49 protein-coding genes and 1 tRNA gene (2 of these 50 only partly in view) are annotated in these 56,416 nt (G+C 70.4%); 34 read left to right on the top strand and 16 right to left on the bottom strand.

The genetic code is table 11. The annotated features are described in order from the left end of the window. The 3 genes from ACOQFR_RS05380 to ACOQFR_RS05370 form a co-directional block, all read left to right on the top strand. Positions 1–201, top strand: the final stretch of a protein-coding gene (locus ACOQFR_RS05380; protein WP_421379360.1) for an HAD family hydrolase. 537 nt of this gene lie to the left of the window's left edge; 201 of the gene's 738 nt are visible here — the last part of the coding sequence; its start codon lies beyond the left edge, outside the window; the stop codon is at positions 199–201. A 63-nt stretch (positions 202–264) separates the two neighbouring features. Next, positions 265–2,067 carry an acyl-CoA dehydrogenase gene (locus ACOQFR_RS05375; protein WP_421379358.1) on the top strand — a complete coding sequence of 601 codons (1,803 nt, stop codon included), beginning with the start codon at positions 265–267 and terminating at the stop codon, positions 2,065–2,067. Between the two features lie 8 nt (positions 2,068–2,075). Continuing rightward, positions 2,076–3,443 (top strand): diguanylate cyclase, encoded by a 1,368-nt coding sequence (locus tag ACOQFR_RS05370; protein ID WP_421379356.1) that lies wholly within the window; start codon positions 2,076–2,078, stop codon positions 3,441–3,443. On the opposite strand, the gene ACOQFR_RS05365 is transcribed toward ACOQFR_RS05370, so the two are convergent. Both ACOQFR_RS05365 and ACOQFR_RS05360 read right to left on the bottom strand, forming a co-directional pair. Continuing rightward, on the bottom strand, positions 3,440–4,183 hold the full coding sequence (locus ACOQFR_RS05365; protein ID WP_421379354.1) for a MipA/OmpV family protein: 744 nt from the start codon (positions 4,181–4,183) through the stop codon (positions 3,440–3,442). The two genes, ACOQFR_RS05370 and ACOQFR_RS05365, sit on opposite strands and share 4 nt — an antisense overlap. A gap of 67 nt (positions 4,184–4,250) precedes the next feature. Beyond that, on the bottom strand, positions 4,251–4,907 hold the full coding sequence (locus ACOQFR_RS05360) for an energy transducer TonB (RefSeq protein ID WP_421379352.1): 657 nt from the start codon (positions 4,905–4,907) through the stop codon (positions 4,251–4,253). A 127-nt stretch (positions 4,908–5,034) separates the two neighbouring features. On the opposite strand from ACOQFR_RS05360, the gene ACOQFR_RS05355 reads away from it, so the two are divergent. After that, a complete protein-coding gene (locus ACOQFR_RS05355; protein ID WP_421379350.1) occupies positions 5,035–5,523 on the top strand; it encodes a copper resistance protein NlpE N-terminal domain-containing protein in 489 nt (162 codons plus the stop codon). 16 nt (positions 5,524–5,539) lie between these two features. On the opposite strand, the gene ACOQFR_RS05350 is transcribed toward ACOQFR_RS05355, so the two are convergent. Genes ACOQFR_RS05350 through ACOQFR_RS05340 form a run of 3 tightly spaced genes read right to left on the bottom strand, consistent with a single transcriptional unit; the run spans position 5,540 to position 10,366 of the window. Further along, a complete protein-coding gene (locus ACOQFR_RS05350; RefSeq protein ID WP_421379348.1) occupies positions 5,540–6,109 on the bottom strand; it encodes a chemotaxis protein CheB in 570 nt (189 codons plus the stop codon). Between the two features lie 2 nt (positions 6,110–6,111). Further along, positions 6,112–6,936 carry a CheR family methyltransferase gene (locus tag ACOQFR_RS05345; protein ID WP_421379346.1) on the bottom strand — a complete coding sequence of 275 codons (825 nt, stop codon included), beginning with the start codon at positions 6,934–6,936 and terminating at the stop codon, positions 6,112–6,114. Between the two features lie 4 nt (positions 6,937–6,940). After that, complete coding sequence (locus ACOQFR_RS05340; RefSeq protein WP_421379344.1) at positions 6,941–10,366, bottom strand: response regulator; 3,426 nt, start codon at positions 10,364–10,366, stop codon at positions 6,941–6,943. A gap of 258 nt (positions 10,367–10,624) precedes the next feature. Here ACOQFR_RS05340 and ACOQFR_RS05335 point away from each other — a divergent pair, with 258 nt between their 5' ends. From ACOQFR_RS05335 to ACOQFR_RS05310, 6 genes are all read left to right on the top strand, one after another. After that, a complete protein-coding gene (locus ACOQFR_RS05335; protein WP_421379342.1) occupies positions 10,625–11,731 on the top strand; it encodes an alpha/beta fold hydrolase in 1,107 nt (368 codons plus the stop codon). Further along, the gene (gene dusA / locus ACOQFR_RS05330; protein WP_421379340.1) at positions 11,728–12,717 is read left to right on the top strand and encodes a tRNA dihydrouridine(20/20a) synthase DusA; all 990 of its coding nucleotides are present in this window, start codon (positions 11,728–11,730) and stop codon (positions 12,715–12,717) included. The genes ACOQFR_RS05335 and dusA overlap by 4 nt, the downstream gene beginning before the upstream one ends. Further along, complete coding sequence (locus ACOQFR_RS05325; RefSeq protein WP_421379337.1) at positions 12,714–13,622, top strand: arginine deiminase-related protein; 909 nt, start codon at positions 12,714–12,716, stop codon at positions 13,620–13,622. Before dusA ends, ACOQFR_RS05325 begins: the two co-directional genes overlap by 4 nt. A gap of 129 nt (positions 13,623–13,751) precedes the next feature. After that, positions 13,752–14,171 (top strand): hypothetical protein, encoded by a 420-nt coding sequence (locus tag ACOQFR_RS05320; protein WP_421379335.1) that lies wholly within the window; start codon positions 13,752–13,754, stop codon positions 14,169–14,171. 44 nt (positions 14,172–14,215) lie between these two features. Continuing rightward, complete coding sequence (locus tag ACOQFR_RS05315; RefSeq protein WP_139448769.1) at positions 14,216–14,896, top strand: response regulator transcription factor; 681 nt, start codon at positions 14,216–14,218, stop codon at positions 14,894–14,896. A gap of 6 nt (positions 14,897–14,902) precedes the next feature. After that, the gene (locus ACOQFR_RS05310; protein WP_421379333.1) at positions 14,903–16,288 is read left to right on the top strand and encodes an ATP-binding protein; all 1,386 of its coding nucleotides are present in this window, start codon (positions 14,903–14,905) and stop codon (positions 16,286–16,288) included. A gap of 10 nt (positions 16,289–16,298) precedes the next feature. Here ACOQFR_RS05310 and ACOQFR_RS05305 read toward each other — a convergent pair whose 3' ends face one another. Beyond that, complete coding sequence (locus tag ACOQFR_RS05305) at positions 16,299–17,060, bottom strand: zinc-dependent peptidase (protein WP_421379332.1); 762 nt, start codon at positions 17,058–17,060, stop codon at positions 16,299–16,301. Between the two features lie 55 nt (positions 17,061–17,115). Then, a complete protein-coding gene (locus tag ACOQFR_RS05300; protein WP_421379330.1) occupies positions 17,116–17,367 on the bottom strand; it encodes a hypothetical protein in 252 nt (83 codons plus the stop codon). 156 nt (positions 17,368–17,523) lie between these two features. On the opposite strand from ACOQFR_RS05300, the gene ACOQFR_RS05295 reads away from it, so the two are divergent. From ACOQFR_RS05295 to ACOQFR_RS05240, 12 genes are all read left to right on the top strand, one after another. After that, positions 17,524–19,335 (top strand): DegV family protein, encoded by a 1,812-nt coding sequence (locus ACOQFR_RS05295; protein WP_421379328.1) that lies wholly within the window; start codon positions 17,524–17,526, stop codon positions 19,333–19,335. Positions 19,336–19,366: 31 nt separating this feature from the next. Continuing rightward, positions 19,367–19,987, top strand: coding sequence for a glycerol-3-phosphate 1-O-acyltransferase PlsY (gene plsY, locus ACOQFR_RS05290; RefSeq protein WP_421379326.1), 621 nt, complete (start codon positions 19,367–19,369; stop codon positions 19,985–19,987). Next, a complete protein-coding gene (gene birA / locus ACOQFR_RS05285; RefSeq protein WP_421379324.1) occupies positions 19,984–20,949 on the top strand; it encodes a bifunctional biotin--[acetyl-CoA-carboxylase] ligase/biotin operon repressor BirA in 966 nt (321 codons plus the stop codon). Before plsY ends, birA begins: the two co-directional genes overlap by 4 nt. Beyond that, positions 20,946–21,698 carry a type III pantothenate kinase gene (locus ACOQFR_RS05280; RefSeq protein ID WP_421379322.1) on the top strand — a complete coding sequence of 251 codons (753 nt, stop codon included), beginning with the start codon at positions 20,946–20,948 and terminating at the stop codon, positions 21,696–21,698. Before birA ends, ACOQFR_RS05280 begins: the two co-directional genes overlap by 4 nt. Then, the gene (locus tag ACOQFR_RS05275; protein WP_421379320.1) at positions 21,695–22,351 is read left to right on the top strand and encodes an SPOR domain-containing protein; all 657 of its coding nucleotides are present in this window, start codon (positions 21,695–21,697) and stop codon (positions 22,349–22,351) included. The genes ACOQFR_RS05280 and ACOQFR_RS05275 overlap by 4 nt, the downstream gene beginning before the upstream one ends. 45 nt (positions 22,352–22,396) lie before the next feature. Beyond that, positions 22,397–22,472, top strand: a tRNA-Thr gene (locus ACOQFR_RS05270). Positions 22,473–22,557: 85 nt separating this feature from the next. Next, on the top strand, positions 22,558–26,916 hold the full coding sequence (locus ACOQFR_RS05265; protein WP_421379318.1) for a PAS domain S-box protein: 4,359 nt from the start codon (positions 22,558–22,560) through the stop codon (positions 26,914–26,916). Between the two features lie 14 nt (positions 26,917–26,930). Next, entirely contained in the window at positions 26,931–27,410 is a 480-nt protein-coding gene (locus tag ACOQFR_RS05260) for a response regulator (RefSeq protein ID WP_421379316.1), read from the top strand. Continuing rightward, entirely contained in the window at positions 27,407–29,197 is a 1,791-nt protein-coding gene (locus ACOQFR_RS05255; RefSeq protein WP_421379314.1) for a PAS domain S-box protein, read from the top strand. The genes ACOQFR_RS05260 and ACOQFR_RS05255 overlap by 4 nt, the downstream gene beginning before the upstream one ends. 12 nt (positions 29,198–29,209) lie before the next feature. Beyond that, entirely contained in the window at positions 29,210–29,839 is a 630-nt protein-coding gene (locus ACOQFR_RS05250; RefSeq protein WP_421379312.1) for a putative bifunctional diguanylate cyclase/phosphodiesterase, read from the top strand. A 46-nt stretch (positions 29,840–29,885) separates the two neighbouring features. Next, on the top strand, positions 29,886–30,809 hold the full coding sequence (rocF, locus tag ACOQFR_RS05245; protein ID WP_421379310.1) for an arginase: 924 nt from the start codon (positions 29,886–29,888) through the stop codon (positions 30,807–30,809). 74 nt (positions 30,810–30,883) lie between these two features. Next, entirely contained in the window at positions 30,884–31,024 is a 141-nt protein-coding gene (locus tag ACOQFR_RS05240) for an entericidin A/B family lipoprotein (RefSeq protein WP_421379308.1), read from the top strand. A gap of 100 nt (positions 31,025–31,124) precedes the next feature. On the opposite strand, the gene ACOQFR_RS05235 is transcribed toward ACOQFR_RS05240, so the two are convergent. Then, complete coding sequence (locus ACOQFR_RS05235; RefSeq protein WP_421379306.1) at positions 31,125–31,952, bottom strand: hypothetical protein; 828 nt, start codon at positions 31,950–31,952, stop codon at positions 31,125–31,127. Between the two features lie 107 nt (positions 31,953–32,059). On the opposite strand from ACOQFR_RS05235, the gene ACOQFR_RS05230 reads away from it, so the two are divergent. Together ACOQFR_RS05230 and ACOQFR_RS05225 are read left to right on the top strand one after the other, a co-directional pair. Further along, positions 32,060–33,382: a tryptophan--tRNA ligase gene (locus tag ACOQFR_RS05230; RefSeq protein WP_421379304.1), complete on the top strand. Its 1,323-nt coding sequence runs from the start codon at positions 32,060–32,062 to the stop codon at positions 33,380–33,382. Between the two features lie 173 nt (positions 33,383–33,555). Continuing rightward, positions 33,556–34,647, top strand: coding sequence for a GGDEF domain-containing protein (locus tag ACOQFR_RS05225; RefSeq protein ID WP_421379301.1), 1,092 nt, complete (start codon positions 33,556–33,558; stop codon positions 34,645–34,647). Positions 34,648–34,761: 114 nt separating this feature from the next. Here the strand turns inward: ACOQFR_RS05225 and ACOQFR_RS05220 are convergent, their stop codons facing one another. From ACOQFR_RS05220 to ACOQFR_RS05195, 6 genes are all read right to left on the bottom strand, one after another. Then, the gene (locus ACOQFR_RS05220; protein WP_421379299.1) at positions 34,762–35,151 is read right to left on the bottom strand and encodes a VOC family protein; all 390 of its coding nucleotides are present in this window, start codon (positions 35,149–35,151) and stop codon (positions 34,762–34,764) included. Position 35,152: 1 nt separating this feature from the next. Further along, positions 35,153–36,526 carry a dihydrolipoamide acetyltransferase family protein gene (locus ACOQFR_RS05215; protein ID WP_421379296.1) on the bottom strand — a complete coding sequence of 458 codons (1,374 nt, stop codon included), beginning with the start codon at positions 36,524–36,526 and terminating at the stop codon, positions 35,153–35,155. A 3-nt stretch (positions 36,527–36,529) separates the two neighbouring features. Next, positions 36,530–36,865, bottom strand: coding sequence for an SH3 domain-containing protein (locus ACOQFR_RS05210; RefSeq protein WP_421379294.1), 336 nt, complete (start codon positions 36,863–36,865; stop codon positions 36,530–36,532). A gap of 4 nt (positions 36,866–36,869) precedes the next feature. Next, positions 36,870–37,850: an alpha-ketoacid dehydrogenase subunit beta gene (locus ACOQFR_RS05205; RefSeq protein WP_421379291.1), complete on the bottom strand. Its 981-nt coding sequence runs from the start codon at positions 37,848–37,850 to the stop codon at positions 36,870–36,872. Between the two features lies 1 nt (position 37,851). Beyond that, positions 37,852–38,925: a pyruvate dehydrogenase (acetyl-transferring) E1 component subunit alpha gene (gene pdhA, locus ACOQFR_RS05200; RefSeq protein ID WP_421379289.1), complete on the bottom strand. Its 1,074-nt coding sequence runs from the start codon at positions 38,923–38,925 to the stop codon at positions 37,852–37,854. Between the two features lie 112 nt (positions 38,926–39,037). Then, positions 39,038–42,628 carry a lamin tail domain-containing protein gene (locus ACOQFR_RS05195; protein WP_421379287.1) on the bottom strand — a complete coding sequence of 1,197 codons (3,591 nt, stop codon included), beginning with the start codon at positions 42,626–42,628 and terminating at the stop codon, positions 39,038–39,040. Positions 42,629–42,783: 155 nt separating this feature from the next. Here ACOQFR_RS05195 and ACOQFR_RS05190 point away from each other — a divergent pair, with 155 nt between their 5' ends. The 5 genes from ACOQFR_RS05190 to ACOQFR_RS05170 all read left to right on the top strand — a co-directional run bounded on the left by ACOQFR_RS05190 (position 42,784) and on the right by ACOQFR_RS05170 (position 49,715). After that, positions 42,784–43,644 (top strand): tryptophan 2,3-dioxygenase, encoded by an 861-nt coding sequence (locus ACOQFR_RS05190; RefSeq protein WP_421379285.1) that lies wholly within the window; start codon positions 42,784–42,786, stop codon positions 43,642–43,644. Positions 43,645–43,709: 65 nt separating this feature from the next. Then, entirely contained in the window at positions 43,710–45,305 is a 1,596-nt protein-coding gene (locus tag ACOQFR_RS05185; protein ID WP_421379283.1) for an AbgT family transporter, read from the top strand. Between the two features lie 90 nt (positions 45,306–45,395). Next, positions 45,396–46,643 carry a DUF819 domain-containing protein gene (locus tag ACOQFR_RS05180; protein WP_421379281.1) on the top strand — a complete coding sequence of 416 codons (1,248 nt, stop codon included), beginning with the start codon at positions 45,396–45,398 and terminating at the stop codon, positions 46,641–46,643. Between the two features lie 126 nt (positions 46,644–46,769). Continuing rightward, the gene (locus ACOQFR_RS05175; RefSeq protein WP_421379279.1) at positions 46,770–48,278 is read left to right on the top strand and encodes a peptide MFS transporter; all 1,509 of its coding nucleotides are present in this window, start codon (positions 46,770–46,772) and stop codon (positions 48,276–48,278) included. Positions 48,279–48,398: 120 nt separating this feature from the next. Next, a complete protein-coding gene (locus ACOQFR_RS05170; protein ID WP_421379277.1) occupies positions 48,399–49,715 on the top strand; it encodes an MFS transporter in 1,317 nt (438 codons plus the stop codon). A gap of 38 nt (positions 49,716–49,753) precedes the next feature. Here ACOQFR_RS05170 and ACOQFR_RS05165 read toward each other — a convergent pair whose 3' ends face one another. Together ACOQFR_RS05165 and ACOQFR_RS05160 are read right to left on the bottom strand one after the other, a co-directional pair. After that, the gene (locus ACOQFR_RS05165) at positions 49,754–51,007 is read right to left on the bottom strand and encodes a threonine synthase (protein ID WP_421379275.1); all 1,254 of its coding nucleotides are present in this window, start codon (positions 51,005–51,007) and stop codon (positions 49,754–49,756) included. 117 nt (positions 51,008–51,124) lie between these two features. Next, the gene (locus ACOQFR_RS05160) at positions 51,125–51,580 is read right to left on the bottom strand and encodes a MarR family winged helix-turn-helix transcriptional regulator (protein ID WP_421379272.1); all 456 of its coding nucleotides are present in this window, start codon (positions 51,578–51,580) and stop codon (positions 51,125–51,127) included. A gap of 105 nt (positions 51,581–51,685) precedes the next feature. Between ACOQFR_RS05160 and hppD the strand changes: the two genes are divergently transcribed. The 5 genes from hppD to maiA all read left to right on the top strand — a co-directional run. Next, positions 51,686–52,786, top strand: a complete 1,101-nt coding sequence (gene hppD, locus ACOQFR_RS05155) for a 4-hydroxyphenylpyruvate dioxygenase (protein WP_421379270.1) — start codon at positions 51,686–51,688, stop codon at positions 52,784–52,786. A gap of 141 nt (positions 52,787–52,927) precedes the next feature. Then, a complete protein-coding gene (gene hmgA, locus ACOQFR_RS05150) occupies positions 52,928–54,223 on the top strand; it encodes a homogentisate 1,2-dioxygenase (protein WP_421379268.1) in 1,296 nt (431 codons plus the stop codon). Then, positions 54,223–54,891: a hypothetical protein gene (locus ACOQFR_RS05145; protein WP_421379266.1), complete on the top strand. Its 669-nt coding sequence runs from the start codon at positions 54,223–54,225 to the stop codon at positions 54,889–54,891. Before hmgA ends, ACOQFR_RS05145 begins: the two co-directional genes overlap by 1 nt. 60 nt (positions 54,892–54,951) lie before the next feature. Beyond that, positions 54,952–55,947 carry a fumarylacetoacetate hydrolase family protein gene (locus ACOQFR_RS05140; RefSeq protein WP_421379264.1) on the top strand — a complete coding sequence of 332 codons (996 nt, stop codon included), beginning with the start codon at positions 54,952–54,954 and terminating at the stop codon, positions 55,945–55,947. A 151-nt stretch (positions 55,948–56,098) separates the two neighbouring features. Beyond that, positions 56,099–56,416, top strand: partial view of a maleylacetoacetate isomerase gene (maiA, locus tag ACOQFR_RS05135; protein ID WP_421379262.1) — the 5' end (the start) only. Its footprint extends 360 nt past the window's final position; 318 of the gene's 678 nt are visible here — the first part of the coding sequence; it begins with the start codon at positions 56,099–56,101; its stop codon lies beyond the right edge, outside the window.

Here is a 56,416-nt window from a genome sequence, read left to right as displayed (position 1 = left end):
TCGGACATCGAACCGGTGGTGCGGCTGGGCGGCTGGGGCGTGCACATGCCCTACCACGTGACCTGGGCGCACGAATTGGAAAACGGCATGGAGGCGGGCCACGAGAGCCGGGTGATCCGCATCGACTCGCCGTCAAGCATCCCCAAGGCCCTGGCCGCGCTGCAGGCGCGGGCGCAGGCGCCACTGACCGGCCGCGAGTGAGCCTGCGCGCAGCCCGGCGGGCCGGGTTGCTAAGCTCGGGCCCGAACCCTCCGGGACCGCCCCATGCCTGACAGTCCGCTGCTGGATCGCCGCAACCTGGATTTCCTGCTGTACGAGCTGCAGGACGCCGCTGCGCTGTGCCGCTACCCGCGCTTCGCCGAACATTCGCGCGAGACCTTCGACGCCGTGCTGGAAACCGCGCATGCCTTGGCGCTGGCGCGCTTCGCCGACCACAACCGCGCCAGCGACGTCGCCGAGCCGGCGTTCGAGGCCGGCGGCGTGCGCATCCTGCCGCAGGTGAAGGCGGCGCTGGATGCCTATGCCGAGGCCGGCTTCCCGGCGCTGCTGGCCGACGGCGACGAGGGCGGCATGCAGCTGCCCTACACGGTGGCCCTGGGCTGCGACGCGATGTTCGCGGCGGCCAATGTCTCCACCATCGGCTATGCGCTGCTGGCGCGCGGCGTGGCCAACCTGCTGCAGGCGCACGGCACGCCGGAACAGAACGCGCGCTACCGGCCGCACCTGCTGTCGGGTCGCTGGCTGGGAACGATGTGCTTGAGCGAACCGCAGGCAGGCTCGTCGCTGGGCGACATCCGCACCCGCGCCGAACCGGCGGGCGAGGGCCGTTATCGCCTGACCGGCGCCAAGATGTGGATCTCGGGAGGCGAGCACGAGCTGTCGGAGAACATCGTGCACCTGGTGCTGGCGCGGCTGCCTGACGCGCCCGCAGGTGTGAAGGGCATCAGCCTCTTCATCGTGCCCAAGTTCCGGCTGTCGCCGGAGGGCGGCCTCGGCGAGCGCAACGACGTGCAGCTGGCCGGCGTCAACCACAAGCTGGGCCAGCGCGGCATCGTCAACACCTTCCTCAAGTTCGGCGAGCGCGGCGACTGCCTGGGCGAACTGGTGGGCGAACCGCACCAGGGCCTGGCGCAGATGTTCCACATGATGAACGAGGCGCGCATCGGCGTCGGCGTCGGCGCGATCATGCTCGGCAGCGCCGGCTACCTGTACTCGCGGCAGTACGCGCGCGAGCGCCGCCAGGGCCGGCAGCCCGATCAGAAGGACCCGGCCTCGCCGCCGGTGCCGATCATCGAGCACGCCGACGTGCGCGCCATGCTGCTGCGGCAGAAGTGCTACGTCGAAGGCGCGCTGGCGCTGGCCATGTACAGCGCCACCCTGGTGGACATGCAGGGCCAGGACCCCGAGCCCGCGCGCCGCCAGGAGGCCCACCTGCTGCTGGAGCTGCTCACGCCGGTGGTCAAGGCCTGGTCGGCGGAGTGGTGCGTGCAGGCCAACGATCTCGCGATCCAGGTGCTGGGCGGCTACGGCTACACGCGCGAATATCCGGTGGAGCAGTACTGGCGCGACAACCGGCTCAACCCCATCCACGAAGGCGCCAACGGCATCCAGGCCCTGGACCTGCTGGGCCGCAAGGCCATGCTGGACAAGGGCGCCGCCCTGAAACTGCTGCTGCGCGAGATCGCGGCCACGGTGGCCGCGGCCGGTGCCGTGCCCGCCCTCACCGAGCACGCAATTGCGCTGGCGCACTACGCCGGCCTGGTGGCCAGAACCACCGGCACGCTGGGCGAGGCAATGGCCGCGGGCGAGGCGCGCGCGGCGCTGGCCAATGCCGGCCGCTACCTGCGCCTGGTCGGGCACGTGGCCATCGCCTGGAGCTGGCTGCGCCAGGCGGTGGTGGCCGCGCAGGCCGAGGCCGGCACCGACGCCGACCGCGACTTCTATGCGGGCAAGCTCGCCGCCTGCCGATACTTCTTCGTGCACGAACTGCCGACGGTCGAACACGATGCGCGGCTGCTGTCGGCGCTCGACCGCTGCGTACTGGACACGCGACCCGAATGGCTGTGAGCAGGGACATGCCGCTGTCCCTGCTGCCGGGGCATGCGCGCCGCTTGGCGCGCTCCTCGTGGGTCGCCGGCCTGGCCGCGGTCGTCGTGGCCCTGGCGGCACTGGCCGGCTGGGCGCTGGACGTGGAAGTGCTGCGGACCGTGCTGCCGGGCCATGCCGCCATGAAGGCCAACACCGCCATTGGCCTGATGCTGGCCGGGCTGGCGCTGGCGGTGTTGCAGCTGCCGGCGCCGTGGGCACCGCGCCTGTGCGTGCTGCTGTCCTGCGGCGTGCTGGCGCTGGGCGTGACCACGCTGCTGCAGTACGCCACCGGCCGGGACCTGGGCATCGACACCCTGCTGTTCGCCGATCCGCAGGCCGTGGCGCAGGGCCGGCTGCCCGGACGCATGTCGCAGATCAGCGCCATCGGCTTCCTGCTGCTGGGCTGGCGCGGCGTGCGTCCGCGCCATTCGCGCGAACGCTGGCTGGACCAGGCCCTGGCGCTGGCGGTGCTGGCGATCGCGCTGTTCGCCCTCAGCGCCTACGGCTACGCGATGGGCATGGGCAGCCGCGAGGCGCCCTTCAACCCGATCTCGGTGCATACCGCGGTGCTGCTCTTGCTGCTGGCGCTGGGCTGGCTGGCCTCGCAGCCGGAGGCGGGCCTGCTTCGCATCATGCTGTCGGACACCTTCGGCGCGGAACTGGCGCGGCGCACGCTGCTGCCGGCACTGCTGGTTCCGGTGCTGCTGAGCTACCTGGCGCAGCTGGCGCACACCCGCCGGCTGCTTTCCGAAGGCGCCACCATCACCGTGCTGGCGACCTCGTCGGGCGTGGCCGTGGCGGTGATGATCTGGTGGGCCAGCGCCCTGTTGGATAGGGTGGAGCGCGAGCGCCGCAGCGCGCGGATCCTGCGCGACAGCGCCCACACCGATGCGCTCACCGGCCTGGGTAACCGCCGTGCCTTCGATGCGGCCCTGGCGAAGCTGGCGCAGGGCCTGGAGCTGCAGGGGCGGCCCTATTCGCTGCTGTTGATCGACCTGGACCACTTCAAGCAATACAACGACAGCTTCGGCCATCCGGCCGGCGACGAGGCACTGCGCCAGACCGGCCAGCTGCTGCCGCTGGCGCTGCGTCCCGGTGACCTGGCGACCCGCTACGGGGGCGAGGAGTTCGCAGTCCTACTGCCGGGCGCGCGGCGCGACGATGCGACCACGGTGGCCGAACGCATCGTGCACAACATCCGCAGCGGGCTGTGGCTGCACCGGGCGGTGACGGCCAGCGTGGGCGTGGCGCAGGCCCGCGCCGGCGAACCCGCCGATGCGCTTGTGCAGCGTGCGGACGCGGCGCTGTACGCGGCCAAGCAGGCCGGTCGCGACCGCGCGATGCCGGCCGATTAGTCCGGCGACCAGCCCAGGCCGATCATCAGACCGGTGCTGCCGTCGTCGTCCACGATCGGGCTGTTGCTGATCTCCGACGGAAGCCAGGCGTGGCTGGCGCGGGCGAAGATCGTCCAACGTTTCGACAGCGGGCGCGTGGCCAGCAGCGACACGTCCGGGACCACGGCCGAGTCGGCCTCGTAGGCCGGGCGCCCGGCGATGGCCTCGTCGTTGCGCACGCCGTAGTAGTAGTCCACCAGCGACGCGTCCTGCCAGCGCACGGCCACGCCCGGGATGAAGGTCCAGCCGCCGGCGCGGAACAGCGCATTCCAGGACGCGGCCGCCTCGAAGCCGCCGCTGCGGTCGAGCGCATCGCCGGCCAGCGACAGTTCCAGGGCGCCAAAGCGCGGCGAGGTCCAGGTCGAAGCGATGCCCAGGTCCAGCGACATGCGGCGGTCGTCCATGCCGGTCAGGAAATCGGAATCCTTGCTGTCGTAGCCGTCGGTGCGGACCTGTCCGAACAGCGCCAGCTCGTGGCGGTCGCTGCGGCTCAGGCGCCAGGCGCCACGCAGGCCGCGCAGGTAGAAGTCTTCGCCCTCGAATCGGACCAGGGGCACCACCAGCAGGTCTTCGTCCAGGTCGCGGTAGGGCGCGTCGCGGTCGGCGGCCAGCACGCCGAAGGTCCAGCGCGGCGCATCGGGTTCCTGTGCAAGGACGGGCGCGGCAGCGAGCAGCGAAGCGAAGAGTAGGGCGTTACGCATGGGCAGGCACCAGATCGGGGGTCACGCATTGTGCGTGACTCCCTGTCCAACCGGCGTGATGCCGGCGTCAGCGCGGCAGGTTGAACGCGATCGGCACCAGGGCATAGGCCGGCACCGCGCGGCCCATGCGCTGGGCCGGGTGGAAGCGCCACTGGGCCAGCACCTGCTCGCGGGCGGCGCGGTCGAGCTCGCCATGGCCGCTGGACTGCTCGATCACCACGTCCTTGACCTGGCCGGTCTCGTCCACCAGCACGCGCAGCAGCACGGTGCCGGTCAGGCCGCGGCGCAGGGCCAGGCGCGGATAGCGCGGCGCCGGATGGCGGTCGTAGGCCAGGGTCTCGAGCTGGGGCGGGCCCACCTCGAAGCTGTCCACGGTGGCGGTGGCGTCCACGGGTTCGGCGTAGGTGTCGCCCTGCGTCATCACCGGGCCGGGGTCGGGCAGTTGCACAGGCACCTGGGTAGGCGTCGGGCGCACGGTGGGGGGGACCCTCACCTCCTGCACCCGCACCGGCGGAGGCGGCGTCGTGGGCAGCGGCTCGCGCCGGGGTTCGATGAAGACGATCGGCACCGTTTCCTCCCGCGTCTGCGGCTCGGGCGTCCACGACGAGGGCAGCAGCATCACCGCCAGTGCCGCGGCATGCAGGGCGAGCACGCCGGTGTTGGCGGCGATGCGCCGGGCGTCGATGCCGGCGAAGGTCGGGGTGGGGGTGGCGGCGTGGTCCATGGCATCGCTCCTGGCGGGGGTGGCCCTGACATGAACGAACGGGTGGCGGAAACGGGGTTGATGCCGTCGCGGATCGTGCACCAGCGCGTGCAGCGGCTAGGATGGAGGCACTTCCGGAGACCTCCCGATGGCCCTGCCGCGTCCGCTGATGTTGTCCCTGGCCTGCTGCGCCGCGCTGGCGCTGGCCGCCTGCGGCGGCGAGTCCGCTCCGGGGGGCAACAGCCCCGGGGCGGCGGGCGAGGCCCCGCCCGGTGTCGCCGCGTCGCCCACCCAGGGCGAGCGCTTCGAGATCAGCTGGCTGGGCGTACTGCCCTGCGCCGACTGCGACGGCATCCAGACCCGCCTGGTGCTGAGCAGTGACGGCGCGCGCCAGAGCTACCTGCTGGAGGAAACCTACCTGGGCGGGGAGGGCGAGGGCGAGAACCGCTTCGTGCAGGAAGGCGAGTGGCGCGAGGAGGCGGGCGAGATCAGCGATCAGCCGGCGGTGGTTTACCGGCTCGACCCCGAAGGCAGCAGCCGCTGGTTCTGGCTGCAGCCGGACGGCGCGCTGGAAATGCTCGACGGCGAAAACCGCCCGGTCGGCAACGGCATCGATTACCGCCTGCAGCGGATGTAAGCGCGCCCGTCCCGACTCAGTCGGGCCAGGCCGACAGCCGTCGCGCCAGCTCAAGCAGCGGCAGCGACGTGGCCCCGGGCACCCGCGCCAGCGCCGCACCCGGCATCAGCGGACTCGCGGCCGTGCGCGGGTCCTGCACGAAACAGCGGCCGCCGGCGCGATGCACCGCCGCCAGCCCGTCGGCACCGTCCTCGCTGTTGCCGGTCAGCACGATGCCCCACAAGCGCTTGCCGTAGACATCGGCCGCGGTCTGGAACAGCGGGTCGATCGCGGGCCGCGAGAACTGCACCGGCGGATCGAAGGACAGCACCAGGCGCGGGCCGCGGTCCACCAGCAGGTGGTAATCGGGCGGCGCGAAGTACACGTGGCCGGGCTGCACATCCTCCTTGTCCTCGGCCTCCTTCACCGGCAGCGCGCAGGCGCCGGCGAAGATGGCCGACAGCAGGCTGGGCCGGTCCGGCGGCAGGTGCAGCACCACCATCACCGCGGCCCGCAGCGTGGGCGGCAGCGCCGGCAGCAGCTGGCCCAGGGCCTCGACGCCGCCGCTGGACACCCCGATCACGATGGCATGTGCGCGCGTGGGCATGCTCAGGCCGGGCGTTTGCGGAACACGCGTTCGTCGCGCCTCACTTCCTCGAAGCGCGGCGCGTGCCGGGAGAAGCGCAGCGACTCGCGCGAGCCGATGCCGAGGAAGCCGCGCGGTGCCAACGCGTCGGCGAACAGGCCCAGCGCCCGGTCCTGCAGCCCGCGGTCGAAATAGATCAGGACGTTGCGGCAGGACACGAACTGCACCTCGGCGAACACGCTGTCGGTGGACAGGCTGTGGTCGGCGAACACGATGTGCTTGCGCAGCGACTTGTCCAGCACCGCATTGCCGTAGGCCGCGGTGTAGTACTCGCTGAAGGGCACCGTGCCGCCGGACTGGGCATGGTTGGCCGCGAAGCCGGCCACGCGGTCCTGGGAGTACACGCCCAGCCGGGCCTGGTCGAGCGCACGGGCGTTGATGTCGGTGGCGTAGATCAGCGCGCGCGAAAGCAGCCCGGCCTCGCGCAGCAGGATGGCGATGGAGTAGGCCTCCTCGCCCGTGCTGCAGCCCGCCACCCACACCTTGAACGAGGGGTAGGTTTCCAGCACCGGCAGCACTTCGGTGCGCAGGGCCTTGAAGTAGGGCGGGTCGCGGAACATGTCGCTGACCTGCACGGTCAGGTAGTCCAGCAGCTGCGAGAACAGCGCCGGGTCGCGCAGCACCTTGCCCTGCAGTTCGGAGATGGAGCTGAAGCCGAAGCGCGACAGCGCATTGCCCAGACGCCGCTTCACCGAGACGAAGGCGTATTCGCGGAAATCGTAGTGGTAGCGCGCGAGGATGGCTTCGATCAGCAGCCGGGCCTCGACGTCGAGCGGCTCGATCGGCATGGGCCTACTTCGCGATCCAGATGCGGGCCAGCGACAGCAGTCGGTCCACGTCCAGCGGCTTGGCGATGAAGTCGTTGGCGCCGGCGGCGATGCACTGCTCCTGGTCGTCGCGCATCGCCTTGGCGGTCAGCGCGATGATCGGCAGCCGGGCCCAGGCCGGGTTCTTGCGGATCTCGCGCATCGCGGTGAAGCCGTCCATCTCCGGCATCATGATGTCCATCAGCACCAGGTCGTAGGGCGCGGCGTCACCGGCCTCCTCGCTGCGGCGCTGCAGGCGCTCGAGCGCCTCGCGGCCGTTGCGCGCCACCTCCACCCGGGCGCCCTTGGGCTCGAGCACGCTGGTGAGCGCGAAGATGTTGCGCTCGTCGTCCTCCACCACCAGGATGCGGCGGTCCTCCAGGTGCTCGTCGCGCTCGCGCACCGCCTTGAGCATGCGCTGGCTTTCCGGCGGCAGGCTGGACTCGACCTGGTGCAGGAACAGCGTGACCTCGTCGAGCAGGCGTTCGGGCGAGCGCGCGCCCTTGACGATGATCGAGTCGGAATACTTGCGCAGCTGCGCCTCTTCCTCGCGCGACAGCGAGCGGCCGGTGTAGACGATCACCGGCGGGAAGCTGCCGCTCTGCTGCTTGGCCAGGCGCTCGAGCAGCTGGTAGCCGCTCAGGTCGGGCAGGTTGAGGTCCATGACGATGCAGTCGAAGCGGGACGTGGCCAGCCGCTGCAGCGCGTCGCCCGCGGTTTCCACGCCAACCACGCGGGTGCCGGGCGACTGCAGCAGCAGGCGCATGCTTTCCAGCTGGCGCGGGTCGTCCTCGATCACCAGCACGGCGCTCTGTTCCTGCGAGAACTTGGCCTCCAGCCGCTGCAGCGCGGCCTTGAGCGCCTCGCGCTTGACCGGCTTGAGCGCGTAGCCCACCGCGCCGCGCTCCAGCGCCTCGCGCGAGTAGTCGGCCACCGAGATCATGTGCACGGGGATGTGGCGCGTGCGCGGATTGCGCTTGAGCTGGTCGAGCACGCCCAGGCCCGAGAGGTCGGGCAGGTTGACGTCCAGCAGGATCGCGTGCGGCGCGTAGCGCTCCGCCGCCGCCAGCCCGTCCTGCGCGGTGTGCGCCAGCACGCTGTCGAAGCCCATCTCGCGGATCAGGTCGCGCAGGATGCCGGCGAAGGCCGGGTCGTCCTCCACGGCCAGGATGATGCGGCGGTCCGGACCCAGGTTCTCGCGGTCGTCCGGCAGGCCGGCGACGGCGGTGGCCGGCGGCGGCGCCGGACGTGCCGGCGGCACCCGCACCGGCGGGGGCGCCGGGGCCGGCACGGGCAGCTCCAGCGGACCCTGGTAGCGCAGCGGCAGGGTCAGCACGAAGGTGCTGCCCTTGCCTTCCTCGCTGTGCACGAGGATGTCGCCGCCCAGCCGGCGCGCCAGGTCGCGGGAAATGGACAGGCCCAGGCCGGTGCCGCCGTAGCGGCGGTGCGTGCTGCCGTCGGCCTGCCGGAAGGCCTCGAAGATCACCTCGTGCTGGTGCGCGGGCAGGCCGATGCCGGTGTCGGTGATCGAGAAGGCCATTCGCTGCCCGTCGTGCACCTTCGCGTGCAGCTCCACGTGGCCCTGCTCGGTGAACTTGATGGCGTTGGACACCAGGTTCTTGAGGATCTGCGCCAGGCGCTGGCGGTCGGTGTCGATCACCGCGTCAGCCGGCAGCTCCAGCGCCAGGTCGAAGCCCAGGCCCTTCGCGCGCGCGACCGGACCCATGGCGTCGGCCAGGTCGGTGAGCAGGGGCACCACATCGGTCGGCTCGCACACCAGTTCCAGCTTGCCGGCCTCGATCTTGGACAGGTCCAGGATGTCGTTGATCAGCGCCAGCAGGTCGTTGCCGGCCGAGCTGATGGTTTCGGCGAACTTGACCTCTTCCTCGCTGAGGTTGCCGCTGCGGTTGTCGGCCAGCAGGCGCGAGAGGATCAGGGTGGAATTGAGCGGCGTGCGCAGCTCGTGGCTCATGTTGGCCAGGAAGTCGGACTTGTGCTGGTTGGCGCGCTCCAGTTCGGTGGCGCGGGCCTGCAGCGCGGCCTGGGCCTCGGTCAGGTCCAGGGTCTGGGCCTCGAGCATCTGCGCCTGTTCCTCGAGCTGGGCGTTGCTCTGCTCCAGCTCGGTCTGCTGCGCCTCCAGGAGGGTGTGGGCCTGGCGGGTGAGGCGGCTCTGTTCCTCGAGCTCCTCGTTGTTCACCCGCAGCTCCTCCTGCTGGGTCTGCAGCTCCTCGGCCTGGCGCTGGGTCTCTTCCAGCAGCGCCTCGAGCTGGCTGCGGTCCTTGGCGCTGCGGATGGCGATGGCGAGCATCTCGGCGACGCGGTCGATGAACTCGACGTCGGCAGGGCGCACCTCGCGGAAGAAACCCAGTTCGATCACCGCGTGGGTCACCCGATCCACGCAGGCCGGGGCCAGCAGCAGCGCGCGGGTGCGCGAACGGCCCAGGCTGGTCTGCACGTGGAAATAATCGTCGGGCACGTCGCGCACGACCACGGCGCCGTCGGCGGTGACCGTCTGCCGGATCAGCGCGGCGGCGGGCAGCGGCGGTGGGGCCCTGTCGTCGCGGCCGCGGCTGGCGACGATCGGGAAGTCGTCACCGACGCGCGCGTACACCGTGCCCACCGGGGCCTCGAGGTGGCTGCACAGGAAGCCGATCGCATTTTCGGCCAGGTCTTCCAGGCGCAGGTCGCCGGTGAGCCGTTCGGCCAAGTCCGTCTGCCCGGCGCGCAGCCAGTTCTGCACTTCGCGCGCATGATGGTCGCGCGAGGCCAGCACCGCGCCCAGCACCACCAGCACCAGCAGCAGCCCGGCGCCGCCCAGCTGCACGTACAGCGACGTCGCCGCCGCCTCCAGCCATTTCGACTGGCGGTCTTCCAGCAGGTTGCGCTCGTGCTGCTTCATTTCGTCCACCAGGCGCCGGATCTGCTGCATCGCGGTGCGGCCGCGGTCGGTCTTGACCACCGCCAGCGCGGCTTCGGCCTGCCCGGCGCGACGCTGGAAAATGGTGGCGTCCACCTCGGCCAGCTTGTCCTCGCCCAGGCTCTTTAGCAGGCGCAGCCGGCCCTGTTGTTCGGGATTGTCGGCGGTGAGCCGCGCCAGGCCTTCGAGCTCGCTGGCCAGGCGCGCGCGGCCCTGGTGGTAGGGCTCGAGGTAACGCTCCTCACCGGTCAGCAGGAAGCCGCGCTGGCCGGTCTCGATGTCCTTGAACGCGCCCAGCAGGTTGTCGATGCCGCTGATCACCTCGCTGGTGTGGCGCACCAGGGCGGCGCTGGCCGAGCGCGACTGCAGCGACTGGTAGGACACGGCGGTGATCAGCACGATCGCCAGCGCCGCCAGGGCGAAGCCGAGGAAGGTGCGCGGCGGCAGGAAGACCGGGCGCGAACTCGGGGCGTGGCGGTCGGACAAGGGAGTCATAGGGCGGTTCCTGGCGGCGGGGCGTCCTGGCGCGGAGCGGTCGTGCCGGCAGGCGGCCCGGCGGGGCTGCGGTCGGGCGCGGCCGCGCAGGATGCCGTGGATGCTAGCCGAGGCCGCGCGAGCCTGTAAATCAAGGGGCGGCGATCATGCGAAGTGCAAACGACGGCCTGGCAGCCTGCCTGCACGCGTGGGCGTCGACGTCCGCTGCACGGCGGACTGCTACCATCCCGGCTCCCTCACCACCCGGGCCCGGTGCCCATGCCCCGCCTGTCGCGCTCCACCCCGCCCGAGGATTCGACGGGACCCGCCGCCTCTTTGGTCGACGATGCGCTGGGCGTGGCCCAGCTGTCCATCGACGGCGTGCTGTCGGTGACCGAGCTGGTCGAACACCTGCACGCGGCGATCAGCCAGGGCGCGGCGCTGCCGGCGGGTCCCGGCGCTCCGCGCACGCGCGGCCTGCCGGGCTTCGTCTACGGCCGCGTGCGCGACGTGGTGCGCGGCGTGGGCTGGGGCATCCAGACCGCGCTGACGCCGTTCCGCGGCCGGCTGCGGGTCGATCGGGTCGAGCGCGAACACCTGCGCGCCGCGCTCAACGGCATCAGCGGCGACTGGCTGGCGCGTGCCGGCAATCCGCTGGCGATCCCGATGCGCCTGAAGTTTGATGGCCGCGAGCCCGGCAACCGCATCGCCGTGTTCGTGCACGGCCTGTGCATGCACGACCGCCAGTGGCCGCGCGGCGAGGGCTCGATGCATGCCGCCGCCCGCGACCTGGGCTATACGCCGGTTTACCTGCACTACAACAGCGGGCAGTCGGTGTCGGTGAACGGCGCCGAGTTCTCGCGCCAGCTCGACGCGTTGCTGGCCGACTGGCCGCGCCGCGTGGACAAGCTGGCCGTGGTGGGCCACAGCATGGGCGGACTGGTGACGCGCCAGGCCTGCGCGCACGCCGAAACCGAGGGCGCGACCTGGCTGCAGTCGCTGCGCACCCTGGTGTTCCTGGGCACGCCGCACCGCGGCTCGTCGATCGAGCGCGCGGGCACACAGTTCGATTTCGCGCTGGGCATGAGCCCCTACAGCGAGCCCTTCGCGCGGCTGGGCCGCCGCCGCAGCCTGGGCATCCGCGACCTGGGCCGCGACCATTCCGACGCCGAGCTGCCGCCCGGCGTGGACACCTACGTGGTGGCCGGCAAGCTGGCCGGCCACAACGACGGCCTGGTCAGCGTGCGCAGCGCGCTCGGCCTGCCGGTGCCGGAGGACCGCCAGGTGATCGTGGACGGCGCCGGCCACCTGTCGCTGATGCGGCATCCCGAGGCCGTCGCCACGCTGGAGAGGGCGCTGGCCAGCCGGCGCAGGTGGCGGGCGTGAGTCTGCACGTGTCGCACCGGCTGTCGGTCGCGCCCATGATGGACTGGACCGACCGCCACTGCCGGGTCTTCCATCGCCTGCTCGCGCCCAACGCGCGGCTCTACACCGAGATGGTGCATGCGCAGGCCGTGCTGCATGGTGACCGCGAGCGCCTGCTGGGCTTCGATGCGGTCGAGCATCCGGTGGCGCTGCAGCTGGGCGGCAGCGATCCCGCGCATCTGGCGCAGGCCACGCGCATCGCCGGCGACTGGGGCTACGACGAGGTCAACCTCAACGTCGGCTGCCCGTCCGACCGCGTGCAGGCCGGGCGCTTCGGCGCCTGCCTGATGCGCGAGCCGGCGCTGGTGGCCGAGTGCATCGCCGCGATGGCGGCGGTGTCCTCGGTGCCGGTGACGGTGAAGTGCCGCCTGGGCGTGGACGAGCTGGAGGACTACGAGGTGTTCCGTGCCTTCATCGACACCGTGGCTGCCGCCGGCTGCCCATTGTTCGTGGTGCATGCGCGCAAGGCCTGGCTGCAGGGCCTGAGCCCGAAGGAGAACCGCGAGATCCCGCCGCTGCGCTACGACTGGGTGTATCGCCTCAAGCGCGAACGCCCGGAGCTGGGCATCCTGCTCAACGGGGGCCTGGCCACGGTGGAGGACAGCCTGGCTGCGCTGGACCAGGTGGACGGCGTGATGATCGGCCGCGCCGCCTACCACGAGCCCTATCGGCTGCACCTGATGGACCGGGCCATGTTCGCGCCCGCGCAGGCGCCGCAGTCCCGCAGCGAGCTGCTGCTGGCTTTCCGTCCCTATGTCGAGCAGTGCCGCGCGCGCGGCATCGCGGTCAAGCACCTGACCCGGCACCTGCTGGGCCTGTTCCATGGCCAGCCCGGCGGCCGCGCCTTCCGGCAGGTGCTGAGCGAAGGCGCGCCGCGCCCCGATGCCGGCTGGGATCTGCTGGAGCGCGCGCTGGCCGTCACCGTGCGCCGCGAGGACGCCGCATGATCACCCGCGATCGGGAGGCCTTTGCCGGCCTTGCGCGCAATACCGCGCCCGACTTCGGGCCGTCCTGCGCCAAGGCCGCCTTCCTGGTGGTGCCGGAGGGTTTTGCGCTGGCCGAGCAGTCGGCCAGCGACAACGCCTACATGGACCTGGGCGTGCGCGTGGATCCGGCGCGCGCGCTGGACCAGCACCGCGACCTGCATCGCGCGCTGGCCGGCGTGCTGCCGACCGTCGCCTTCCCCGGCGACCCGGCCACGCCCGATGCGCTGTTCCCGAACAACGTGTTCGGCACCGCCCCGGGCCGCCTGATCCTGGGCCACATGCGGCATCCCGTTCGCCAGCGCGAGGCCGAGCGCGCCGACATCCGCGGCTTCTTCGCGGCCATGGGCTATCGCGAACGGGACCTGCGCGCCCAGCCCGGCATCTGCGAACTGACCGGCGCCCTGGTGATCGACCGCGCCCGTGGCCTGGGCTACGCCGGCCTGGGCGAGCGCTGCGACGAAGCCGGCGCCGCCGCGATGCACGCCGCCTTCGGCCTGCGCGCCACCCTGATGTTCGACCTGGCGGCGGGCGAGTACCACACCAACGTGGTCATGAGCGTGCTGGCGGGCCGGGCCCTGGTGGTCTGCCCGGCCGGCTTCGCCGACCCGGGGGTCGCGTCGGCCATCGCGGCGCTGTACGCGCCGCACGTGCTGGAACTGTCGCCGGACCAGAAGGGCCGCTTCGCCGGCAACTGCATCGCGCTGTCGGACGACCGGGTCTGGATCAGCCAGGCCGGTGCCGACGCCCTGCGGCCCGGCCAGCGTGACGCACTGGCCGAAGCGGGGTTCGCACTGGCCCCGGTGGCGCTGGACGAAATCGAGAAGGCGGGCGGCTCGCTACGCTGCTGTGTGGCGGAAATCTACTGAGGCCTGAACCCGCGCCTGCGCCAAGTGTTTGAAGGCCTTAGGGTTCAGATCGGATTCACCGCCTCCCGCCCAGACTTCGCGGCATGTTCCGGGTAGCCGGAAGCCCCCCTTGGAAGTAGTATCCAGACGATGTTGACCTCCCTTCGCCCCGTGCTGCTGCTGGCCGCGTTCCTCGCGGTGATGCCTGCGCATGCCCAGGAAGAGGAGGCGCCGCGGCCGCGCACCGAGCGCGAGTCCGCCGCCGACCGGGTCCGCCAGGTGGAGCGCGACGGCGGCCGGGTGCTGCAGGCCGAGCCCATGCAGCGCGGTGGCCGCGAGGTCTACCGCCTGAAGGTGCTGACCCCGGAGGGCCGGGTGCGCGTGCTGCACGACAGCCGCGGCCGCGAGCCGCGCCCCGAACGCACCCAGCGTCTGGACTCGGCGCGCCAGAGCCCGATGCTGCGTGGCCGCAATTCCCAGGACCGCTCCGCGCCGCCGCCCCCGGCCGCCGAGCGCCCGATGCCGCGTCGCGACGAAGGCGGCCGCGGTGGCCGCAACGATCGCGACTGAACTCCCGGCCCGCGAGGGCCGGTCCCCTGTCGAAAGGAGACGACATGCGCGTACTGCTGGTCGAGGATGAAGCTCCACTGCGGGAAACCCTGGCCGCGCGGCTCAAGCGCGAAGGGTTCGCCGTGGATACCGCCGGTGACGGCGAAGAAGGCCTGTACCACGGCCGCGAAGTGCCGTTCGACATCGCCGTGATCGACCTGGGCCTGCCCAAGATGTCGGGCATGGACCTGGTGAAGGCGCTGCGCGCCGAAGGCCAGAAGTTCCCGATCCTGATCCTGACCGCGCGCTCGAGCTGGCAGGACAAGGTCGAAGGCCTCAAGTCCGGCGCCGACGACTACCTGGTCAAGCCCTTCCACGTCGAGGAACTGCTGGCGCGCCTCAACGCGCTGCTGCGCCGCGCCGCCGGCTGGAGCAAGCCCACGCTCGACTGCGGCCCGGTCAAGCTGGACCTCTCGGCCCAGACGGTGACCGTCAACGGCAGCGGCGTCGACCTGACCAGCTACGAGTACAAGGTGCTGGAGTACCTGATGCTGCACGCGGGCGAGCTGGTGTCCAAGGCCGACCTGACCGAGCACATCTACCAGCAGGACTTCGACCGCGACTCCAACGTGCTGGAAGTCTTCATCGGCCGCCTGCGCAAGAAGCTGGACCCGGAAGGCGAGATCAAGCCGATCGAGACCGTGCGCGGCCGCGGCTACCGCTTCGCCATCCCGCGCGACGAGTAAAGCCGGGTGCGCGGCTGGCGCACCCTTTCGCTGCAGGCCCGGCAGCTGCTGGCGGCCAGCCTGGCGCTGGTGGCCTTCCTGGCCTTCACCGGCTATGCGCTGGACCGTGCCTTCGTGGACACGGCCCAGAACGCGCTGCGCGAGCGCCTGGCCAACCTGGCCCTGGGCTACATCTACGGCAGCGAGATCGACCGCAGCGGCGCCTTCATCCCGCCCGAGCCGCCGCTGGACGTGCGTTTCATGGTGCCCAAGAGCGGCCTGTACGCCAGCGTGCGCGGCGACAACCTGCGCTGGAATTCGGCCTCGTCCTTCGGCCGCTCGCTGCCGCCGCTGGAAATGCTCGAACAGGGCGAGCGTCGCTTCGAGGGTCCGCTGAGCATCGTCGACGGCCGCGGCACCGAGAACAGCGTCTACGCCTACTCGATCGGCGTGGTCTGGGAATCGAGCCAGGACACGCCGCTGACCATCAGCGTGTTCGAGGACGCCGGCCAGATCCAGGACCAGGTCAATGTGTTCCGGCGCGCGCTGTGGGGCTACCTCGGCTTCGCGGCGGTGGTGCTGGTGCTGGTGCAGATCCTGGTGCTGCGCTGGAGCCTGCTGCCGCTGCGCAACGTGGAGCGCGAGCTGGCGCGCGTGCGCCAGGGTGAAAGCCTGCGACTGTCCGGCGCCCACCCGCGCGAGCTGGAGTCGATCACCGAATCCATCAACAGCCTGATCGAAAGCGAACGCAGCCACCTCGAGCGCAGCCGCAACACGCTTTCGGACCTGGCGCACAGCCTGAAGACGCCGCTGGCCGTGCTGCGCTCGCGGCTCGACGCCGACGCCAGCCACGACGAGCTGCGCCGCGACGTCGCCGGCCAGGTGCAGCGCATGAACGAGATCGTGTCCTACCAGCTCTCGCGCGCCGCACGCAGCGGCCATGCGCTGTACTCGGCGCCGATCGAGATCGAGCCGCGCGCCGAGGAAATCGTCGCCGGCCTGGAAAAGGTCTACGTCGCGCGCGGCGTGCTGTGCGAGTTCGACATCGACAGCGCCGCGCGCTTCCATGGCGAGCTGGGCGACCTGCAGGAACTGCTGGGCAACCTGCTGGAAAACGCCTTCAAGTGGGCCAACAAGCGCGTGCTGCTGAGCGTGAAGGTCGAGACCGCGCCGGCCAACCGCCGCCCCGGCACCGTCATCACCGTGGACGACGACGGCCCCGGCATCCCGCCCGAGAAGGTCGAACTGCTGCTGCAGCGCGGCGTGCGCGGCGACGAGCGCGTGCAGGGCCATGGCATCGGCCTGTCCATCGTGCAGGACATCGTCACGGCCTATCGCGGTGAACTCAGCGTGGGCCAGGCCACCGAACTGGGCGGCGCGCGCTTCCGGGTGCGGTTCCCGCCGGCGTTCTGAATCGGCCCGCTCAGGCGGGCGCGGGGATCGGCGACGCGCCGTACAGACGCTGCAGGTGCGCGGCCACCGCAGGCATTTCGCGCTGCAGCAGGTCCGGTGCCGAGAAATGGTATTCGGTGGCGACCGCGAAGAATTCTTCCGGGGCCTCGGCGGCGTAGGCATCGATCGGCGTGTCTTCGCCTGCGTCCACGCGCGCGCAAAAAGCTTCGTACGCCGCCTGGAAATCGCGCGCCCAGTCGCGCTGCCAGGCCGCGGGCAGCGGCGGCGTGCCGTCCATCGCGCCGTCCAGCGCATCGAGCTTGTGCGCCATCTCGTGGGCGACCAGCTGGAAGCCCGCCTCGGGTTCGGCCAGGTCGGCCTCCACGTCGTCCCAGGACAGCACCAGCGGGCCCTGTTCCCAGGATTCGCCGGCCAGTTCCTCGTGCCATTCCGCCACCACGCCGGTGCCGTCGTCGTGGTGCTGGCGATGCACGCGGAAGGCGCCGGGGTAGACGATCACCTGGGACCAGCCGCGCAGGCCTTCGGCGCCGAATTCCAGCAGGGGCAGGCAGGCGAGGGCGGCCAGGCGCCGGCGCTGGGTCGCATCCAGCGCCAGGCCGTGCACCGGGGTGATGGTCTTGCCGGCCTGGAACAGCGCCACCAGGTCGAACAGTCGGGCCAGTCGCGCGGGCTCGAGCCGCTGCAGCCAGGGCAGGTCGGCCAACAGCGCGCGGGCATCGTCCCCGGCCAGCTCGGGCGGGGTGCTGCGGAAGCGTCGGAAGAGGGATTTCATGCCCGCAGGGTGCGGGCGCGGCGCGGACGAGGCAAGTCTGGCCGGAGGCCTGGCCTCAGCGGAACATGCCCGGCAGCAGGCTCTGCCAGCGCGGCGTGCCGCGGGCGCTGGTGCTGCGCGGACGCACCGGGGCCGGCGCGCCCGGGCGCGCGGTGCTGCTGGTGCCTTCGCCGTTGGCGGCCGGCTTTCCCGCGGCCGGCTCGGACTTGGGGCAGGCCTCGGATTCGGATTCCACCGGCACCGCCTCGGCGGCCTGGCTGCCGGTGGCGAACAGGGCAAGGCTGAGGACAAGCAGCATGCGGTACATGGCGGACACCTGCGGTGGGAGTTACCCAAGGGATGCCATCCGGCCCCCGAAGGTTGCAAGGCGGATTCTAACGCCGAATCGGCAAGCCGCGTCCGGACTTTGATGATGCGCCGCAGCATGGCGGCCGCCGCGGCTTCGGGCAGACTCCGGCAGCCCATGAATGTCGCCTTTCTAGACCTGCCGCGCCCGCTGATCCGCGGCCCCGCGCTGCGCCGCGCCCTGATCGCCGGGGCCCGGCGGGTGATCGCCCAGCGCGAGACCCTCAACAAGATCAACGTGTTCCCGGTGCCCGACGGCGACACGGGGAGCAACCTGGCCTTCACCCTGGGCGGCGTGTTGACCGGCGCGCTGAGCCGGCGCACGCAGGGCGCGGGTGACCTGCTGCGGCGCGTGGGCGAGGACGCGGTGGACGGTGCGCGCGGCAACTCCGGCGCGATCCTGGCGCAGTTCCTCACCGGCGTGGCCGAAGCCGCGGGACCGGTGCGCGCGCTGGAACCCGAGGCCTTGGCGCGCGCGGTGCGGGCCGGCGCCGACTCCGCGCGCCAGGCCCTGTCCGAGCCGCGCGAAGGCACCATCCTCAGCGTGATCACCGCCTTTGCCGAGGCGCTGGAACAGCGCAGCGCCGGCGACCTGGGCGGCTGGTTCCGCCGTGCGCTCGAACACAGCCGGCGCGCCTTGGCCAATACGCCCAACCAGCTGCCGGTGCTGGCGCGCGCAGGCGTGGTGGATGCGGGCGCGCAGGGCTTCGTGGACCTGCTCGAGGGCATCGACGACTTCATTTCGTCCGGCGCCGTGGATGCGGTCGGCGTGGCGGACGAACTGCCTGCCGACGTCGAGGCCGCGCAGGCCCACGGCGAACTGGGCGAGGGCGACCCGGCGCACCGCTGGTGCAGCGAATGCCTGCTGGTGGGCGAGGCCCTGGACAAGCCCGGCCTGCGCGCCGCGATGACGGCGCTGGGCGCGTCCTGCGTGGTGATCGCGGGCAGCCAGACCCGCCTGCGCCTGCACGCGCACGTGGCCGACCCGCGCGCGCTGTTCGAAACCGCGGCGCGCTTTGGCCACGTCGATGGCGCCAAGGCCGACGACATGCACGCGCAGGCGCGCACCGCCGCCGGTGCGGTCGGCGTGGCCGTGATCACCGACAGCGCCGCCGACCTGCCCGAAGCGGAGATGCAGCGCTACAACATCCACATGGTGCCGGCGCGCGTGAACTTCGGCGACCAGGACTACTTGGACAAGGTCGGGCTGTCGACCGCCGAGTTCTATCGCCGGCTGCGCACCGAGGCCGTGCTGCCGCGGACCAGCCAGCCGCCGCCGGGGGATTTCCGCCGGCAGTTCGAATTCCTGCTTTCGCATCACCGCGCGCTGGTCTACGTCGGACTGTCGCGGGCGGTGTCGGGCACGCTGCAGTCGGCGGAAACCGCGGCCCAGCGTGGCCATCCGGAGCGCACGCACGTGTTCGACACCGGCAACGCGTCGGGCGGCGAAGGCCTGCTGGCGCTGCGCGCCGGCGAAATGGCCGTGGCCGGCGCCGACGTGCCGGAGATCCTGACCGAACTGGCGCGGCTCAAGCCGCTGACCCTGACCTGGGCGCTGGCCCGCGACATCCGCCACGCCGTGCGCGGCGGACGCCTGCCGGCCTGGGCGCAGCCGGTGGTGGAATGGCTGGGGCTGACGCCGATCGCGAAAGTGAAGCCGGCCGGTCGCCTGGGCATGGCCGGGGGGCTGTTCGGAAAGACCCGTGTGGCCGAACGCTTCGCCGCCTACGTCGCCGCGCGCACGCCGCGTGGCAAACGCTGGCGACTGGTGGTGGGCCACTGCGACGCGCTGGCCGATGGCCAGGTGCTGCTGTCGGCGCTGCAGTCGCGGCTCGACATCGCCCAGGGCTGGCTGGTGGAAACCGGTCCGGCCATCGGCGCACACGCAGGCCCCGGTGCGCTGGTGGTGTCGCTGCAGCCGCTGGACTGACGGCCGCGGCCGCGCGGGCCATAATGCCGGCATGACCGCCGCGCTGTTCCTCCTGATCGCCTACCTGCTCGGCTCGCTCTCGGGCAGCCTGCTGCTCGGGCGGCTGCGTGGCGTGGACATCCGCACCCTGGGCAGCGGCAACGCCGGCGGCACCAATGCGCTGCGCACGCAGGGCTGGAAGTTCGCGCTGGGCACGGTGCTGGTGGACGTGGGCAAGGGCGTGCTGGCCGTGTGGCTGGCGCAGGCCTACGGCGGCGGCGCCGCCTGGCTGCCCTACGCCGCGGGACTGGCGGCCGTGGTCGGCCACGTGTGGCCGGTCTTCCATGGTTTCCGCGGCGGCAAGGGCGCGGGCACCCTGGTCGGTGCGCTGCTGGTGCTGTGGCCGCTGGCGGTGCTGGTGCTGATCGCCACCTGGCTGCTGGTGCTGAGCATCGGCGGTTACGTCGGGCTTTCGACCGTGCTGGCCGCGGTGTCGCTGGTGCCGCTGGCCGTGCTCACGGCGGCCGATGACACGCGGCTGGTGTTCTCGGTGGTGCTGGCGCTGTTCATCGCCTTCACCCATCGCGGCAATCTCGCGCGCCTTCGCGCGGGCACCGAGCCGCGCTTCGAACGCGCGCGGATCTGGTCGCGCCTGCGCCGAGGCGCGGCGTGAGCGAGCGCGCGCTGCTGCAACGGCTGGCCGCCGGCCCCGCCACCGGCGCGGAACTGGCGCGCGACTTCGGCCTCACCCGTGGCGGCGTGTGGAAGCGCATCCAGTCGCTGCGGGCGATGGGCGTGGACGTGCAGGCGCGGCCTGGCCGAGGTTATGCGCTGGCGCAGCCCCTGTCCTTGCTGGATGCCGATACGCTGCGTACGCAGCTGGCAGGCGACGCGCGGGCCGAACTGGCGGGCCTGGAGCTCGTGTTCGAAACCGACTCCACCAATGCACTGGCCCTGCGTGCGCCGGTGCCTGATCGCGGCAGCTTCGCGTGGCTGGCTGAGCGCCAGACCGCGGGCTGCGGGCGTCGTGGCCGCGCTTGGGCCTCGCCGCTGGCGGCGCATGTTTACCTGTCGCTGGCGCGTCGCTTCGACGGGGGCGTGTCGGCGCTGCAGGGGCTCAGCCTGGCGGTCGGCGTGACGGTGGCTGAAGCCCTGCATGGCCTGGGCTATGCCCAGGTCGGGGTGAAGTGGCCCAACGACCTGCTGGCCGAGGGACGCAAGCTCGGCGGCATCCTGGTGGAAATCGGCGGCGAGGCCTCCGGCCCGCTGCGCGTGGTGGTGGGCCTGGGCATCAATGTCGCGATGCCGACCGCGGCGGCGCGCGACATCGACCAGCCGTGGTGCGACCTGGCGGCGCTGTCGCCGGTGCCGCCGTCGCGGCAGGACGTGTGCGTGGCCCTGCTCGATGCGCTGCTGCCGATGCTGGCGCGTTTCGAACGCGAGGGCCTGGCCGCGTTCCTGGATGCGTGGGCGCGCCACGACCTGCTCGCGGGCCGCGCGGTGCGCGTGACCGATGCCGGCCGCGACTATGAAGGGGTGGCGCGGGGCATCCGTGCCGACGGCGCGCTGCGCGTGCAACTGTCCGACGGCGAGCGGTGTTTCCACGCCGGCGAAGCCAGCCTGCGGGCCGCATGAACTGGCTGCTCGACCTCGGCAATTCCCGGCTAAAGGTCGCGTCCTGGCGCGAAGGCGCGGGCCTGGGCGAGGTGCAGGCCTGGACCCACGGCGCCGCGGATTTCGCGCCGTCGATGCAGCGCTGGCTGGCTGGCGTCGCGCCCGGCGATCGCTGCTGGCTGGCCTCGGTGGCCGGCTCGGAGCTGACGGCGGCGGTGGCCGAGGCGCTGGCCAGCCATGGCAATGCGGCCACGCGTGCACGCACGCAGCCGGAGTGCGCCGGTGTGCGCATCGCCTATGCCGAACCCGCGCGCCTGGGCGTGGATCGTTTCCTGGGCCTGCTGGCGGCGCAGGCGCGCGGCGAAGGCCCGTGGCTGATCGTGTCGGCCGGCAGTGCGCTCACCGTCGACCTGCTCGACGGCGCCGGTCAGCATCGCGGCGGCGTCATTGCGCCCAGCCCCGAACACATGCGCGCGGCGCTGGCGGCGCGCTTTCCCGCGCTGGCCTTCGCTGGCGGCGAAGCCAGCGACTTCGCCACCGACACGGCCGACGCCCTGGCCAGCGGCAGCCTCGGCGCGGCGATGGGCCTGGTCGAGCGCAGCCATCGCCAGGCGGTGCGCCTGCTCGGCCGCGCGCCGCGGCTGTTGGTCAGCGGCGGTGGCGGCGCGCGCCTGGTGGAAAATCTCGAACTGGATTATCAACTCGCACCCTCGCTGGTGCTGGAAGGCCTGTCGGTTTACGCGGCGCAGGCCGGGAGTGGAACGGCATGATCGTGCGTGGCCTGGTGGTGTTGCTGGTGTGCCTGAACCTGGGCGTGGCCGCGTGGTGGGCGCTGCATCGCGCGCCGCCGCCGCCCGCGCCGCCGACGGTGGAGCAGGGCGTGGGCAACCTGGTGCTGCTGGGCGAAGCCGAGCCCGCACCCACGCCCGAGCAGATGGACGTGGGCGCGGTGCCGGTGCCACTGCCCGAGGCCCCCGCCTGCCTCACGCTGGGCCCCTTCGGCACGCCCGCCGAGCTGCGCGCGGCGATGGGCGCGCTGACGCCGCGGGTGGCACGCATCCAGTTCCGCGAAGTGGCGGGCACGCAGCTGCGCGGCTATCGCGTCTATCTGCCGGCCGCGCCCAGCCGCGAAGTGGCGCTGGCCACCGCACGCCAGCTAGCCGGCCGCGGCGTCAGCGACTACTACGTGGTCACCGCCGGCGCGCAGGAAAACACGGTGTCGCTGGGCCAGTTCCGTGACCTGGCCAATGCCGAGAAACGGCGCGACGAACTCGGCGCATTGGGCTTCCAGGCCGTGCTGGAACCGCGCACCGAAGACGCCGCGCAGTGGTGGATCGACCTGGCCGCCGATCCGGGGCTGGACTGGCAAAGCCTGTTGCCGCGTCCGGACGGCATCCAGGCGCGCGACGTGCCCTGCCAGTGAGGCCCGGGCCATCCGCCTCGGGTGCGGGTTAGAATCGCGGTCCATGCCGGCATAGCTCAGTTGGTAGAGCAACCGCCTTGTAAGCGGTAGGTCCCCAGTTCGAATCCGGGTGCCGGCACCAGATTAGGACGCCGCGTCGACAGTGCTGGCAATCGCCGGTGGATTGCGCTCCTATGGGCCTGCCCGGCCACCGGGCGGGGGGTGCGATGAAGCGGATGCGACAGCGGGGCAGGCAGCTTGCCTGTGGCGCCACGCGGGGCTGGTTGCCCCTGGCGGCGCTGTTGCTGGTGGGCCTGTGCGCCGTGCTGGCCGCGCGCTGGCGCTTTCCCGAGGTGGACTGGCTGACCCTGGTGGAAGTCGTGCTCGCGGGCACGTTCGTGGCGGTCTCGGTGCGGCTGTTCTCACTCGCGCGCCAGCGTGCCACCGAGGCCGGGGAGGCGGGCCGCCGGCTGCAGGCGGCGTCGGAAGAAAACGAGCGCACCCGCCTGGCGCTGGCGGCCGCGGAGCGTGAGCTCAGCGACATCTTCGAAAGCATCAGCGACGCCTTCTACACGCTCGATCGCGAGTGGCGCTTCGTGCTGCTCAATCCCCGCGCCGAGCAGCTGATGCAGCGGGCGCGCGGCGAGCTGCGCGGCCAGGTGGTCTGGGACGCGTTTCCGGAGGTGCGCGGATCGGAGATCGAGCGCCACTTCCGCACCGCCGTCGCCGAGAACCGCACCGTGCAGTTCGAGGTGCATTTCCCGCCGCTGGCGACCTGGTTCAATGTCCGCGCCTTTCCGCATCCCAACGGTCTGGCGGTCTACTTCCAGGACGTGGGCGACCGCAAGCGGGTGGAGCTGCAGCTGCAGGCGGCCCAGGCCACGTCCGAGCGCGCGCAGCGCCTGGCGCGGCTGGGAGCCTGGGAGTACGACTTCGGTACCGGCGAGCTGCGCTGGTCGGACGACGTGCTGCGCATCTTCGGCATGGACCGGTCGCAGCTGGCGCGGGGCTTGCCTGCCCTGCTCGAGCGGGTCCATCCCGAAGACCGGGACAAATTGATGCAGGCCCAGCGCAGCCTGAGGGCCGGCGGCGAGGACAGCCAGCTCGACTACCGGGTGGTGCTGGCCGACGGCGAAACCCGCCACGTGCGCGAAATCGGCACCCGGGTCACGGACGGGAACGGCACCGTGGTCGCCGTGGCCGGCGCCATCCAGGACATCACCGAAAGCCAGCGTGCCGAGGCGGCGCTGCGCCAGATCACGTCCCGCCTGGAGGCCGCGCTGGCACTGAACCGGCTGGTGATGGACAACTCGCTGGACATCATCTGCGCGATGGACATGAACGGCCGGTTCTCGCAGGTGAGTGCCGCCTGCCAGCCGATCTGGGGCTATGCGCCCCAGTTCCTGATCGGGCGCGCCTACCTGGACTTCCTGCACCCCGACGACCGCGGCGAAAGCCTGCGCGCGGCCGCCGAGATCCGCGCCGGCCACCCCACCCTCGACTTCCGCAACCGCTTCATCACCGCCTCCGGACAGGTGCGCACGATGCAGTGGTCTTCGGTGTGGTCGCCGCGCGACCGGCTGATGTTCGCGGTCGCCCGCGACGTCACCGATTCGCAGCAGCAGTCGCGGGCCCTGGTGGAGGCCAAGGAGAGCCTGATGCGCGCCCAGGCAGTGTCGCGGCTGGGCGCGTGGGAGCTGGACGTGGCCAGCGGACGCCTGCACTGGTCGGAACGCGTGCACGAGATCTTCCGGGTGGGCCCGGAGGAATTCTCCGGAAGGCTCGACGCGTTCACCGACCGCGTGCATCCCGAGGACCTGGAGGCCTTGCTGGCCAGCCAGGCCCGTACGCTCGCTGGCGAGGGCGATCTCGACCTGGAGCACCGCATCCTGCTTCCGGACGGCGGCATCGGCTACGTGCATGAGCGCGCGCGCCTGCTGCGCGACGAACTGGGGCGGCCCTGGCTGCTGTCGGGCACGGTGCAGGACGTCACCGAACGGCGCCAGCAGGAGGTCCTGCTGCGCGAGAGCGAACAGCGCCTGCGCACCATCGTCGATTCGGCGCTGGACGGCATCGTGTCCATGTCGGGCGACGGGCGGATCGTGGAATTCAACCCGGCCGCGGAGCGCATCTTCGGCTGCCGCCGCGACGCGGTGGTGGGACAGCTGCTGGCGGACGTGATCGTGCCCGAGCGGCTGCGCGAGGCGCATGCCGCCGGCCTGCGCCGCTACCTGGCCACCGGCCGCGCGCAGGTGATGCAGCGCCGGCTGCAGATGCCGGCCCTGCGGGCCGATGGCACCGAGCTGCTGGTGGAGCTCGCGATCACGCGCCTGGGCGAGGCCGAACCGGTCGTGTTCACGGGATTCGTGCGCGACATCACCGAGTCGCGCCGTGCCGAGGCGCTGGAAGCCGGCCAGCGTGCCATCCTGGCAGGCATCGCCGCGCGCCGGCCGCTGGCCGAAAGCCTGAGCGACATCACACTGCTTTACGAGCAGGCTTACCCGGACGCGCTGTGCTCGATCCTGCTGCTCGATGAGGCCGGGCAACGGCTGTTGCTGGGGGCCGCGCCCAGCCTGCCAGCGGAGTTCAGCGCGGCGATCCATGGCGCGGAAATCGGCCACGGCGTCGGCTCCTGCGGCACGGCGGCGTGGCGGGGCGAGCGTGTCGTGGTCAGCGACATCGCCGGCGATCCCCTGTGGCGGGACTACGCCGCACTGGCGGCACAGCACGACCTGCGCGCGTGCTGGTCCGTGCCCGTGAAGCGCGGCGACGGGCGCGTCCTGGCTACCTTCGCCACCTACTACCGCGGCGTCCGGGAACCGACCGTGTCCGAGCTGCTGGCCATGGATACGCTGGGTTCGATCACCGCGATGGCGATCGAGCAGGCGCACGCGTACCAGGCGCTGGCCGATGCCCGCGACGCCGCCGAAAACAGCAGCCGCCAGCTGCGCCGGCTGAGCCAGGCGGCGATCGCGGTGAACCGCAACCTGGGTGACGCCGGCCTCTACCAGCAGCTGGTGGACCAGCTTCGGGAAACCCTGGGCAGCCACCTGGCCGTCGTCAGCCTGAACGTGGATGGCAGCCACGCCCAGCAGATCCACGCGGTGTCGCTGTCGGAAAAGTACGCCGCATGGAAGGACTACACCACGCCCTCCGACGGCAGCGGCATCTACGCGCTGGTCTGCGAGACCAACCAGGCGATGCGCCTGGACCAGGCCGAGCTGGAGGCGCACCCGCGCTGGCGCGGCTACGGTCCGCACGCGGCAGGCCATCCGCCGCTGCGGGGCTGGCTGGCGGTGCCGTTGATCGCCAGCGACGGCCGCAACCTGGGCCTGCTGCAGCTGAGCGACAAGGACAGCGGCGACTTCACCGAGGACGACGAGCAGGTGGCCGTGCAGTTCGCGCAGATGGCTTCCATCGCCATCGAGCGCGCGGCGCTGATGCAGCGCCTGGCCGTGCGCGACCGGTTTTTCGACATGTCGCTGGAGGTGTTCGTCATCTTCGACCCGGTGCGGATGCGCTGGGTGCAGGTCAACGCCGCCCTGGAGAACATCACCGGCTACTCGGCGCAGGAGCTGTGCTCGCGCGATTTCCTGGAGTTCGTGCATCCCGACGACCGCGCCGCCAATGCCGAACGCGCGCGGCGGCTGCGGGAGGGCCTGCCCGTGGCCCCTTCCAACCTCAACCGTTACCTGCGCCGCGGCGGCGGGATCCGCTGGCTGGAGTGGGTGTCCGTGCGGTCGCCGGACGGCCTGGTGTACGGCGTGGCGCGCGACGTCACCGATCGCCGGCAGGCGGAGCTTGCGCTGCGCCAGTCCCTGGCCGAGCTCGACAGCCGCAACCGGGAGCTGCAGGATTTCGCTTTCATCGCCTCGCACGACCTGCAGGAGCCGCTGCGCAAGATCCGCGCCTTCTCCGACCGGCTGCAGCAGCGTTACGCCGCGCAGCTGCCACCCGAGGCGCGCGATTACCTGGACCGCTCCGGCAAGGCGGCGTCGCGCATGCAGACGCTGATCGACGACCTGCTGGCCTATTCGCGGGTCGCGCGCGGAAACGCCTTCGTGCCGGTGGACCTCAATGCCCTGCTGGCCACGGTGCTGGAAGACCTGGAGGCGCGGCTGGAGTCCAGCGGCGGGCGCGTGCAGGCGGGCGACCTGCCCACGCTGGACGGCGATGCCAGCCAGCTGCGGCAACTGTTCCAGAACCTTCTGTCCAACGCCCTCAAGTTCCGCAGCCGGGAGCGTCCGCCCCTTGTCACGCTCGACGCGTTGCCGGTTTCTGTGGACGGCATCCCGGCCTGGGAAATCCGGATCGCGGACAATGGCATCGGCTTCGACCCCCGGCATGCCGACCGCATCTTCGGGCCCTTCCAGCGCCTGCATGGGCGGCAGGACTACGAGGGCACGGGCATCGGGCTGGCGATCGTGCGTCGCATCGCCGAACGACACGGCGGCTCGGTGACTGCCGAAGGCAGGCCCGGAGAGGGCGCTGTCTTCCGGCTGGTGTTGCCGCAACATCCCCCTGCGGAGGCGGAATCCGTCTCGGCGGCACCCCCTGGCCCGGTTTCCGGCCGCGGATTGGAGTAACGTCAGGCATGGCCATGGTTTCGTCCGCAGACAGCGCCCGCAGGCTGGTCACCATCCTGGTGGCCGAGGACGACGCCGATGACCGGCTGATGACGGCCGAAGCCTTCCGCGAATGCCGGCTGGACAACCCGATCCAGTTCGTGGCCGACGGCGAAGCGCTGATGGACTATCTGCACCATCGCGGCCCCTACGCCGACCCCGACGCCCACCCCCTGCCCGGCGTCATCCTGCTCGACCTCAACATGCCGCGCATGGACGGCCGCGAGGCCTTGCGCGAAATCAAGTCCAATGCCCGTTTCAGCGACATCCCGGTGGTCATCCTCACCACCTCTAAAGCCGAAGAGGACGTCGCCATGTGCTATCGCAACCGCGCCAACTCCTTCATCACCAAGCCCGTCACCTATGCCGCACTGATCGACGTGGTCAGGACCCTGGGCAAGTACTGGCTGCAGATCGTGGACCTGCCGGCACGCGGCGCGGGAACCCAGGCATGACCGCCGCGCACCTGCGCGTGCTGGTGGTGGACGACGACGAAGAAGACTTCCTGATCCTGCGCGACCTGCTCGCCGACTTCCCGACGCAGGCGTTCACGCTGGAATGGGTACCGACGCTGGCGGACGGCATCCGCCACCTTCGCGCCGGCCTGCACGACGTCTACCTGGTGGACTACCTGCTCGGACCCGACAACGGCATGGACCTGGTGCGGCTGGCGGTCGCCGAGGGCAGCGCGCACCGTCCGGTGATCATGCTCACCGGCCACGGCAGCGCCGAAGTGGACCGCGAGGCGCTGGATGCCGGCGCGGCCGACTACCTGGTCAAGGGCAACATCGACGGCGAGAAGCTGGCGCGGTCGCTGCGTTACGCGGCCGAGCGGGCCCGGCACGTGGGCGAGCTGGAAGAAAGCAAGCAGCGCTACCGCCTGCTGTTCGACAGCAATCCCTTCCCGTCCTGGGTGTATGACATCCAGACCCTGCGCTTCGTCACCGTGAACGCGGCCATGGTCGCCACCTACGGCTACGGGCGCGAGGAGCTGATGGACGGCATGACCGTGGCCGACATCCGCACGCCCCAGGACCGCGAGCGGCTGGTGGCGGCCCTGGAAAGCTGGGGCAACCGCGAGGGCTACGCCGGCACCTGGCAGCACCGGCGCAAGGACGGCAGCCTGCTGTGGGCCGACATCACCACCCACGCCCTGCAGCTCGACGGGCGCGCCTGCCGGCTGGTGATCGCCAACGACGTGACCGCGAAACGGGCCACCGGCGAACGCCTGCTGCTGCTGCAGCGGGCGGTTGAATCCAGCGTCAACAGCATCGTGATCACCGACAACAAGGCGCCCGACCAGCCGATCATCTACGTCAACCCGGCCTTCGAACAGATGACCGGCTACAGCGCGGCGGAGGCGGTGGGGCGCAACTGCCGGTTCCTGCAGTTCGAAGGCACCGACCAACGCGAGCTCGACATCGTGCGCGCGGCGCTGCGCGACGAGGTGGACTGCAACGTGATCCTGTGCAACCAGCGCAAGGACGGCGCGCCCTTCTGGAACCACCTGCACCTCTCGCCGGTGCGCGACGACGCCGGCCAGGTGATCAACTACGTGGGCGTGCAGAGCGACCTGACCGAGCGGCATCGCGTGGAGGCCGAGCTGGCCTTCACCAGCAGCCACGATCCGCTCACGGGTCTGCCGCGCTACCAGGCGATGGAGGCCGCGCTGGGCGAGATGCTGGCGGACGGCGCCGGTCCGGTGACCATGCTCTACATCGACATCGACCGGTTCCACGCCATCAACGAATCCATGGGGCACCTGGTCGGCGACGAGGCGCTGCACATCCTGGCCGAACGCATGTGCCAGGCGCTGGGCGACTGCGGGAAGCTGTCGCGCTTCGCCGGCGACGAATTCGTCACCGTGCGCCATGGCCTGGACCGGCCGCAGGCGCTGGCGCTGGCCGAGGCCGTCCGCGCGCGGGTGGCCGAGCCGATCGAGGGCGATGGCTATCGGCTGTACCTCACCGCCAGCGTCGGCATCAGCCGCTCGCCGGAACACGGCGACACCGGCCTGGACCTGCTGCGCCGCGCGGAGGCGGCCATGACGCGCGCCAAGCGCCAGGGTCGCGACCAGGTCTGCGAATTCTCCGCCGACCAGATGCACGAGCTCGAAGACCGGCTGGTGCTGGGTGGGCGCCTGCGCCGGGCGATCGGCCGCGGTGAGCTGTCGCTGCACTACCAACCGCAGCTGGATGCCGCCAGCCGCCGCGTCACCGGGTTCGAGGCGCTGGTGCGCTAGACCAGCCCGGACATGGGGCCGGTACCGCCGGGGCGCTTCATTCCGATCGCCGAGACCATGGGCCTGATGCCCGAGGTCGGCGACTGGGTGCTCAACGAGGCTTGCCGGCAGCTCAGGCTCTGGCTCGACCGGGGCTACGACGACGTCACCGTGGCCATCAATTTTTCGGCCCAGCAGCTGCAGCGGCCCGACGTGTGCGAACACATCCGCCAGGCGCTGGCGCGACATGGCGTGCCGGCGCACATGCTGGAGATCGAGCTCACCGAAAGCTCGCTGATGGAGAACGTGGAGCGCGTGCAGGACCGCCTGGCCGAGCTCAAGGCCCTGGGCCTGAAGCTGTCGCTGGACGACTTCGGCACCGGGTACTCCAGCCTGTCCTACCTGCGGCATTTTTCGCTGGACAAGCTCAAGATCGACCGCAGCTTCGTCAAGGAACTTCCGCACAACGCCAACGACGGGGTGCTGGCCCGCACCATCGTGGCCATGGCCCACCAGCTGCGGATGGTGGTCGCGGCCGAAGGCGTGGAGACCGCGGAGCAGGCCACCTTCCTCAGCGGGATCGGCTGCGACGAGCTGCAGGGCTACCATTTCGGGCGGCCGGTACCGGCGGAAGACATCGACCGGCTGCTGGCCGCGCGTTGACGGGCGGCTTATCCTGCCCGTCCCTGTCTTGTCTCCGAGTATCGCCATGAGCAAGTCCACTTCCCCGATCGCGCTGATCGGCGCGCCCACCGACATCGGCGCCGGCCACCGCGGCGCCTCCATGGGACCCGAAGCGCTGCGCGTGGCCGGACTGGCCGAGGCCCTGCGCGACCGCGGGCTTACCGTGCACGACACCGGCAACCTGCTCGGGCCCTTCAATCCCTGGCAGCCGCCGCACGACGGCTACCGGCACCTGGACCAGGTGGTGGCCTGGAACCGGCTGGTGATGGACGCGATGTACGCGCAGCTGCAGCAGGGCCACCTGCCGGTGCTGCTGGGCGGCGACCATTGCCTGGGCGTGGGCAGCATCACCGCCGTGGCGCGCTGGTGTCGCGAGAACGGCAAGAAGCTGCGCGTGCTGTGGCTGGACGCGCACGCCGACTTCAACACCAGTGACGTGACGCCCTCGGGCAACGTGCACGGCATGCCGGTGGCCTGTCTGTGCGGCCTGGGTCCGCAGCCGTTGACCCACCTGGGCGGCAGCTCGCCGGCGGTGCAGCCGGCGCAGATCCGGCAGATCGGCATCCGCTCGGTGGACCAGGGCGAGAAGCGCCTGATCAAGGAATACGGGCTGGACGTCTACGACATGCGCTACATCGACGAGATCGGCATGAAGCGGGCGATGGAGGAAGCGCTGGAGGGCGTGGACGCCGACACCCACGTGCACGTGAGCTTCGACGTGGACTTCCTGGATCCGGCGATCGCTCCCGGCGTGGGCACCACCGTGCCCGGTGGACCCAACTACCGCGAGGCCCAGCTGGTGATGGAAATGATCGCCGACACCGGGCGCCTGGGCTCGCTGGACATCGTCGAGCTCAACCCGGCCTTCGACGACCACAACCGCACCGGATTGCTGGCGGTGGACCTGGTGGAAAGCCTGTTCGGCAAGTCCACCCTGATGCGGGACTGAGCCGCTGCCGGGCCGGACCCATTGACAGGCGCCGGGCGGGGCATAGACTCAGCTCACCTACCGAGGAGATCCCGATGAACCGCAACCGCCTGATCCTGCTTGCCCTGCTCTCCGCGTTCGTCCTGTCCGCCTGCAACACCGTCGCCGGCGTCGGCGAGGATGTCCAGAAGGCCGGCGAAGTGGTCGAAGAGACCGCCGAAGACGCCAAGAACTGAGTTTCACCCCTGGGGTGAACGAAAAGGCCGGGCGGCGACGTCCGGCCTTTCTGTTTGGAGCCTGCGTGGCGGGCGCCGCGCAGTCCGGTCGGGAACCCGCTCAGTACGGGTCGGGCACGAAACCGATCGGGAAGGCGGTGGGCTCGCCGTAATCGTGCGGCCAGCGCGCAGGCAGGATGCCGCGGGCGACCAAGGCCCGGGTGGAGTCGTACCAGACCGACAGCTGCTGGTTGGGGCGCGGGCTTTCGCGTTCAAAGGAGGTTGCGGTGGCCGCGTCCCAGCGCCGCTGGCCGTGGCCGGTGCCCAGCTGCTGGCGCGCCGCGGATTCGCCCAGGCCACGCTCGTAATCGGCGGAGGCGGCATCGGCGGTGGCGCCGCCGCGCGACTCGGCCTTGGCCATCGGCGCAGCCGCGGAGGGATAGGGCCCGGAGCGTTCGCTGCGGTCCTGCCACGGCGCCGGGTAGTGCGGCGCGGGCATCGGGCGGCGCTCGCGGAAGGCGGCGACGCCGATCACCCCCACATTCTGCGGACGGCCCGTGCGCGCGGCATAGCTGTCGTCCAGCGAAGTGAAGTGGAACTCGGCGATCTCGGACAGGTTCTTGCGCCAGCCGCGCACTTCCAGGCGCTGCCAGGGGCCGAGCACGTAGCCGGTCTGCTGCGCGCCGGCGGTCTGGCCGCTGATGGCGTTGACGCCGTCCACCGAGACCACGGCCAGCACGCGTTCACCGGTCAGGTTCTGCAGCACGACGGCATAGCGGTGGCCGGCGCGGCCCTCGATGTAGTCGCGGCCGCGGTGCGGGTACTGGGGCAGGGTTTCCTGGCGCTCCAGGTCGAGCACCTGCAGCGAGACCAGGGTCTGGGCGCGGGCGCAGCCGGGCAGGCTGGCCAGGGCGGCGAAGGCGAACAGGGCGGCGAGCAGGCGTTTCATGCGGAGCTCCTTGGTTGGGCAAGGGTTTCAACGCGCCCGTGCGCGGAACGGGGTTACCGGGGGCCACAGGGGGCTAAAATGGCGAAGAATCCCCAGCAGACCCCTCCATGCCCGCGACCCGCGTCCTCACCGGCATCACCACCTCCGGCACGCCCCACCTGGGCAACTACGCCGGGGCGATTCGTCCCGCCATTGCGGCCAGCCGGCGCGCGGGGGTGGAGAGCTTCTACTTCCTGGCCGACTACCACGCGCTGATCAAGATCCAGGATCCGGCGCGCGTGCAGCGCTCGACCCTGGAAATCGCGGCCAGCTGGCTGGCCTGCGGGCTGGAGCCGGACAAGGTGTGGTTCTACCGCCAGTCCGACATTCCCGAGATCCCCGAGCTGACCTGGCTGCTCACCTGCGTGGCCGGCAAGGGCCTGCTCAACCGCGCGCATGCCTACAAGGCCGCGGTGGACCGCAACCTGGAGGCGGGCGAGGACGCGGATGCGGGCATCAGCGCCGGCCTGTTCATGTATCCGGTGCTGATGGCCGCCGACATCCTGATGTTCAAGGCGCATTCGGTGCCGGTGGGCCGTGACCAGATCCAGCACATCGAGATGGCGCGGGATTTCGGCGCGCGCTTCAACCATCTCTACGGCGAGCATTTCGTGCTGCCGGAGGCGGCCATCGAAGAATCGGTGGCGACGCTGCCGGGCCTGGACGGCCGCAAGATGAGCAAGAGCTACGACAACACCATTCCGCTGTTCGCGCCCCCGGCCGAGCTGCGCAAGCTGATCTTCTCGATCGTCACCGACTCGCGCGCGCCCGGCGAGCCGAAGGAGACGGAAGGGTCGGCACTGTTCCAGCTCTACCAGGCCTTCGCCACGCCGGAGCAGACCGCGGCCTTCGCGCAGGCTTTTGCCGACGGCATCGGCTGGGGCGAGGCGAAGCAGGCGCTGTTCGAGCGCATCGATGCCGAGGTGGCGCCGATGCGGGTGAAGTACGAGCAGCTGATGGCCAAGCCGGTGGAGATCGAGGCCGTGCTGGTGGAAGGCGCCATCAAGGCGCGCCGGGTGGCGACGCCGCTGCTGCAGGCGCTGCGTCATGCGGTGGGCCTGCGCGACCTGCGGGCGCAGTTCGAGGCGCGGCCGGCCGGGAAGGCCAAGGTGGCGCTGCCGCAGTTCAAGCAGTACCGCGAGGCCGATGGCCGGTTCTACTTCAAGCTGGTGTCGGCCGACGGCCGCGAGCTGCTGCAGAGCGTGGCGCACGGTTCGCCGCGCGAGGCCGGCGAGCGCATCGCGCGGCTCAAGCGCGACGGCGCGGCCGGCCTGCGGCACGTGGCGGGCGAGGGCCTGCACCTGGCCGGCGAACTGATCGGCAAGCTGTCCGAGGATGCGGTGGTCGAAGAAGTCACCGCCGCCCTGGCAGCCCTGTCCGAGCCCGCGTAAATCAAATCCGGGGTCAGAGTACGTTTATCTTCCGCCGTGATGCGGCAGGCGGCCGGGCGCGGCGATGGAAGATAAACGTACTCTGACCCCGGATTTTCTTGGCGGCTTCACGTTCGATTAATGGGTGCGGTGGCGGGATAGGGCCATGGATACGTTGACTGTTCACGATCCCAGTGGTCCGTAGCCGCATCGTCGCCGACCCGGGTGCCGACGAGGCGCAGCGGCTGGCTGCGCTGCGGCGCTACCGCATCCTCGACACACTGCCCGAGCGGGCCTACGACGACATCGTGCGGCTGGCGAGCACGCTCTGCGGCACGCCCATTTCCACCGTGACCCTGATCGATGCCGAGCGGCAGTGGTTCAAGGCCAGCGTCGGCGTGGAAGACCGTGAGACCTCGCGCGACATCGCCTTCTGCGACCACGCCATCCGGCAGCCCGAGGAAATGTTCGTGGTGGACAACGCGTCGCTGGACCCGCGCTTCGCCGACAACCCGCTGGTTACAGGTGGGCCCGAGATCCGTTTCTACGCCGGAATGCCGCTGGTGGATTCGGATGGCGCCGCCTTGGGTACGGTTTGCGTGATCGACCGCAAGCCACGGGAACTCACCGACGAGCAGCGCGACGGGCTGCGCGCGCTGGCCCGGCAGGTGGTGGCCCTGCTTGAACTGCGGCGCATGAACCTGGACATGCAGCGCCTGCTGGCCGAGCGCGAGATGCTGACCACCAGCCTGATGAGCTATCAGCAGGAGCTGGAAGGGCGCAACCAGGCGTTGTCGATGGAGGCCAACCGCGACCACCTGACCGGACTGATGAACCGCGGCGGGCTCGACCGCCTCAAGGGCGACGCGCGCGCGGGGCGGGTGCGATTCAGCGGACCCTACGTGGTGGCGGTGCTGGACATCGACCACTTCAAGCGCGTCAACGACGGCTTCGGCCACGCGGCCGGCGACGAGGTGCTCAAGGCGGTTGCGGCCGACATCCGCAATGGCATCCGCGGCGGCGACGTGGCGGGGCGCTATGGCGGCGAAGAATTCGTCGTGTTCCTGCCCGACACCTCGGTGGAAGGGGCGCAGAGCGTGATCGAGCGCATCCGCCTGGCGGTGTCCGGGCGCGACGACCTGCCGACCCCGGTCACGCTGTCGGCCGGCCTCGCCGCCGGTGTGGTCGGCACGCACGCCGTCGAAGACGTCTTCCTGCGCGCCGACCAGGCGCTGTACCAGGCCAAGCGCGCCGGCCGCAATCGCGTCGAAATCTCCCGCGACTGAAGCAGATCCGAGTCAAATCCGGGGTCAGAGTACGTTTATCTTCCTCCGCCGCAAACAGCGGCCTGCCGGGCCACGGAGGAAGATAAACGTACTCTGACCCCGGATTCGTTTTTTCTATGGGTGGACGTTGGCGTTGTTGCGGTGCAGGCGGGTGCGGGTGCGGATCACGCAGAAGCGGTGGCCGGTGGGGGCTTCGAGCACGATCCAGCGGGTGTCGTGCGGTCGGGCGATTTCTTTCGCGCCCAAGGCGACCAGCCGTGCGGCCTCGGCCTCGATGTCGTCGCTTTCGATGTCCAGGTGCACGCGCGAGGGGTGCGACACTTTCTGCACCTCGATGTGCAGGCCCAGCGGGCTGCCGTCGAGGCAGGCGTACTTGTCGTCGCCGCCCTCATCCGGCTCGGTGATGGCCAGGCCGAGCGCCTTGCTCCAGAAGTCGGCGGCCTGGCCCAGCGAGCCGCCCTCGCAGTCAATGATGAAACCCGCCAGCCGGCTGCGGTGTGCCATGTCAGTTCGGCCGCTGCAGGTCGTCCATCAGCGCGCGCAGGAAACGCGCGGCCTCGCCGCCGGTGGCGGCGCGATGGTCGAAGGTGAGCGAGATCGGCATCGTGCGGTGCGTTTCCAGCCCGCCCAGCACCGGCACCACCGCGTGGTAGAGCCGGCCCGCGCCGACGATGCACACGCAGGGCGGCACCACCACCGGCGTGGCGTACTTGCCGGCGAACACGCCGAAGTTGGACAGCATCAGCGTGTAGTCGCGCAGGTCCTCCGGCGGCAGGCTGCGCGCCTTGACGCCGTCGCGGATGCGGTTGAGCTCGCCGCGGATCTGCCAGGCATCCAGCGCCTGGGCGCCGCGCAGGTTGGCCACGAACAGGCCGTCGGCCGAATCGATGGCGATGCCCACGTCCACGCGCGAGTGCCGCCGCAGCGTGCCTTCCTTCGCGTTGAACCAGGAGTTGAGCGCCGGCACCGCCTGCGCGGCCACGGCCAGGCCGCGGATCAGCCGCGCCATGATGTCCTCCCCCGGCGCCCAGGCGTGGATGTCGGCATCGTCCATCAGCGTGGTCGGCACCACCTCGGCATGCGCCTGCGACATGGTGCGGATCATGTTGCGACGCACGCCGCGCACCGGATCGTCCAGGTCGAGCTTGGCATCGGCATCGCGCGGCATGGCCGCGGGTGCGGGTCGCGGGGCCGTGGGACGCGGCGCGGCCGGTGCCGGCGCGCGGCCGGCGGGCAAGGGCGCGGGGCCGGCTTCGGCCGCGCGCTTCACATCCGCCATCGTCACCACGCCGTCGGCACCGCTCGGGCGCACGCGCGACAGGTCCACCTTCAACTTCTTCGCCAGCGCACGCACCGCGGGCATGGCCTTGACGCCGCCGACCGCAACCGCCTGCTCCACGCGAACGGCGTTGGAGCTTTGCATCGCACCAACGACGGTGCCGGCATCGCCGCCGTCCTGCTCCGGCGCGGCGCCTTCGTCTTCCAGCAACTCGCCGCCGACGTCCGAGGCCACCACCGTGGTGGCCTCGCCGTCATCGCGGGCGGGCTCGTCGGGCACGGGCTTGCCGGCGCCCTTGTGGCCATGGCCGTGCGAATGGCCGGTGTCCTGCGCGTCGGCGCGCTGGGGCAGCGAAGGATCCAGCTCCACCTCGGCCAGCCAGCTGCCGGTGGTGATCACGTCGCCGGCGGCGCCCGCCAGCCGCGTCACCTTGCCCGAGAACGGCGAGGGCACCTCGACCACGGCCTTGGCGGTTTCCATCGACACCAGCGGCTCATCCAGGCGCACCACGTCGCCCACCTTGACCAGCCACTCGACGATCTCGGCGTCGGGCAGGCCTTCGCCCAGATCGGGCAGCAGGAACAGTTTTTTCTCGCTCATCGGTCAGCTCGTCCCAGGTTCGATGTGGAGGTCGCGCTCGGGCAACCAGCCGGTTTCGCCAATCTCGTTTTCCGCCCACCACCAGCCGCCGGCGAACTCGATCAGGCGCACGCTGTCGCCGGCATTGGCGTCGAGTTCGCGCGCGTCGTAGTCACGGACGGCCACGTTGCCGTCCAGCCGGTCCTGGTGCACCCAGCCGCTGCGGCCGCGGGCATCGGTGGCCCAGAGGAACTCGGGCCAGTCGTTGTCGCGGATGCCCAGCACCAAGGTTTCGCCGGCCTGGAAGGCGATCGGGTTGGCATGCTGCCGGCGGTAGTTGCGTAGCAGGCGGGCTTGCATGGGCTCAGCCCGCGGCGACCGCGCGCTTGCTGGCCGCGACAATCTTTTCCACGCTGGGCAGGTATTTCATCTCCAGCCGGAACAGCGGGATGTGCGTGTCGTAGCCGGTGACGCGCTCCACCGGCGCCACCAGGTCGTACATCGACTCCTCGGCCAGGCGCGCGGCGATCTCGGCGCCGAAGCCGGCGGTCTTGGCGGCCTCGTGCACGATCACGCAGCGGCCGGTCTTGGCCACCGATTCGCGGATGGTGTCGAAGTCCAGCGGCTTGAGCGTGGCCACGTCGATCACCTCGGCGCTGATGCCCTCGGCGGCCAGCGCTTCGGCGGCCTCCAGGGTTTCCTTCACCTGCGCGCCCCAGCTGACCAGGGTGACGTCGCTGCCGTCGCGCAGCACGAAGCACACGTCCAGCGGCAGCGCCTCGCCGTCGTCGGGCACCTCTTCCTTGTACTGGCGGTAGATGCGCTTGGGCTCGAAGAAGATGACCGGGTCCGGGTCGCGGATCGCCGCCAGCAGCAGGCCGTAGGCGCGCTGCGGCGAGGAGGGCATGACCACGCGAAGGCCGGGCACGTTGGTGAAGATGGACTCGTTGGCCTCGGAATGGTGCTCGGGCGCGCGGATGCCGCCGCCCCAGGGCACGCGCAGCACCATCGGGCAGGTCATGCGGCCGCGCGTGCGGTAGCGGAAGCGCGCGGCGTGGCAGACGATGTGGTCCACCATCGGGTACATGAAGCCATCGAACTGCGCTTCGGCCACCGGCTTCATGCCCTGGGTGGCCAGGCCGACCGTGAGGCCGGCGATGGTGGTTTCGTCCAGCGGCGTGTCCAGCACGCGCTGGTCGCCGAACTGCTGCTGCAGGCCGGCGGTGGCGCGGAACACGCCGCCGTTGACGCCAACGTCCTCGCCCAGCACCAGCACGGTCTCGTCGTGCTTCATTTCCCAGGCCAGGGCCTGGGTGATCGCCTCGATCAGGGTGATGGCGGCCATCTCAGCGGCCCTCCCACTTCAGCGCATCGGCGCGCTGCGCCTGCAGGTCGGCCGGCAGTTCGGCGTAGAGATAATCGAACATCGCCTCCACCGGCTGCACCTTGGTCTCGAGGTAGGCGTTGACCTCCTCGTCCACGCGCTTGCCGCATTCTTCCTTCCACGCGGCCTCTTCGGACTCGCTCCACACGCCTTCGCTGATCAGGAAGGTGCGCAGGCGCGACATCGGTTCGCGTTCCCACGCGGACTTCACCTCGGCGTCGTCGCGGTAGCGGCGCGCATCGTCGGCGGTGGTGTGGTCGGACAGGCGGTAGGTGACCAGCTCGAGCACGCTGCCGCCGTGGCCGTTGCGCGCGCGCTTGATGGCATGGTCCATCGCGGCGCGCACGGCGATGATGTCGTTGCCGTCCACCTGCACGCAGTCCAGCCCGCCGGCCAGGCCCTTCTGGGCCAGGGTCTTGGCGCCGGTCTGCGACTTGCGCGGCACCGAGATCGCCCACTGGTTGTTGATGATGCACAGCACGAAGGGCAGGGTGTAGGCGCCGGCCGAATTGATGGCGGCGTAGGTGTCGGTCTTGGAGCTGCCGCCGTCGCCCACGCAGGTGACCGCCACCCGCGGTTCGCCGCGCAGCTTGAAGGCCAGCGCCGCGCCGGCGGCGTGCAGGCACTGGGTGCCGATCGGCACGCACCAGGAATAATCATGCGGCGGGCCCGCGAAATCGTTGCCGCGCTCGTCGCCGCCCCAGTACATCAGGATGTCGCGCGGCTTCACGCCGCGCACGATCTGGGCGCCGTACTCGCGGTAGGAGGGCGCAAACACGTCGTCGTACTGCATGGCGCTGCCGATGCCGATGTGCGCGGCCTCGTGGCCCAGGCAACTTGCATAGGTGCCCAGCTTGCCGGTGCGCTGCAGCGCCACCGACTTGGTGTCGAAGGTGCGCACGTACAGCATCTGCTTGAACAGCTCGACCAGGTTGCGGCGGTCGCGCGCGAACTCGGGCAGGTCGTCGCGCACGAGGCGCCCGTCCTGGCCCAGGTATTGCAGGTATTCGATTTCGAAGGTGGCAACGGTTGCCATCAGTGGCCCTCCCAGGCAGGAGGGTTTGATAGCAGCCACCCCGCGTCAAAGCAAGCCGCAAAAGAAAAACGTGGCCGGGGCCGCGTTTTTCCCTGAACCTACGGCGGCGTATTCACTGCGTGCTGCGGTACATCACCAGCACCACCAGGGCGTCGTCGTTATTGTCCGGGTCCGGATCGCCCGTGCTGCTGCTGACCGCGGCGCCCGCCGTGATCAGGGTGCTGGTGGACGGGCGGACGTTGAACTGCAGGCGATCGCTGCGGCCGGCAGCGAACTCGCCGTCGTAGCTGCACAGGAAGCGGACCGTGAAGCCCTCTTCGCCGGTCAGTTCGCAGGTCCAGCCCGTGGGCGGTTCGGGGCTGAACTTGGTCTTGCTGGCCACCAGGGTCAGCGCCACGCGCGGTGAGGCCGCGGCTTCCGCACCGTTGTTGCGCACGTCCATGCCCAGCGTGAAGTTGCGGCGCGAGGTGACGGCGCCCGGGCCATCCACCCAGGCCAGGACCAGGTCCGCTTCCGGGCCGGCCAGCTCGGACGTCACGCTGTCGCTGTTGTTGGCCGCCGACGGATCCGCCGTGGCCGACTCCACCTGCGCCGAAAGCGTGACGCTGCGGCCCGCTTCCGCCGCAGTGGTGGCGACGGTGATCCCGAACTCCGCGTCGCCCACGGCCACGTCATCGGCGGCGCAGTCGTAAGCCTGCGACAGCTCGCCCGCGGCACCGGCCACGCAGGTGAAGCCTGCCGGCGCCACCAGGGTGATGTCGGCCGCCTCGGCGCCCACGGTGAGGCGCACGATCACGTCCAGTGCGGCCGAGGGGCCGGCATTGGCCAGCACCACGTTCAGCGGCAGCGGATCGCCGGCGCGCACCGGCGAGGCCGGGGCCTGCGCATCCACCGAAAGGTCGGCGCTGCGCAGCGCATCGGCCGGCAGGTACAGCACTACCGGGTCGTGGTCGGAAACGCGGATCGCCACGCTGTCGTCGCCGTAGTTGTCGCCGCCGAATTCGGCATTGATGCGCGCATGTTCGGTGCGCGCGCCGGGCACGTCGTCGAGCAGGGCCTGGTTGACCACGATGTGGTCCAGGGTCTGCAGGTTGCCTTCGAACACGTAGGAATAGCGGTCCGCGGCCGCCGACAGCGTGGTCATGTTGGTCAGCGGCGTCGTCACCGGGCTGTCCACGTAGTTCAGGACCTCCGGTTCCGCGGCCTCGCGGCCGGTGATGATGCCCATCACGTCGGCATAGCCGTCGCTGTACTCGAAGGCGTTGAAGTCGCCCAGCAGCACCAGGTGCTCGTCCGGGAACTGGGTCTGGCGGTCCTGCACCAGTTGCGCCGTGTAGCGCGCCTGCGAAGCGCGCTTGGCGCGGATGCGGGCGCCGTCGGTGGACCAGCCGTTGGAGCCGGGATCGGTGGAATTGACGCCATTGAGCGAGCGCAGGTGGTTGCCGATCACGGTCACGGGGTAGACGCCGCCGTTGGCGGCATTCACCTCGGCGCGCAGCAGCAGCGGCGGGCGGTCGTGCATCAGGCTGGTGCTGCCGTTGGGGTTGGTGTCCACCTCGGCCTTGCCGTACTGCACCACTTCCTGCACCACCACGCGCGGCACGCCCGCGCGCACTTCGGCGGTGCTCACCAGGTAGCCGATGTTGATCTTGCCGACGTCGTTGCCTTCTTCCAGGTAGGCCACGTACTGCGGGTTGCGCGTGCAGCTGCCGGGGATGTTGCTGTTGATGGCCTGGGCCAGGCGGTTGAGCGCGTTGAGGTTCTCCACTTCCACCACGCCCAGGATGTCGGGCGTGCGCACGTAGGTGCAGATGGCGTCGGCGGTCTTGCGCAGGCGGCGCTCGAAGGCCAGCGTGGTCAGCGCCACGTCGCCGCCGGCGTCGTTCACGTCGTCGTAGAAGCGAAGCAGGTTGAAGCCGGCGATGGTGACTTCATCCGGCAGCGCATCGGACACGGCCGTGGGCAGCACGCCGCCGGTGACGACCACGCTCGCGCCCGGGTCCGGATACAGCGTGTAGGCGCCGAAGCCGTAGTCGAGCACGCCCTCCAGGCCGGTGATGGTGGCGCCCGCGTCCACCGCGATCACCGGTGCGCCGACCTGGCCGGTGCTCTGGACGCGGATGCGCTCGGGATTGGTGTCGAAGCGCGGCGGCGACTTGCCGCCGGGAATCGGGGTGACGTCGAGCACGCCGATGCCCGGCTCCCGGAACGGGCGGGCCACGCCGGTGACCACGCCCCAGAAATCGCCGTCGGCGGTCGAGGTGGCGTCGTTCTCGTCAATCAGGCCTTCGTCGCCCGCGGTGGTGGTGAGGCTGGCGATCGCCACGCGCATGCCTTCGTAACGCTCCAGGTTGTCCACCGGGCTGGCCGCGTTGGCCTGGGTGGCGTCGATCTGCACCGCCGGCGGCAGCGGGTTGCCGGTGGAGACCAGGCTGACGCTGGGCGCGGTGATTTCGGTCAGCGAGAGCTGGTTGGGGTTGCTGCCGGAGGTGAACTCGACCACGCGACCGGCCACGGCAACGCGGTTGCCCACCGCGGCGGCCGCCGGCGGCGGTGCGCTGGTGAACACGAGGATGCCCTGGGACGTGGCCGGGTCGGCGTCCACTTCCGACGGGTCGGACTGCAGGTAGAAACCGCTGCCGCGCACCGCGGTGACGATGCCCTCGGTGATCACCTCGGCATTGACCAGCGGCGACTGGCGCCCGGCACCCTGGATGTCGTGGATGGCGACACGCGCGACCACGGACAGGGCGATGTTGCCGGTGCTGCTGCGCGCCTCGGCATCGGCCACGGTGAAGGGCAGCGACTTGGCGCCCGCGCCCGTGCCCACCGCCACCGGAGTGGCGTAGCTGAAGGTCAGGTCGCCCGGCGTGACGTCGCCGTTGCTGCCGTCGTCGAAGAAGGCCTGGGTGGCGCTGCCGCCGATCGCCGACAGGTCGGCCTGCACCGTGATGCCGGTGCTGGCGGGATTGATGCCGGCGACCACCGCGACGGTGAGCAGGGTGTTGTCGCCGACGGCCAGCGAAGCCGGGCTGGCGCTGCCGCTGCCCTCCGGCGGCTCGGGGTCGGTGCCGCCGCCGCAGGGATTGAAGGTGGAGCCGCTGTTGCGGGGCGCAGGCGTGACAGCAGTGAAGTCGCTGCCGTTGTTGTCGGTATCGGTGCAGCCGGCGCCTGCGCGCAGCGCCGCCGTGCTGTTGCTCAGCACGGGCGCGGACACACCGCCTTCGCCAAAGCCGGCGGTGCCGAAGCTCACGCGGTCCAGGAACAGTTCCAGCTGCGGCGTGGTGCAGGCGGTGGTGCCGCCGCAGCCCAGCGCCGTGATGCCATTGACGAAGGCGATCTTGCCGCTCGCACCCGCCAGGTTCAGGCCGCCGGTGGCGTCGGGGCTGACCGGCAGGGCGACGCCGTTGGCGCCGCTGGCCAGCTGCACCAGGAAATACTGGCCGGGCTGCAGCGTGGCGGTGGGCAGCACGGCGATATTGGTGAAGTTGCCGGTGGCGCTGGCGTACTGCAGCGACTTGCCGCCCAGCGAGACGTCCTGGGTGCCGCGGTTGAACAGTTCGACGAAGTCGTGCGTGAACGGTGCGCCGGCGTTGCCACCCCCGCCGTAGGCCTGGCTGATGACCACCTGGGCCGAGACGGAAGACGCCGACGCGGCGAGCAGGGAACAGGCGAGTAGGGCGAGCAGGCGCGGATGGCGCATGGCGGATACCTGGAAAGTGGGAACGGGGCTGTCGGGCGGCCCGGACCCCCCGGGGGGTCCCCGGTCCGGCCGCTGTGACAGAATCGCGACTTTATATCGGAAATTGCTTCGTGCGCGTGACAGACTTCCGCGCGCCCCAACCCCGGCCTGCCTCCATGACCCAGCCCCCCAACCAGCGCGCCCTCGAGCAGGGCATCACCACCGACCTGCGGGACCGGCTCAGCTACGGCGGCTACCTGCAGCTCGACACCCTGCTGTCGGCCCAGAAGCCCCTGTCCAGCCCGGCCCACCACGACGAGATGCTGTTCATCGTGCAGCACCACGTGGCCGAGCTGTGGATGAAGCTGGTGATCCACGAGCTGCGCGCGGCCATCGCCTGCCTGCAGCGCGACCAGCTCGACCCGATGCAGAAGATCCTGGCGCGGGTGAAGCAGGTGCAGCGCCAGCTGTACGAACAGTGGTCGGTGCTGGAGACGCTGACGCCGGCCGACTACCTGGCCTTCCGCGAAGTGCTGGGCCCGGCCTCGGGCTTCCAGTCGCTGCAGTACCGCCTGCTGGAGTTCCTGCTGGGCAACAAGAACGCCGACATGGTGGCGGTGTTCTCGCACGATGCGGCCGGCCATGCCGAGCTGACCGCCGCCCTGCATGCGCCCAGCCTTTACGACGAATTCCTGCGCTACCTGCACCGGCACGGCCACGCGGTGCCGGCGGCCTGCGTGGAGCGCGACTGGTCGCTGCCGCACGTGCGCGAACCCGGCCTGATCCCGGTGTTCAAGCGCATCTACGAGGACACCGACACGCACTGGGAGGCCTATGCCACCTGCGAACAGCTGGTGGACGTGGAGGTCAGTTTCCAGCTGTGGCGGTTCAGGCACATGAAGACGGTGGAACGCATCATCGGCTTCCGACGCGGCACCGGCGGCAGTTCCGGCGTGGGCTTCCTGAAACAGGCGCTGGACCTGACCTTCTTCCCGGAACTGTTTGAAGTGCGCACGGTGCTGGGCCAGCCGGACTGAGTTCACGCAGGTTCCGCGCGCACGTTTGCTAGGCTTGCCGGCCAGCCCTGTCCCTTGGAGAACGCATGCCGACCGACACCGCCGCCGCGCCCGAGGCCACCGCGCCCCGCAGCCTGCTGACCCGCCTGCTGGATGGCGTCGAACGCGTCGGCAACAAGCTGCCGGACCCCGCCATCCTGTTCCTGCTGCTGATGGTGGTGGTGTGGATCGTGTCGTGGGCGCTGTCGGGCGTGCGCTTCGACGCGATCGACCCGCGCACCGGCAGCGCCATCGAAGTGCGCAACCTGCTGTCGGGCGCCTCGCTCACCGGCTTCATGGCCGCGATGGTGAATACGTTCGTAACCTTTCCGCCGCTGGGCGTGGTGCTGGTGGCGATGCTGGGCCTGGGCGTGGCCGAGCACACCGGCTTCATTTCCGCGGCGCTGCGCGCGGCGCTGGTGGTGACGCCGCGCATGCTGCTCACGCCCGCGCTGATCGCGGTGGGCATCCTCAGCCACGTGGCGGTGGACGCCGGCTACGTGCTGGTGATCCCGCTGGGCGGTGTGATCTTCTACGCGGCGGGGCGGCATCCGCTGGCCGGCATCGCGGCGGCTTTCGCGGGCGTATCCGGCGGCTTCTCGGCCACCTTCCTGGTGCCCAGCAGCCTCGACCCGCTGCTGTCGGGCCTGTCGCAGGCCGCGGCCCAGCTCACCGATCCGTCGGTGGTGGTCAACCCGCTGAACAACTATTTCTTCACCAGTGCCTCGAGCCTGCTGATCATCCTGGTGGGCTGGTTCCTCACCGACCGGGTGATCGAACCGCGCCTGCGCTCGGTGCCGGTGGACGGCGATCCGTCGCAGATGCCGACGCTGGATCCGCTGACCGAGGGCGAGCGCCGGGGCCTGCGCTGGGCGGTGCTGGCGATGGCCGTGGTGGCCGCGCTGTTCGTGGTCACGCTGCTGCCGGAGACGTCGCCGTGGCGCGCGCCCCCTGGCACGCCGGTGCTGGACGGGCAGAGCAACCTGCTGGTCTCGCAGGCGCCGCTGATGCAGTCGATCGTGCCGCTGATCCTGGTGTTCTTCCTGGTGCCGGGCGTGGTCTACGGCGTGGCCTCGGGCAGCGTGAAGACGCATCGCGACGTGGTCCAGGGCATGGCCAAGTCCATGTCGGGCATGGGCTACTACATCGTGATGGCGTTCTTCTGCGCGCAGTTCATCTATGCCTTTGGGCAGTCCAACCTCGGCGCGCTGATCGCGATCGAGGGCGCCAACGGCCTGCGGGCGCTGGGCCTGCCGCTGGGCGTCACGCTGGTGGGCATCGTCGGCCTCACGGCGGCGGTGAATCTGCTGATCGGCTCGGCCTCGGCCAAGTGGGCGCTGATCGGCGCGGTGATGGTGCCGATGCTGATGGAGCTGGGCGTATCGCCCGACCTGACCCAGGCGGCCTACCGCGTGGGCGATTCCTCGTCCAACATCATCACGCCGCTGATGCCGTATTTCCCGCTGATCGTGGTGTTCTGCCAGCGCTACGTGAAGTCCAGCGGCATCGGCACGCTGGTGGCGCTGATGCTGCCGTTCTCGGTCGCCCTGCTGGTGTCGTGGACGCTGTTCCTGCTCGGCTTCTGGGCCCTGGAACTGCCGCTGGGCGTGGGTGCCAGCTACGAGTACGTGCCGGCGCGCTGAGGCCGGGCCGGTTGAACCGAGGCGCCGCGCGGGACTGATCCGGCGCGGCGCCGCTGGCATACTCGGGACTTTCCTGCCGCCGAGATGACCATGCCGCCTGCCTCCAGCGCCCTGATCACCAACGACATCGTCCTGCTGGGACTCATCGCCGCCACCCTGGGCGCGATCTTCTGGGCCGCCAGCGGCCCCACGCCCTTCCTCAAGCGGGTCTTCAAGGTGGTACCGGCGCTGCTGCTGTGCTACTTCATCCCGGCCATCTACAACACCACCGGGCTGATCGACGGCCACGCCACCAAGCTCTACAACCCGGTGGCGCGCGACGTGCTGCTGCCGGCCGCGCTGATCCTGCTCACGCTGTCCATCGACCTGCCGGGCATCATCAAGCTCGGGCCCAAGCTGCTGCTGGTGTTCTGCGCGGGCACGCTGGGCGTGGTGATCGGTGCGCCCGTAGCCTTCCTGGCGATGGGCGTGATCCATCCGGAAACCGTGTCGGGCGACACCTGGGCCGGCATGTCGGCGCTGGCCGGCAGCTGGATCGGCGGCGGCGCCAACATGGTGGCGATGCGCGAGGTGTGGGACGTGGACGCCACCACCTTCGGCCAGTTCGCGGTGGTGGACGTGGCGGTGGCCAGCCTGTGGATGGCGGTGCTGCTGTACCTGGCGGGGCGATCGGAAGACATCGACCGGCGCCGCGGCGTGGACACCCGCGCGCTGGACGAGATGAAGGCGCGCATCGCCGCCTTCGAAGCCGCCAATGCGCGCATTCCCAGCCTGACCGACCTGATGGTGATCGTGGCGATCGCCTTCGGCGGCGTCGGTCTGGCGCATGCACTGGCGGTGCCGCTGGCGGGCTGGTTCGCGGGCAACGTGTCGTGGGCCAGCCAGTTCAGCCTCGACTCCGCCTTCGTCTGGGTGGTGGTGATCTCGACCTCGCTGGGCCTGGCGCTGAGCTTCACGCGCGCGCGCCGCATCGAAAGCGCCGGCGCCTCCAAGCTGGGTTCGGTGATGCTGTATTTCCTGATCGCCTGCATCGGCATGCAGATGGACCTGCTGGCGCTGCTGGACCGGCCTTGGCTGTTCCTGCTGGGCGCGATCTGGATGGGCACGCATATCCTGGTGCTGTGGGTGGTGGCGCGGCTGGCGAAGGTGCCGCTGTTCTATTTCGCGATCGGCTCGCAGGGCAACATCGGCGCAGCGGCTTCCGCGCCGGTGGTGGCGGCGGCCTTCCACCCCTCGCTGGCGCCGGTGGGCGTACTGCTGGGCACCGTGGGCTACGCCACCGGCACCTATCTGGCGTACCTGGTGGGCCTGATGCTCAAGACGCTGGCCGGGGCCTGAGCCCCGGCCCGGATTGACTCGCCCGGGCGCAGCGGGTACACCTTCGGGGCCTCGCGACGCCGCTTCTGCCGGCCCGCGGTCGTCAAAAACCCATACCAATCAACTAGAAACCAGGGGAGAGACCGCATGAGCGGCGCCGCCACCACGTCCGATACGGGCGCACCGATCCCGCAGTACCCGCAGCTGCTCGGCCATCCCAAGCCGCTGTGGATGCTGTTCATGACGGAGTTCTGGGAGCGCTTTGCGTTCTACGGCATGCGCTGGGCCCTGGCCCTGTACATCGTTGCGCAGTTCTACGCCGGCGACAGTGCGGGCGAAGCGCCGGCCAGCCGGCTCTACGGTGCCTATCTGGCCCTGGTGTATGCGGCCGCACTGTTCGGCGGGTACGTCGCCGACAAGGTGATCGGATACCAGCGATCGATCCTGCTGGGCGCGGTGATCATGGCCACCGGCCTGTTCCTGATCATGTTGCCGGACGAGCAGCTGTTCAAACTGGGCCTGGCCACGATCATCGTTGGCAACGGCCTGTTCAAGCCCAACATCTCGACCATGGTTGGCCAGCTGTATGCCACCGGCGACGATCGCCGCGATTCCGGCTTCACCCTGTTCTACATGGGCATCAACCTCGGCGCGATGCTGGCGCCCTGGCTGACCGGCCTTCTGGCCGAGCGCATCATGGGCGGCAACTCCGACATGCCGGCCTACAAGGTCGTTTTCCTGGTCTCGGGCATCGGCATGGTGATCAGCCTGATCTGGTTCTGGTTCGGCCGCAGCCAGCTGCAGGGCGTGGGCCGGCCGATGCCGGGCGCCGAGGGCAAGGGCCGGGTGCTGGTGACCGCGGTGCTCGCGTTGCTTGCGATCCCGGTGGTGTACTTCCTGCTTTCGATCGGTGCCGGCGCGCTGCAGTGGATCCTGTCGGCGCTGTTCGTCGTCCTGTGCGTACTGATCCTGCGCGAAGGCTTCAAGGACGGCGCAGTGCGGCGCGACATGGCCATCGCCATGCTCATCATCTTCGTGTTCAACGTTCTGTTCTGGTGCTTCTTCGAACAGGCCGGCAGCTCGTTCAACTTCCTGGCGCAGAACATCGTCGACCGCGACCTGGGCGGCTGGATCTTCCCGGTCGGCTGGTTCCAGTCGGTGAATTCGCTGGCGATCATCACCCTGGCGCCTGTCCTTGCCTGGCTGTGGGTGAGGATGGGCCGGCACAATCCGTCCATCCCGCGCAAGTTCGGCCTGGGCCTGATCTTCAACGGCCTGGCGTTCCTGCTGCTGATGCTCGCGCTGTCGAGCATGGTGGATCCCGAGACGCTGAAGATCCCGTTCTGGACCCTGTTCATGGTCTATGTGATCCAGTCGGTGGGCGAGCTGTGCCTGTCGCCGATCGGTCTGTCCATGGTAACCAAGCTGGCGCCGGTGCGCCTGATCGGCTTCGGCATGGGCGGCTGGTTCCTGTCGACCGCGATCGGCAACAACCTGTCGGGCATCTTCGCAAGCCACGTCAGCGGCGAAGGCGGGATGAGCGTGGCGTCGGCGCTGTCGGGCTACACGTTCGGCTTCTGGGCGCTGGTCATCCCGGGCGTGCTGCTGTTCCTGATCGCGCCGCTGATCCAGAAACTGATGCACGGCGTGAAGTAAGCGCCGGGCGTCCACATACCGCCGCGCGGCCCGGGATTCCCGGGCCGCGTTGTTTCAGGAGTTGCTTTCCCGGGTCGCCGCCGGCGCCGCCGGACGCCACGAGACCGCAGGACGATCCCGATGAACACCGTCGCCACACTGCCCCGCCCCACGCCCGCCTGGCGCTGGGCCGCCCTGGTCTTCGCCAGCCTGGCGATGTTCGGCAACTACTACGCCTACGACGCGCTCAACCCCGTGGTGGACCTGCTGCGGGAGCAGGAAGGGCTGGACTACGGCCAGATCGGCCGGCTCTCCACCGCCTACAACATCGCCGCGCTGCTGGTGCTGCTCGCCGGCGGTTACGTGATCGACCGCTTCGGCGCGCGGCGGGCCATCGTCGTGTTCGCGGCGGTGTGCGTGGTGGCTGCGGTGGTCACGGCGGCAGCGCAGAACTACTCGTCGCTGCTGGCGGGCCGCTTCCTGCTGGGCCTGGGCGCCGAACCGCTGATCGTCGCGGTCACCGCGGTGCTGGCGAAGTGGTTCAAGGGCAAGGAGCTGAGCTTCGCGTTCGGCCTGAACCTGTCGATCTCGCGCCTGGGCTCGGCCTCCACCGACTGGTCGACCTCGTTTGCCAGCCCGCTGTACTCGAACTGGCACGACCCGCTGTGGCTGGCCACCGGCGTGATGAGCGCGGGCCTGGGCGCGGCCTTCCTGTATTTCCTGATGGAGAAGCGCGCCGAGGGCCGTTTCGACCTCGGCGCTGCGGGCAGCACGGACAAGCTCGAGCTGAAGAACCTGTACCGGTTCAGTCCGTCGTACTGGTACATCGTGGCGCTGTGCGTGGTGTTCTACTCGACGGTGTTTCCGTTCCGTTCGTTCGCAATCGACTACTTCCAGCAGGCGCACGGCCTGTCGCGCGAAGCCGCCGGCATCCTCAGCAGCCTGCTGCCGTTCGCGGCCATCATCGCCACGCCGCTGTTCGGGCTGTGGGTGGACCGGGTGGGGCGGCGCTCGCTGTTCATGGCCGCGGGGTCGCTGGTGATGCTGCCGCTGTTCCTGGCGGTGACCTACCTGCCGCCGGGGCCGGCCATTGCCCTGCTGGGCGTCGAGTTGCCGCTGACGCTGCTGGTGTGCATCCTGCTGTTCGGCGGCGTGTTCTCGCTGATTCCCGCGGTGATGTGGCCCTCGGTGGCCTACATCGTGGACGAGCGGCGGCTGGGCTCGGCGTATGCGCTGATGACCTTCTGCCAGCAGATCGGCTGGGCGATCGTGCCGCTGGTGATCGGCTGGCTCAACGACCGCTACCTGGCCGGCCCGGAAAATACCGCCGGCTACGCGCCGGGCATGTGGTTCTACACCGGGCTGGCGCTTCTCGGCCTCTACTTCGCCTGGCGGCTCTGGAAGGCCGAGACCGGTCCCGGCGCGCACGGGCTGGAATCCGTCACCGGCCGCTCCTGAGCGCAGACTGGACGGCGCGCCGCCCAGGCGCGCGCCGCTCAGAGGTACTGCCGCAGGTCCGTCAGGTACTTTTCGAGCGAGCCGGTATTGACGGCGACCACGCGTTCGCGCGGGCGGATCAGGCCGCGGTCGAGCAACTGCGGCAGCGCCGCCAGGCAGGCGGCGCCCTCGGGCGATATCCACTCGCGGCGTTCGCGCCACACGCGCGACAGCTCGCGCGCGGTCTCGGCTTCCTGGACCGCCACCGCCGCGCCGCCGCTGGCACGGATGATCTGCAGCACGCGGAAGTGGCCCACGCCCGCGGGTACGTTGAGCCCGGTGGAAATCGTGGGTCCGGTCTGGGGCTGGGCGTGCGTGTCCGCCTGCCCGGCGTCGAAGGCGCGCACCAGCGGCGTGGTGACCTCGCTCTGGATGCAGATCATGCGCGGGCGCCGGTCATCGACCAGGCCCAGGGCCTGCAGTTCGTCGAAGGCCTTCCACATGCCCAGCACGCCGGTGCCTCCCCCGGTGGGGTAGACGATGGCGTCGGGCAGCGACCATCGAGTCTCTCCCGGCGCCGGCTCCGCCATCTCAAGTCCCAGGGACTTCTTGCCTTCGATCCGCCAGCCGGGCTCCTGGAACGTGGCCACGTTGAACCAGCCCTCCGGCCAGTAGCGCGCCTTGAGCAGCGCCGCGGCTTCACGGATGGTGCCTTTCACCAGTTCCAGGCGAATGCGGCCGGGATGCAGGTGGGTCATGGCTGCCAGCTGGCCCAGGATCGGCATCGGCGTGTCATCGGGCATCGCGACCACGACGTCGAGGCCGCCCGCAAGGCCGTAGCGGACCAGGGAGTCGCCTGCGTTGCCCTGGGTCGGGACGGCAAGCTGCTTCAGGCCGTGGCGGCGCGCCATCGCGACCACCATGGCCATGCCGCGATCCTTGAAGCTCTGGGTCGGATTGGCGCCGTAGCCGGGCCAGGCCTTGCCTTCGTCCTTGAGCTGCAGCCTCAGGTTCGCCGCGCGGGCGATCGGGTGGTCGGTGTAGTCGAGCAGCGGCGTGTGGCCTTCGCCAAGCGCCACGATGTGGCGCGCGTCCCGGGCGTCGGTGATGTCGAGCGGCATCAGGGCGCCGAAACGCCACATGTCCCGGCGGGTAGGGTCGTACCAGGCGGCAGCGGGTTTGTCGCGGCCCAGCCGTTCAAGGTCGAGCACCATCTGCACGGGACGCCCATCGACCGGATCCAGGTTCATCACCGCATCCGCCGGATACTCGACCCCCGACCCGATGCCCTGCAGGCAGCGTAGATATCCCATGTCCCCTCCCCGGCCGTCGCTCAAGAAAACATACCAGGTATGTTTTCTTTCTCGATGAGACAGTCTCACGCCGCATGAAAACATACCGGGTATGTTTTCTTCTGGTATGTTTTCTTTTCACGCTGGTCGGGTTGCGAGCTCCAGTTCCATCATGCGGGTGAGGAGGCGGTCCAGGGCGGCGCGTTCGTCTTCGGCCAGGCCTTCGAGCAGGCGGCGCTGGTAGGCCAGGGCCAGGGGCGCCACTTCGGCGTAGACGGCGGCGCCGGCGGGGCTCAGGCGCAGGCAGGACCGGCGCCGGTCGTGGCCGTGGGTGTCGCGTTCGATCCGGCCCGCGGCCTGCAGCGAGGCGATGGCCCGGCTCACGGCCACCTTGTCCATGGCCGTGCGTTCGGCCACCTCGCGGGCCGAGACCTCCGAGTGCCGGCCGAGCACCGCCAGCACCCGCCATTCCGTGATCCCCAGCCCGAACCGGTCGGCGTACAGCCGCGCGATGTCCTGGCTGATGCGGTTGGACAGCACCGACAGCCGGTAGGGCAGGAAATGTTCCAGGTCCAGGATGTCCCGCTCGGGCATGTGGCGCCGCGCCTTGCAAATGGTTTCAGTTGAAACTATAACGTCGGCAGGCTTTCCACAAGCCACCCCGTCCCGGCCACACGCCACCCAGCCAAGGAGGACGCGATGAGCGCCCAGCCCCAGACCCACGCCCCCAACCTGGGCATGCAGCCCACCACGTTCGCCAACCCGATGGGCATCGACGGCTTCGAGTTCGTCGAGTTCGCCGCGCCGGCCGGGCAGGGCGTGTTGCTGCGCGGCCTGTTCCAGCGCATGGGCTTCACCGCGGTGCTGCAGCACAAGTCGCGGCCGATCACCGTGTACCGCCAGGGCGGCGTGAACTTCATCGTCAACGAGGATCCCGACAGCTTCGCGGCCGACTTCGCCGCCAAGCACGGCCCCTCGGCCTGCGGCTTCGCGATCCGGTTCACCGAGCCGGTGTCCAGGGTCTTCGAGACCGTGAAAGGCAACGGCGGCGAAGCCATCGACCACAAGCCGGGCACCGGCGTGATCGGCGTGCCGGCGGTGAAGGGCATCGGCGACTGCATGCTGTACCTGGTGCCCTCGGGCCAGGACGCCTACGCGGCCGACTACGTCGCCATTCCCGGCGCGGACCCGAACCCGGCCGGCTTCGGCCTGACCTTCATCGACCACCTGACCCACAACCTCTACTTCGGCAACATGCAGAAGTGGAGCGACTACTACGAGCGCCTGTTCAACTTCCGCGAGATCCGCTACTTCGACATCAAGGGCGCCAAGACCGGCCTGGTGTCGAAAGCCATGACCGCGCCCGACGGCATCGTGCGCATCCCGCTCAACGAATCCAGCGATCCCAAGAGCCAGATCAACGAGTACCTGGACGCCTACCAGGGCGAGGGCATCCAGCACATCGCCTGCTTCTCCGACGACATCTACGCGACGGTGGAAGCCATGCGTGCGGCCGGCGTGGAGTTCCTGGACACGCCCGACACCTACTTCGACGTGATCGACCAGCGCGTGCCCAACCATGGCGAAGACGTGCCGCGCCTGCGCGCCAACAAGATCCTGATCGACGCCGACCTGGAAACCAAGCAGCGCAAGCTGCTGCAGATCTTCACCCAGAACGCGATCGGCCCGATCTTCTTCGAGATCATCCAGCGCAAGGGCAACGAGGGTTTCGGCGAGGGCAACTTCCAGGCCCTGTTCGAATCCATCGAACGCGACCAGATGCGCCGCGGCGTGCTGTAAACAAATTGGCCACGGATTCACGCGGATGAACGCGGATAAAACGAAGGCGCAGTGCGTCGATCCTATCCCGATCATCCGCTGTTTTATCCGTGTACATCCGCGTGAATCCGTGGCAAATGTTTTTTCGACGGGATCGACGAAATGGCGCTGAATTACCAGTCCGGGTTTGGCAACGAGTTCGCGACCGAGGCGCTGCCCGGGGCGCTGCCGGTGGGGCGTAACTCGCCGCAGCGGGCGCCGTACGGGCTGTATGCCGAACAGATCTCGGGCACCGCGTTCACGGCGCCGCGTGCGGTGAACCGGCGCAGCTGGCTGTACCGGATCCGGCCTGCGGCGCTGCACGGAACGTTCCAGCCCCTGCCGCATCCGGACTTCCATTCGGAGTTCGGCGCCGGCCCGGTCACGCCCGAGCAGCTGCGCTGGAGTCCGCGGCCGATGCCGGCCACGCCCACCGACTGGCTCGACGGCCTGTTCACGATGGCCGGCAACGGCGGACCCGCCGCCGGCAGCGGCGCCGGCATCCACGTCTACGCCGCCAACAAGGACATGGACGGACGTTACTTCTACGACGCCGACGGCGAGCTGCTGATCGTCCCGCAGCAGGGCCGGCTGCGCATCGCCACCGAGATGGGCGTGCTCGAGGTGGAGCCGCAGGAAATCGCAGTGATCCCGCGCGGTGTCCGCTTCAGCGTCGCGCTGCCCGACGGCGAGGCGCGCGGCTACGTCTGCGAGAACTTCGGCGCCATGCTGCAGCTGCCCGACCTGGGTCCGATCGGCAGCAACGGCCTGGCGAATCCGCGCGACTTCCTGGCGCCGGTCGCGGCCTACGAAGACCGCGAGGGTGCGTTCGAACTGGTCGCGAAGTTCCAGGGCAATCTGTGGCGCGCCGACCTGGGCCATTGCCCGCTGGACGTGGTGGCCTGGCACGGCAACTACACGCCGAGCAAATACGACCTGCGCCGCTTCAACACCATCGGCTCGATCAGCCACGACCATCCGGACCCCTCGATCTTCCTGGTGCTGCATTCGCCCAGCGACACGCCCGGCGTGAGCAACCTGGACTTCGTGATCTTCCCGCCGCGCTGGCTGGTGGCGCAGGACACGTTCCGGCCGCCGTGGTTCCACCGCAACATCGCCAGCGAGTTCATGGGCCTGGTGCACGGCGCCTACGACGCCAAGGCCGAAGGTTTCGTGCCCGGCGGCGCCTCGCTGCACAACTCGATGAGCGGCCACGGACCCGACGCGGCCACCTTCGACAAGGCCACGAAGGCCGACCTGTCCAAGCCCGACGTGATCCGGGACACCATGGCCTTCATGTTCGAAACCCGCCATGTGCTGCGGCCCACCCGCCAGGCGCTGGACGCGCCGCAGCGCCAGGCCGACTATGCGCATTGCTGGCAGGGGCTGGCCCGCCACTTCACTCCGGAGCACCGCTGATGAATCGCCTGATGCTGCCCACGCTTGCCCTGGCCGTACTGGTCGTGTCCGCCTGCCGCCAGCCCGAGCCCGCCGAAAGCCAGGCCGCGGCGCCGGCCACGCCGGCGGCCGAGGCCCCCGGCCCGGCCGAGCCTGCCGCACCGGCCGATGCGCCCGCCGACGTACCGGCGGCCGAGCCCGGCGCCGCGCCCGCCACCACGGCGGTGAACGACCCCGAGGTCATCAACTTCGAAGGCTTCGGCCCGGCGAAATTCGGCGCAAACGAGGAGGCGGTGCGCATGTCCTGGGGCCGTCCGCTGGAAGCCGGCACGCCGGCCGAAGGCGCGACCTGCTACCTGCTGTTCATGGACCCGCGCCCCGAAGGCGGCCGCGGCATCACCTTCCTGATGGAAGACGGCAAGTTCGCGCGCTACGACGTCGACCTGCCCCTGCACGTGGCGCCGGGCGACATCGCGGTCGGCGCGCGTGCCGATGCCGTGCGGGCGAAGTTCGCCGGCCGCATCGAGGAACAGCCGCACAAGTACGAGCCCGCCAGCCTGATGCTGGTGGTGTCGCCCGAGGGCGGCGGCGACGCCCGCCTGGTGTTCGATGTCGGTCCCGAGGGCCTGGTGCGGCGCTGGCACATCGGCGTGCCGCCCCAGGTGTACTACGTCGAAGGCTGCGGCTGAGCCCGGTCCCCGGGCCTGCCTTGCGCGCAGGCCCTCCATTCCATTCGTGACAGGACAAAGATGAAGCTTGCATCGTTGAAGGAAGGCGGCCGCGACGGCACGCTGATCGTGGTGTCGAAGGACCTCCGCCGCGCCGTGCGCGCCACCGGCATCGCGCCGACCCTGCAGCGCGCGCTCGAGGACTGGTCCAACACGGCGCCGCGCCTCAACGGCCTGTACGAAGCCCTGCAGGGCAGCGCCGCCGAGACCATCAACGGCGAACCGGTGTTCGCGGTGGACTTCACTGCTTTCGCCTCGCCGCTGCCGCGCGCCTACGAGTTCGTCGACGGCAGCGCCTACCTGCCGCACGTGGCCCGGGTGCGCAAGGCGCGCGGCGCCGAGGTGCCGGAAAGTTTCTACACCGACCCGCTGATGTACCAGGCGGTCAGCGCCGGCTTCTACGGCCCGCGCGACCCGGTGCTGGTGGCGGACGAGGCCTACGGCATCGACCTGGAGGCCGAAGTGGTGATCGTCACCGACGACGTGCCGCAGGGCGCGACGCCGGCGCAGGCCTCGGGCCACATCCAGCTGGTGGGCCTGGTGAACGACGTCTCGCTGCGCCACCTGATCCCCGGCGAGCTGGCCAAGGGCTTCGGCTTCCTGCAGTCCAAGCCGCGTTCGGCCCTGAGCCCGGTGTTCGTGACGCCCGACGAACTGGGCGCGGCCTGGCGCGACGACAAGGTGCACCTGCCGCTGCTGACCCACATCAACGGCGCCTGGTTCGGCGCGCCCGAGGCCGGCGTGGACATGCAGTTCAACTTCGCCCAGCTGGTCGCGCACGCGGCCCGCACGCGGCCGCTGTCGGCCGGCACGATCGTGGGCTCGGGCACGGTGGCCAACGAGGACACCGGCAAGGGTGCGTCCTGCTTCGCCGAGCTGCGCACGGTCGAGACCCTGCGCGACGGCAAGCCCAGCACGCCCTTCATGCGCTTTGGCGATACCGTGCGCATCGAAATGCTCGACGCCGGCGGCGCCAGCATCTTCGGCGCCATCGAGCAGCGCATCGCCCAGGCCTGAGGCGGCGACCCGCCCAGCGGGCCTGCGCATCCGCCCGACCGGCCGGCCGGCCGGGCAGGGCGTGACCATCGCGGCCGCCCCGGCGTATGCTGGGGCCACTAGACCTGGCGCATCAGCCGGGCCGCGACACCGAGGGAAGGGAGCAGGGCGCATGAACCCGGGTTCGATCCGCCTGTATTCGTACTGGCGCTCCAGCGCCGCCTACCGCGTCCGCATCGCCCTCAATCTCAAGGGCATCGCCTACGAGACCCTGCCGGTGCACCTGCTGCGCGACGGTGGCGAGCAGCACGCGGCGCCCTTCAACGACCTCAACCCGCAGGAGCTGGTGCCGGTGCTGCTGCACGGCAACCGCATCCTGCGGCAGTCGATGTCCATCATCGAATACCTGGACGAGACCTGGCCCAGCCCGCCGCTGATGCCGGCCATCGCCCGCGACCGCCAGCGCGTGCGCGCGATCGCGCAGATGGTC

The organism is Arenimonas sp. MALMAid1274 (assembly GCF_049195245.1).
Taxonomy (GTDB): domain Bacteria; phylum Pseudomonadota; class Gammaproteobacteria; order Xanthomonadales; family Xanthomonadaceae; genus Arenimonas.
The sequence above is the reverse complement of the archived record's forward strand: the minus strand, read 5'-3'. Positions and strand labels throughout refer to the sequence as shown.

Excerpts from the sequence above, each read along its gene's own strand:
- ACOQFR_RS05375 (WP_421379358.1), top strand. The coding sequence starts at position 265 with ATGCCTGACAGTCCGCTGCTGGATCGCCGCAACCTGGATTTCCTGCTG.
- ACOQFR_RS05370 (WP_421379356.1), top strand. The coding sequence starts at position 2,076 with ATGCCGCTGTCCCTGCTGCCGGGGCATGCGCGCCGCTTGGCGCGCTCC.
- ACOQFR_RS05365 (WP_421379354.1), bottom strand. The coding sequence starts at position 4,183 with ATGCGTAACGCCCTACTCTTCGCTTCGCTGCTCGCTGCCGCGCCCGTC.
- ACOQFR_RS05360 (WP_421379352.1), bottom strand. The coding sequence starts at position 4,907 with ATGGACCACGCCGCCACCCCCACCCCGACCTTCGCCGGCATCGACGCC.
- ACOQFR_RS05355 (WP_421379350.1), top strand. The coding sequence starts at position 5,035 with ATGGCCCTGCCGCGTCCGCTGATGTTGTCCCTGGCCTGCTGCGCCGCG.
- ACOQFR_RS05350 (WP_421379348.1), bottom strand. The coding sequence starts at position 6,109 with ATGCCCACGCGCGCACATGCCATCGTGATCGGGGTGTCCAGCGGCGGC.
- ACOQFR_RS05345 (WP_421379346.1), bottom strand. The coding sequence starts at position 6,936 with ATGCCGATCGAGCCGCTCGACGTCGAGGCCCGGCTGCTGATCGAAGCC.
- ACOQFR_RS05340 (WP_421379344.1), bottom strand. The coding sequence starts at position 10,366 with ATGACTCCCTTGTCCGACCGCCACGCCCCGAGTTCGCGCCCGGTCTTC.
- ACOQFR_RS05335 (WP_421379342.1), top strand. The coding sequence starts at position 10,625 with ATGCCCCGCCTGTCGCGCTCCACCCCGCCCGAGGATTCGACGGGACCC.
- ACOQFR_RS05325 (WP_421379337.1), top strand. The coding sequence starts at position 12,714 with ATGATCACCCGCGATCGGGAGGCCTTTGCCGGCCTTGCGCGCAATACC.
- ACOQFR_RS05320 (WP_421379335.1), top strand. The coding sequence starts at position 13,752 with ATGTTGACCTCCCTTCGCCCCGTGCTGCTGCTGGCCGCGTTCCTCGCG.
- ACOQFR_RS05315 (WP_139448769.1), top strand. The coding sequence starts at position 14,216 with ATGCGCGTACTGCTGGTCGAGGATGAAGCTCCACTGCGGGAAACCCTG.
- ACOQFR_RS05305 (WP_421379332.1), bottom strand. The coding sequence starts at position 17,060 with ATGAAATCCCTCTTCCGACGCTTCCGCAGCACCCCGCCCGAGCTGGCC.
- ACOQFR_RS05300 (WP_421379330.1), bottom strand. The coding sequence starts at position 17,367 with ATGTACCGCATGCTGCTTGTCCTCAGCCTTGCCCTGTTCGCCACCGGC.
- ACOQFR_RS05295 (WP_421379328.1), top strand. The coding sequence starts at position 17,524 with ATGAATGTCGCCTTTCTAGACCTGCCGCGCCCGCTGATCCGCGGCCCC.
- plsY (WP_421379326.1), top strand. The coding sequence starts at position 19,367 with ATGACCGCCGCGCTGTTCCTCCTGATCGCCTACCTGCTCGGCTCGCTC.
- ACOQFR_RS05280 (WP_421379322.1), top strand. The coding sequence starts at position 20,946 with ATGAACTGGCTGCTCGACCTCGGCAATTCCCGGCTAAAGGTCGCGTCC.
- ACOQFR_RS05275 (WP_421379320.1), top strand. The coding sequence starts at position 21,695 with ATGATCGTGCGTGGCCTGGTGGTGTTGCTGGTGTGCCTGAACCTGGGC.
- ACOQFR_RS05265 (WP_421379318.1), top strand. The coding sequence starts at position 22,558 with ATGAAGCGGATGCGACAGCGGGGCAGGCAGCTTGCCTGTGGCGCCACG.
- ACOQFR_RS05260 (WP_421379316.1), top strand. The coding sequence starts at position 26,931 with ATGGTTTCGTCCGCAGACAGCGCCCGCAGGCTGGTCACCATCCTGGTG.
- ACOQFR_RS05255 (WP_421379314.1), top strand. The coding sequence starts at position 27,407 with ATGACCGCCGCGCACCTGCGCGTGCTGGTGGTGGACGACGACGAAGAA.
- ACOQFR_RS05250 (WP_421379312.1), top strand. The coding sequence starts at position 29,210 with ATGGGGCCGGTACCGCCGGGGCGCTTCATTCCGATCGCCGAGACCATG.
- rocF (WP_421379310.1), top strand. The coding sequence starts at position 29,886 with ATGAGCAAGTCCACTTCCCCGATCGCGCTGATCGGCGCGCCCACCGAC.
- ACOQFR_RS05240 (WP_421379308.1), top strand. The coding sequence starts at position 30,884 with ATGAACCGCAACCGCCTGATCCTGCTTGCCCTGCTCTCCGCGTTCGTC.
- ACOQFR_RS05235 (WP_421379306.1), bottom strand. The coding sequence starts at position 31,952 with ATGAAACGCCTGCTCGCCGCCCTGTTCGCCTTCGCCGCCCTGGCCAGC.
- ACOQFR_RS05230 (WP_421379304.1), top strand. The coding sequence starts at position 32,060 with ATGCCCGCGACCCGCGTCCTCACCGGCATCACCACCTCCGGCACGCCC.
- ACOQFR_RS05220 (WP_421379299.1), bottom strand. The coding sequence starts at position 35,151 with ATGGCACACCGCAGCCGGCTGGCGGGTTTCATCATTGACTGCGAGGGC.
- ACOQFR_RS05215 (WP_421379296.1), bottom strand. The coding sequence starts at position 36,526 with ATGAGCGAGAAAAAACTGTTCCTGCTGCCCGATCTGGGCGAAGGCCTG.
- ACOQFR_RS05210 (WP_421379294.1), bottom strand. The coding sequence starts at position 36,865 with ATGCAAGCCCGCCTGCTACGCAACTACCGCCGGCAGCATGCCAACCCG.
- ACOQFR_RS05205 (WP_421379291.1), bottom strand. The coding sequence starts at position 37,850 with ATGGCCGCCATCACCCTGATCGAGGCGATCACCCAGGCCCTGGCCTGG.
- pdhA (WP_421379289.1), bottom strand. The coding sequence starts at position 38,925 with ATGGCAACCGTTGCCACCTTCGAAATCGAATACCTGCAATACCTGGGC.
- ACOQFR_RS05195 (WP_421379287.1), bottom strand. The coding sequence starts at position 42,628 with ATGCGCCATCCGCGCCTGCTCGCCCTACTCGCCTGTTCCCTGCTCGCC.
- ACOQFR_RS05190 (WP_421379285.1), top strand. The coding sequence starts at position 42,784 with ATGACCCAGCCCCCCAACCAGCGCGCCCTCGAGCAGGGCATCACCACC.
- ACOQFR_RS05185 (WP_421379283.1), top strand. The coding sequence starts at position 43,710 with ATGCCGACCGACACCGCCGCCGCGCCCGAGGCCACCGCGCCCCGCAGC.
- ACOQFR_RS05180 (WP_421379281.1), top strand. The coding sequence starts at position 45,396 with ATGCCGCCTGCCTCCAGCGCCCTGATCACCAACGACATCGTCCTGCTG.
- ACOQFR_RS05175 (WP_421379279.1), top strand. The coding sequence starts at position 46,770 with ATGAGCGGCGCCGCCACCACGTCCGATACGGGCGCACCGATCCCGCAG.
- ACOQFR_RS05170 (WP_421379277.1), top strand. The coding sequence starts at position 48,399 with ATGAACACCGTCGCCACACTGCCCCGCCCCACGCCCGCCTGGCGCTGG.
- ACOQFR_RS05165 (WP_421379275.1), bottom strand. The coding sequence starts at position 51,007 with ATGGGATATCTACGCTGCCTGCAGGGCATCGGGTCGGGGGTCGAGTAT.
- ACOQFR_RS05160 (WP_421379272.1), bottom strand. The coding sequence starts at position 51,580 with ATGCCCGAGCGGGACATCCTGGACCTGGAACATTTCCTGCCCTACCGG.
- hppD (WP_421379270.1), top strand. The coding sequence starts at position 51,686 with ATGAGCGCCCAGCCCCAGACCCACGCCCCCAACCTGGGCATGCAGCCC.
- hmgA (WP_421379268.1), top strand. The coding sequence starts at position 52,928 with ATGGCGCTGAATTACCAGTCCGGGTTTGGCAACGAGTTCGCGACCGAG.
- ACOQFR_RS05145 (WP_421379266.1), top strand. The coding sequence starts at position 54,223 with ATGAATCGCCTGATGCTGCCCACGCTTGCCCTGGCCGTACTGGTCGTG.
- ACOQFR_RS05140 (WP_421379264.1), top strand. The coding sequence starts at position 54,952 with ATGAAGCTTGCATCGTTGAAGGAAGGCGGCCGCGACGGCACGCTGATC.